Source organism: Pseudonocardia sulfidoxydans NBRC 16205, from assembly GCF_007989085.1.
GTDB classification, from domain to species: domain Bacteria; phylum Actinomycetota; class Actinomycetes; order Mycobacteriales; family Pseudonocardiaceae; genus Pseudonocardia; species Pseudonocardia sulfidoxydans.
Genome location: NZ_BJVJ01000006.1, coordinates 1 through 54,700 on the forward strand (window position 1 = coordinate 1; position 54,700 = coordinate 54,700).

Sequence of the window (54,700 nt, forward strand, 5' to 3'; positions counted from 1 at the left end):
CGGGGCGGGTGGGGTCGGCGCCGGCCTCGGGGGCGGACGTCTCGGCACGGCCGTCGGCCGCACGCGGGGTCGTGCCCGCGGGGACGCGGCCCGCGACGCGGGGGGTGCGGGTGCCGGTGGGGCGGCGGCGGTGGGTCGGGGGCATGTCGGTGACCTCCTGGGAGTCGGTCGACCTCGGGGCACGGGACGGCTCAGCCGGTCGCGCCGCCGACCGGGGCGATCTTGACGACCTTCCAGCCGTCGTCGGTGCGCTTCATCTGCATCTGGAGGCGCTGCCGGGTCGGTGGGGTCTTGCCGCCGTCGTCGAGGGCGACGTCCATGCCGACGATGACGCGGGCGGTGCCGGCGCGTTGGTCGAGCTCTCCGACGGCCGCGTCGGTGACCGTGCCGTGTGCGCTCGCCGGGAACTGACCGATCATCTGCGCGTACTGGTCGTGGCTGGTGCGGAACTCGTCGAGCTGGGCGTCGGCGGCGACGGACTCCCAGCGGGCGAGGGTGCCGTCGGCGTCGTTCTTGTCGACGGACGTGACGGTGGTGGCGGCCTGCCGGGCGGCGACGAGCGCGGCGTCGCGGTCCTCGGCGAGGCGGGTGGTGCCGCTGGTGGCGGCGACGATCCACAGCACCCCGGCGACGAGCACGAGGACCGCGCCGACGGCTACGGCGATCGACAGTGCGCGGCGGATCCGTTCCGGGGGCGGCGCGGGAGGCTGCTCGCTGTCGTCGGTGGGTCGTTCCGGGGCGTGCGTCGTCATCGGGCACTCCATCCGGCGGCGGGGAGCCGGCCATCGGGGGCTGCGGCCGCGCGTTCCTCGGCGGTCATGGTTCGAGGATCTGCGCGGGGGTGGTCAGGGGGATGCGCCACGGGTCGGGGTCGGAGCCCGCGGGCAGGGTCTGGGCGGCGCCGCCGCGGTGGGTGCCGGGCGGCGGCTTGGGTGTCTCGGCGCGGGGAACGTTCTGCGCGCCGCGGACGTCGCTGGGGCTGCCGGGCGGTTCGGCGCAGTAGGCGTGGGCGTTGACGGGGACCTCGGCGACGTCGTTGCCGGGGCGGCGTTGGGTGGTCTCGTAGCCCTTGGCGCAGACGATGGGGTCGAACAGGTTGACGGCGAGGCCGAGGTGGGCGGTGCCGTCGCCGGGGACGGTGGTGTATCCGCTGGCGACGACGCCGGGGTAGGTGACGAGCAGCTGCCGCAGCCCGGCCTGGCGGGGTTCGGCGACGCGGCTGACCGTCAGCAGGTTGTCGATGACGGTGCCGAGCCCGCTGCCGCTCTCCGACAGCAGCGCGCTGACCTGCTGCGCCGCACCGGGTCCGGCCTCGATGAGCCGGCGCAGGTCGGGGTCGGACGTCTCGAGCTGGGCGGCGAGCAGCGCGAGGTTGTGGCTGAAGTCGGTGAACTGGCCGGAGATGTCGTTCTGCGTGGTGAGGACGGTGCGGCCGTCGGCGAGCAGCGCGGTCGTCTGCGGGAGGGCGTCGACGGCGGCGCCGGTGAACTCGTGGGACGTGTCGAGCAGCTGCTGCAGCGGCTGTGCGGTGCCGGTGAAGGCGGTGCCGAGCTGGTCGACGACGGTGCGCAGGGAGTCGAGCGGTACGGAGCGGACGAAGTCGTCGAGGCTCGTGACGAGGTCGTCCACCGGCACCGGGACCGACGTCCGGTCGACGGGGACGACCGAGCCGGCGCCGAGCATCGCGCCGCCGGCGGTCTGCGGGGTGAGGTCGACGTGTTGCTCCCCGATCGCGGAGAGGTTGCGGACGGCGGCGCGCAGGTCGGCCGGGATCTGCGGTGCGGTCTTGCGGATGTCGAGGCGGACGTCGACGCCGTCGGGGGTGACGGTGAGGTCGCCGACGCGGCCGACGCTGACGCCGCGGTAGGTGACGTCGGCCCCGGAGAAGATGCCGCCGGAGTCGGCGAGCTTCATCGTCACGGGGTAGGTGGTGGCGCCGAAGACGTTGCCGAGTCCGGCGTAGCGGACGCCGACGTAGCCGACGCCGAGCAGTGTGACGGCGAGCAGCGCGATGAGCTGCAGCCGGACGGTGCGGGTGATCACCGGCCACCTCCGAGGATGCCGCCGAGCAGCCCGCCGCCGCCGGGGGGTGCCGTGGTGGTGCCGGGCGGCGGGCCGGGGGTGGTGGCGTCGGCGGGCGGCGGTGGGGGCGGCGACGTCTGGGGGGTGTCGGGCGTGAGTGGTGTCAGGACGTCACCGAGCAGCGGGAACGCCGGCCGGTCCGGGTCGCCGCCGAGCAGCGGCGCGAGCAGCGCGGCCGTCCCGGGGAGCTGGTTCAGCAGGGGCGCGTCGGGGCCGATGAGGGGTTCGCGCGACCGGGACAGGTTGTCGAGCAGGTCCTTGAGGTCGAGGTCGGCGCGGACGTAGAGGTTGGCGTAGTCGCCTGCGAAGGCGGGGACGGCCGCGTCGGTGAACGGGAACGTGCCCAGCATCTCCAGGGAGTTGGGCAGGTCCTGTCCGGACTCGGCGAGTTTCGCGAGCGTGGGCTGCAGGGCGCGGAGGTCGGCGACGAGGTCGTCCCGGCTGCGGTCGACGACGTCGGTGGCGACGCCGGAGAGCCGGTCGAGCGCCTTGAGCATGTCGACGAGCTGTTCGCGCTGGTCGGCGAGCTCCTGGATGCCGGGGCCGAGCTGTTGCAGGGCGTCGGTGATCTGGCCGCGGCGCTCGGCGAGGGTGGCTGCCAGCCGGTTGATGGAGTCGAGCGCGCGGGTGATCTCGGACTTGTGGGTGTCGAGGGTGCCGACGAGGGTGTCCAGGTTGGTCAGCAGCGACCGGATTTCGGGCTCGTTGCCCGACAGTGCCTTGTTGAGCTCGGTGGAGATCGTCTTGATCTGGCCGACGCCGCCGCCGTTGAGCAGCATCGACAGCGCGCCCAGGACCTCCTCGACCTCGGCGGCGCGGCCGGTGGCGGCGATCGGGATGGTGGCGCCGTCGCGCAGGGTGCCGGTGGCGCCCTGGGCGGGCGGGGCGAGCTCGACGAACTTCTCCCCGAGCAGGCTCGTGGCGCGGACGGTGGCGCGGCTGTTGCCGGGCAGGGTGACGCCGCGGTTGACCTTCACGGTGACCAGCGCGTCCCAGGTCTGCGGGTCGACGCGGATGTCGGACACGCTGCCGACGGGCACGTCGGCCACCTTGACCAGCGACTGCGGGACGAGGTCGGCGACGTCGGCGAACCGGATGGTGACCGAGTAGGGGTCGTCGCCGAGGTCGGCACCACCGGGAAGGTCGACGCCGCGCAGCCCACCGGAGAGGACTCCGCAGCCCGACAGCAGCATGGCGGTGGCGCCGAGCAGCGCGACGAACCGGCCTCTCACCGGCCACCTCCGAGCAGACCGGGGAGCAGACCCGGGGCCGTCTCGGTGGTCGTCGGGGGTGGCTGTGTGGCGGGCGCGAGTGCCAGCCCGGGTGGCGGCTCGATCGGCACGGCCATCGCCGGGAACGGCGGCACGGTCCCCTGCTGCAGCGACGTGATGACGGCGGCGGCGCCGGGCAGCGGCACCGCCCCGGAGATGACGGGTTCGAGGGCGTTGCAGGCGTCGGTCAGGTTGGCCGGGACCGGGCCGGAGCGGCGCAGCATCGTGCACAGGAACAGCACGGGTGGGAATGACAGCTCGTTGATGTTGGCGCGGGTGTCGAGGGTGCCGGACGCGCCGTTGTAGGTGTTGGCGAGGTTGCCGACGGCGGTGGGTGCGACGTCGAGGATCTCGGCCAGGGCGCGCTGCTCGTCGGCGAGGACCCCGGTGACGTCGGTCAGCTTGTCGACGTTGGACTTCAGCGCCTCGCGGTTGTCGGCGATGAAGTGCTGCACCTCGCCGAGGGCGAGCGACAGGTCACGTAATGCGGAGCCGAGGTCCTCGCGCTGGTCGGCGAGGATTCTGGTGACGGAGTCGAGGCGGCCCGCGAACTCGCGGACGGTGCCGTCGCTGTTCTTCAGGGTCTCGGTGAACTTCTGCAGCTCGGTGATGGTGCCGAACAGGTCGTCGCTGGAGCCGGCGAGCGTCGTCGACAGGTCGCCCAGGTTGTGGATGGTGTCGTTGAGGGCCTGGCCGTTGCCGGCGAGGTTGGCGGCGCCGACGTCGAGTGCGTCGGATACCGCGCCGTAGCTGTTGGCGCCGTCGGGGCCGAGGGCGCGGGCGAGCTCGGTTGCGGTGCGGCTGAGGTCGTCGACGCCGAGCGGGACCGCGGTGCGCTCCAGCGGGATGACGGCGCCGTCGGGCATCGCGGGGCCCGACGTCCACACGGGGGTGAGCTGGACGTAGCGGCCGGTGACCAGGCTCGGCGAGATGACGACGGCCTTCACGTCCGCGGGCAGCTTCACGTCGTCGTCGGTGATCGTCATGTCGACGCGCACCTGCGTGTCCTCGGGCGTGACCTTGTCGATGGTGCCGACGGCCACGCCCAGGACGCGGACGGAGTTGTCGTCGAACAGGGCGGAGGCGTTGGTGAAGTACGCGGTGATCTTGCGGCCGGGTTCGCCCGAGATCAGCCAGATGCCGGCGGCGAGCAGCACGGCGACGACGGACACGAGCGCGACGAGCTGCATCCGCGACTTGTCCCGGGCCCAGTCCGGCATGGTCAGCATCCCCCTGGGTTGAGCGGGCCGATGCTCGGTGTCGGGAGCAGCGCGCAGATGTAGTTGTCGAACCAGCGGCCGCTGCCGACGGCGTTGGCGAACAGCCGCACGAACACGGCCTCCTTCTCCAGCACCTGGGCGAGGTTGTCCTGGTTGCGCGCCAAGACGTCGACGACGCGGTCGAGGGCTTCGAGGGTGGGCCGCAGCTGCTCGGTGTTGTCGGCGACGAGCCCGCGCAGCTGCTCGGCCAGCGCCCGGGTGCCCGACAACAGCCGGGAGATGGCGTCGCGACGCTGCTGCAGCTCGCCGAGCAGCAGGTTGCCGTCGGACAGCAGGGCCTCGATGTCGCCGCGGCGGTCGGCGAGCGTCGTCGACAGGGTGCGGGTGCCGGCGAGCAGGCTGCGGAGCTGGTCGTCGCGGCTCGCGATGGTCGTCGACAGCCGGGTGAGGCCGTCGAGGGCGCCGCGGACCTCGGGCGGGGTGTCGCGGAACGTGTCGGCCAGCGTGGTGAGGCTCTTCGCGAGCCGGCCGGTGTCGAGCTGGTCGAGGGTGCCGGACAGCCCGTTGAAGGCCTCGACGACGTCGAACGGTGACGCGGTGCGCGAGCGCGGGATGACCGTGTCGGGGTCGAGGTCGTTGCCGCCCTGCGGGTCGAGCGCGAGGTACTTGGCGCCGAGCAGGGTGCGGATGCCGATGGAGGCGGTGGTGCGGTCGCCGACCCAGGCGTCGTCGACCTGGAACGTCACCAGGACGTGGTCGCCGTCGAGCTCGACGGTGCGCACCCGCCCGGTCTCGACGCCGGCGACGGTGACCTTGTCGCCCGGCTGCAGGCCCGCGGCCTCGGTGAACTCGGCGGAGTAGGTGGTGCCGCCGAACAGCGACGGGCCGTTGAACGCGACGAGCCCGGCGACGAGCAGCACGACGATGCCGATCGTGGCGAGCGCGACGGGCCGCTGCACGAGCCTCACCGGCCACCACCCCCGAGGACGGGGAGGTCCGGCACCTGCGTCGGGATCGGCAGGTTCGACGGCGCCGGCAGCAGCGGCGGGCTCTCGCCGCCGGAGCCGGACGGGTCGGGCCCGCAGCGCGGCGCGTCGGATGCGAACACGGGCAGCTCCTGCGCGGGCACGAGGCCGCCGATGCCGACCGACCCGGACAGCCCGCACAGGTAGAACTGGAACCAGCTGCCGTAACTGGCGGCCCGGCCGAGCTTGTTGAGCTTGTACGGGGCGAACTGCAGGAAGTGCTCGATCGTCGGCTCGGCCTGGTTCAGCCGGCCGGACAGGTCGCCGAGCGACGCGATGTCCTGCTTCAACGCGGGCCGGCCCTCCTCGAGCAGCCCGGCCGTGGTGGTGGTCAGGTCGCCGAGGGAGGCGATGGCGGCGCCGATGGGCTCGCGGTCCCCTGCCAGCCCCGACACCAGCTCACGCAGCGACACGATGAGGTCGTCGAGCTGCTGGTCGTTGTCCGACACCGTCTGCAGCACCGCGTTCAGGTTGTCGATGACCTGCCCGATCACCTGGTCGCGGTCGGCGATGGTGCTGGTCAGCGACGCCGTGCTGGACAGCAGACTGTCGACGGTGCCGCCCTGGCCCTGCAGGACCTCGACGATCTCCATCGAGAGCGTGTTGACCTGCTCCGGGTCGAGCGCCGCGAACAGGGGCTGGAACCCGTTGAACAACGTGGTCAGGTCGAGCGGCGGCGTCGTGCGCTGCACGGGGATCTCCCCGCCGGGTGGCAGCGGCACGGGGTTGTGCCCGTCGCCGCGGTCCAGCGACAGGAACCGCTGCCCGATGAGGTTCTTGTAGAGGACGGCCGCGGTGACCGAGCCGGGCAGCCGCTGGGCCGAGTCGACGCTGAACCCGACGTGGGCGAACCGGCGGTCGACGATCTCCACCGAGTCGACCGTGCCGACGACGACACCCGCGATCCGCACGTCGTCGCCCGCGAGCAGGCCCGACGCGTCGGTGAACCGGGCGCTGTAGGCGGTGCGCTCCCCGCCCTGGGAGTTGGCGATCGTCGACGCCAGAACCGTCGTCGCCAGGGCGGTGACCAGGGCGAACACCAGGAACTTGACCAGTGGTGCGACGGGGATCCGACTCACGTCAGCGTCACCTCGCTGCCCCGGTAGAGCGGGCCGACGAGCATGCTGCTCCACGCCGGGACCTGCGCGGGCGAGATGCCCTGCTGCACGGCGACGACCTCGGAGACCATCTGCCGGTCGGCGGGCGAGTTCGCGAGGCCCATGTCCGTCCGCCAGGACGCAGGCTCGTTGGTGCGTAGGCCTTTCCAGGACTGGCTGCCGTCGTAGGAGCCGTAGGTGTTCACGCCGAACGCCTCCGGGGTGCCGACGGGGTTGCCGACCGGCGGCGCCGACGGCCGCGACCCGTCGCGGAACGGGCCGTCGGGCGGCGACTGTGCGCCCGGGTAGGTGATCGGGTAGCAGCGCGGGCCCCGGTCGTCGAGGTAGCGGGGCTCCTCGCCAGGGGTGTACTTGCCCTTGTTGTTGGTGATCTCCAGCGTGATGTGGATGCCCGGGCGGTCGGTGCCCTTGCCGAACGCGTTGTCGGCGAACGGGACCAGCCCCGCCATCTGCTGGAAGAAGCAGGGGAACTCAGGGGCGTAGCGGGCCAGCGACTCCAGCGTCGGGCGGCTCGACGCCGACAGCGCGACGATGTCGTCGCCGTTGGCGCGCAGGAAGCCGGTCAGGTCGTCGGAGGCCCCGGTGACCGACGACGCGAACGCCCGCAGGTTCGCGCTCTCGTCGACGAGCGTCCGGCTCGTCGTGGTCAGGTCCTCGAGGGCATCGAGCAGGTCGGGCGCAGCGCCGTTCAGGTTGTCGGCGTAGTCGGCAAGCTGGGTGATGTCGGCCGTCAGGTCGGGCAGGCTCGGGTTCAGGCCCTTCACCAGCGTGTTCAGCTGGACCAGGGTCTGGCCCAGCTCCTCGCCGCGACCCGACAGCGACTGCGACAGCGCGCCCAGCGTCGTCGCCAGCTTCTGCGGTTCGACGTCGCGCAACAGCGGGAGCAGCCCGTCGAGGACGCGTTCGAGCTCCCGCGCCGTCCGGCTGCGGTCCTCGGGGATGACGTCGCCCGCCTGCAACGACCGGCCCGTCGACGCCGCGGGCGGCACCAGCGACACGTACTTCTCACCGAACAACGTCTTGGGCAGCAGCCGCGCCGACACCCCCGCCGGGACCGCGCCGATCGTGTCGGGGTCGAGGCTCATGCTGACGGTGACGACGCCGCCGCTGGTGGAGACGTCGTCGACCTGGCCGACGACCATCCCGCGGACCTTCACGTCGGCCCGCGCCGCGAGCTGGGTGCCCGCCTTGTCGACCTGCAGCGTCACCGGAACGCCCGACCGGAACGCCCCCGCGTACTTCGCGACGGCCAGCCCGACCAGCAGGGCCATCACCGCGACGAACGCGACGCCCTGCAGGACCTTCCGCGTCGACCTCATCCGGCCACCTGCACCGACGTCGACGTCCCGTAGATCACCAGCGTCAGGAAGAAGTCGAGGATCGCCGTCGACACGATCGACAGCCGCACGGCCCGGCCCACCGCGACACCGACGCCGGCCGGCCCGCCCTTGGCGCGGTAGCCGTAGTGGCAGTGGATCAGGATGATCACCGCGGCGAACACGATGACCTTCAGATAGGAGAACAGCACGTCGCTGACCGGCAGGAACAGGTCGAAGTAGTGGTCGTAGGTGCCGCCGGGCAGCCCGTTGACCACCGTGACGTTGAGCCGGGACGCGACGAAGCTGGCCAGCAGGCCGATCGTGTACATCGGGACGACGGCGACGATCCCGGCGATCACGCGCGTCGTCACCAGGAACGGCACGCTCGGCACCGCCATGACCTCGAGCGCGTCGACCTCCTCGGAGATCCGCATGGCGCCGAGCTGGGCGGTGAACCCCGCGCCCAGTGTCGCGGTCAGCGCCGCGGCGGCGACCAGCGGCGCGATGTCGCGGGTAGTGAAGTACGCCGTGATGAAGCCGGTCAGGGCCTCGACACCGAGCGAGTCGAGCGCGCGGAAGCCCTGCAGGCCGACGAGCGAGCCGACGAACAGCGACAGCGCCGCCATCACGCCCGCCGTGCCCAGGATGACGATCAGCGCGCCCGACCCGAAGCTCACCTCGGCCAGCAGCCGGGCGATCTCCGTGCGGTAGCGGCGCAGCGTGTGCGGGATCCACGCGATGGCCCGCGCGTACAGCGACAGCTGGTCGCCCAGCTCCTCGAGCTGGTCGAGCGGACCGCGCATCGCGCGCCGGGCCCGGGTGCCGAACGAGGTGGCCATCAGACGCCCTTCGGCGGGACGATCTGCAGGTACAGGGCCGTGAGCACGAGGTTGATCAGGAACACCAGCACGAAGGAGATGACGACGGCCTGGTTCACCGCGTCGCCCACGCCCTTCGCGCCCGGCGGCGGGTTCAGCCCGCGGTAGGCGGCGACGACACCGGCCGTGAACCCGAACAGGGCCGCCTTGATCTCCGACACCACGATGTCGGAGACCTGCGCGATCGCGGAGAAGCTCGCGATGTAGGCGCCCGGCGTCCCGCCCTGCACCACGACGTTGAAGAAGTAGCCGCCACCGACGCCGACGACCGTCGCCAACCCGTTGAGCACCACCGCGGTCACCGTCATCGCGAGGACCCGCGGCACGACGAGCCGCTGGATCGGTGAGATGCCCAGCACCTCCATCGCGGCGATCTCCTCGCGGATGGTGCGGGCCCCGAGGTCCGCGCACACGGCGCTGCCGCCGGCGCCGGAGATCAGCAGCGCGGTGACGATCGGCGCGGCCTGCTGCACGATCGCCAGCACGCTGCCCGCGCCCGTCTGGCTCTGTGCCCCGAACTGGCGGGTCAGCTCGGCCAGCAGCAGCGCGATCGTCGCCCCGAACGGGATGGTGAACAGCGCCGTCGGCAGCGCCGAGACCTTGGTGACGAACCAGGTCTGCTCGATGAGCTCGCCCAGCTGGAACGGCCGCCGGAACGTCATCCGCAGCACCGACGCGCCGAGCGCGAACAGGTTGCCGACCGGGGTCAGCGCCCGGGAGACGGGCGTCGGGGAGGTCATGAGCGGTGGTGCCACCCCTCGTCCACCACAGGCATCTGCACGGTGGGCTGGTCGACGGCCGGCATCCACTGCGTCGGCGCCTCGTCGGTGTACGACGCCCGGATCGCCTCCTGGGCGGCGTAGGGCAGCGTGTGCAGCATCGACTCGACCCGCTCCCGGCGCCTCCCGACGGCGCGCCGCTGCGGCAGCCCCGCCGACGGTTCCAGCTGCGGTTTCAGCGGCGGCAGCCCGTCGAGCTCGCCCGCCTCGGCCAGCTCACGCTCGGCCTGCGCGGAGTCCTTCTCCTCGCTCATCCCGATCGGACCCTGCCTGCGCCCGTTCAGGAACTGCGCGACGACCGGCTCCTCGCTGGTGAGCAGGACCTCCCGCGGCCCGAACATCGCGAGGTGCTTGCGGTAGAGCATCCCGATGTTGTCCGGGACGGTCTGCGCGGTGTTGATGTCGTGCGTGACGATCAGGAACGTCGCGTCGGTCTGCGCGTTCAGGTCGATGATCAGCTGGTTCAGGTAGGCCGTGCGGACCGGGTCGAGACCCGAGTCGGGCTCGTCGAACAGGATGATCTCCGGGTCGAGCACCAGCGCCCGGGCCAGTCCGGCCCGTTTGCGCATCCCCCCGGAGATCTCCCCGGGCAGCTTCTTCTCGTCGCCGGTAAGGCCGACCATCTCCATCTTCTCGGCGACGATGTCGGCGATCGTCGACTCGGCGAACCTCGTGTGCTCCCGCAGCGGGAACGCGATGTTGTCGTAGAGGTTCATCGACCCGAACAACGCGCCGTCCTGGAACAGCACCCCGAACAGCTTGCGCAGCTCGTAGAGCCGCGACTCCGAGCACCGCACGAGGTCGGTGTCGTGGATGACGATCGAGCCCTTCTCCGGCTTGAGCAGCCCGATCAGGGTCTTCAGGAACACCGACTTGCCCGTGCCCGACGGGCCGAGCAGCACGCTCACCTCGCCGGGCGGGAGCGTCAGCGTCACGTCGGACCAGATGTTCGCGCGGCCGAAGGACTTCGAGAGGCCGTCGACCTTCACCTCGACACCCGGCACGTGATGCGCCTCCACTCGACCGATCCCGTTCGACTGTGAACGCGGGGAGCCGCCGCGGGTGCTTGGGGAGCGCGCAGTCGGCTACCGACAACCGGTCAACGAGGCTGGTCGTGGTGGGTTACTGGCGAGTTGTGGTCCCGTCGCCAAGTTGGTCCGAACGGAGGGCGTGTTGCGGCCGGGTGCCGGAGCGGTCGCCGCCCTGCGTCACCGGACACCCCATCGGGAACGTCCCGAGTCCCTCGACGGTGAACCCGGCCGGGTAGCTGCGCACCCCCGGGAGATCCCGGAACATGCTGGGCTCCGTCCGCGCCGGCATGAACCGGACGAACCGCCCTCTCAGGCGTAAAGCGGTGCGCGACAAGGCTTCCACGACCTTCGGCGGCGACGGATACGCCAGCGCCCGTCGCAGCGGCGCGTCCATCAACGACCGGGCGAACGCGTCGACCGCCGGGCGCGGCGCCAGGTGGTTCGGCGGGAACGTCGCCAGCAGCGCCAGCGTCGCGTCGGCCACCGAACGCGACCCCGGGTCGTAGGCGAAGTGCGCGGCCTCGTACTCGTCGAGCAGCGTCTCGAAGTCCCGCCACGTCGCCGGGATGTCCGGGATGCCCATGTGCCGGCCGAGCTCGCGGTAGTAGTTGGCCGACGCCGCCCTCTCCGCCTCCGTCAGCCGCCGCCAGCCGTAGGAGTCGAGCCAGCGGATCGGCGTCACCACGAACGTCGACAGGACGTAGCGCATGTCGTCGTCGGAGATGTCGTAGGAGCGGTGCATCCGGTTGATCCGGCGGACGGCCGCTCTTCCTTCGCCGTGGAAGCCGTGCTCCAGCACCGCCTCCAGCAACAGGCCCGTGTCGTCGTAGCGCTTCTGCACGCGGCGGGTGAACTCCCCCGTCGTGTGCAGGAGCTTCCCGATCGACGGCACCGCGTACGTCCGGAACAGGGCGAAGTTCAACGCCTGGTTGACGTCCCACGGGAACTCGTACAGCGACAGCTGCCGGTAGATCTCGTGGAAGTCCGTCTCCGGATCCAGGAGCGCCAGCGCGTCCCTGCGCTCATATCGCTGCCGCAGCCAGCTCACGGGAGTCCTCCACATGGAACCGCTCCTCCAGCGCCTCCGGCGAGGCGTCGACGTCGATCACCGCGAGATCGGCGCCGCGCGCCGACTCGATCGCACCCAGCCTGCGGCCCAGCTTGTCCATCGCATACTCGGCCAGCTCGTTCATGTCGACGCCGAACGGCACCTGCCCACCGTCGGCCTCGACCTTGTCGAACGTCCCCGTGACGACGCCCATCGACGGCACGATCAGCTCCTGCATCCGCTCGTCGACCACGTCGTACATCGCGTCGTCCGCGGCGACGTGACGGCGGCAGGTGAACGTCCCCCACGCCATGTGGCGACGCTCGTCGTCACCGATGTGCTTGATGACCTGCTGCATCCCCGGCAGAATCCCGCGGCTCGTGCAGATCTTCGCCCACGTGAAGTACCCGGTGAGCGCGAGCGTGCCCTCGACGATGTGGTTGTAGGTCACCGACGCCCGGACCTGGTTGCGCGGCGACGGGTCGTCGGCCAGCGCGTACAGGCTCGCGGGCAGCTCCTCGGTGAAGATCTGCATGTAGTGCTCGTTGAACTCGATGTAGGAGTGCAGGTCGTCGGTCATCCCGACGGCGTCGAACCAGCGCCGGAACGCGTCCGTGTGCTTGGCCTCCTCGAACACGAACTGCGTCAGGTACATCTCGTCGGCGAGGCGCCCCTCCGCCGCCATCGCGGCGACGAACGGCTGCAGGTCCTGGGTCACCGACTCCTCCCCCGCCATGAACTGCGCGGCCAGGGCGAAGGTCCACCAGCGCTCGTCGTCGGTCATCGCGGCGATGTCGCGGGCGTCCTGGGAGAAGTCGATGTCGGCCGGGTTCCAGTGCCGGGCGTTGCCCTTGGCGAACAGGCGCATCGGGAAGGAGTCCCGGTTCAGCCCGCCCTTCCCCAAACTCGCGAAGCCGTTGCGCTTGCCGTGCTCGATGCTGCGCATTCCCACTCCTCAGTACCTGATGAGCCCGCGGATGTTGCGGCCCGCGCGCATGTCGTCGTAGCCGCGGTTGACCTCCTCCAGCGCGTACTCGGCCGTGATCAGCTCGTCGAGCTTCAGCTGCCCGAGGTTGTAGAGCTCCAGCAGGCGCGGGATGTCGTGCTGGCTGTTCGCGCTGCCGAACATCGCGCCCTTGACCTGCTTCTCGTAGACGGTGAGGTCGAGCAGCGACATCGTCGCCGTCTCCTGCTCGTGCGGCGCGAGCGCCGTGACGACGACCCGACCCCGTTTGCCGACGAGCTCCAGCGCCGGCTGCACCATCTCGCCCTCGGCGACGCCCGTCGTGATGATCGCGGCGTCGGCGAGGCGGCCGCGGGTGATCTCCGAGACGATCTCCCACGCGGCGTCGAGGTCGGGGGCGGTGTGGGTCGCGCCGAACGCCGTCGCCTTCTCCCGCTTGAACTCCACCGGATCCACGGCGACGACGTAGCGACAGCCCGCGATCCGTGCGCCCTGCACCGCGTTCGCCCCGACCCCGCCGACGCCGATCACCACCGCCGTGTCGCCCACCCGCAGGTCGGCGGTCCTCGTCGCGGAGCCGTAGCCCGTCGTCACGCCGCAGCTGACCAGCGCCGCGAGGTGCAGCGGGAAGCCCTCGTCGATCGGCACCACCGACTTGACCGGGACCACCGTGTGCTTCGAGAACGTCCCCAGCAGGCACATCTGTCCGATGTCCTCGCCCTGCGCCCGGTCACTGTGGAAGCGGTACGTCCCGTCGAGCTGCGGGCCCAGCGTGGCGCCGGCGCCGTCGTCACACAGGTTGGTGATGCCGCGGACGCACCAGGTACACCGCCCGCACGACGGTAGGAACGCCAGCACGACGGGATCGCCCACCGCCACCTCGGTGACGCCCTCGCCCAGCGCGGCGATCCGGCCCGCGCCCTCGTGGCCACCGACGACCGGCAGGCCCACCGGGAGCTGGCCCGTCACCAGGTGCTCGTCGGAATGACAGAGGCCGCTCGCCGTCAGCTCGACGAGAACCTCGCCCGGGCCCGGCGGGTCGAGGTCGACCTCGCCGACCTCCCACTTCCCCCCGACCTCCCACAGCACCGCTGCCGTCGTCCGCATGGCGGGAAGCATGACCCCCGTCACGGCGCTTGCACACCGGTTCGCCCGCGCCTGCGCTGTCCCGCGGGTGCCATCACCCGTCCGGGAAGCCGCTGCGCGGCCTGTGAGCGGCGATAGTCGCTATAGCGACTATCGCCGCTCACGAGAGGTCCGGGGTCAGGGCACGTCCCGGTGCTCGTCGAGCAGGCCCGCGCGGCCCGCGAGCGCCGCGGCCTCGATGCGGTTCGCCGCGCCCAGCTTGTGCAGCAGCGACGCGATCATCCGCTTCGCCGTCCGCTCGCTCACCAGCAACGGCCGGGCGATCTCGCTCGTCTCCAGCCCGCGGGCCAACATCGCCCACAGCTCCACATCGCGCTCCCCGAGCCGGTCGAGCAACCCGTCGGCGGTGCGATCGGCGGCCACGAGCAGCGCGTCGAGCAACTCCGCCCGGACCACCCGCACCCCCGCCACCAGCGCCAGCAGCGGCGCCACCAGCACCTGCGGATCGGCGGACTTGCCGAGATACCCGTCCGCACCCGCCCGCAGCGCCGCGGCCGCCAGCTCCAGATCCTCGGTGCCCGACAACGCCAGCACCCTCGTCCCCGGATACGCCGCCTTGACCCGGCGGATCGTCTCCACCCCACCCAGCGGCGGCAGCGCCAGATCGACGATCGCGATGTCAGCCGCATGCTTCCCGACCAGCGCGACCGCGTCCTCACCCGACGTCACCGACCCGCCGACGACGAACCCGTCGCCCGCGCGCGCCTCCAGCAGCAACGCCAGACCCTCGGCGAAGAGGGCGTGGTCGTCGACGATGACCACCACGTGCCGACCGTCACGCACCCGATGACCCTACTGTCGCCGCGTGGAACGTCACGGCACGGATCGCGGGACCGACGAGCAGTGGACGACGTCGGTGCTGCGGCTGTTCGTCGTCCTCGCGGTCGGGCTGGCGCTGACGGTCGGGCCATCGCTCGCCCGGGACATGCTCGTCCCCGCGTCGGTGCTCGTCGTCGCCACGCTCGGGTACTCGACGGCGCAGCTCGTCGCGACCCGCCGCGGCCACCCACTGCTGCCGGGATGGGCGGTGACGGTCGTCGACGGCCTGCTCGTCGTGGTCGGCTGCGCATGGACCGGCGGCGCGACGTCCGTCATGGTCGCGGCGCTCCCACTCGTCGCGATCGCGGCGGCCGTCCGCGGCGGCGCGGTCGCCGGTCGGACCGGGGCCCTGCTGCTGGGCCTCGCGTACACGGTCGCCGCCGTCGTCGGGTCCGACGCCGACGTCCCACCGGCCGACCGGCTCCTCGCCGGCGCCTGGTGGACGGGCTTCCTCGTCGCCGTCGTCGTACTCGTCGAAGTGCTGGTCCGGCAGCTGGAACGGCAGGCCCGCGCCGCCGAGGCCGAACAGGCGCTGCGGGAGCGGCTCGTCGCCACCCAGCGAGCCCGCGTCGACGGTGTCCGCGTCGTGCTCCACGAGTTCCGCACCCCCGTGGCGTCGCTCTCGGCGCTGGCCCGCGACCTCGCCGCGGGCCGCCTCGACGGGCCCGCCCGCGACCGGGCACTCTCGCTGCTCGCCGACCACGCCACCCACCTCGACGACATGCTCGACGGCCTCGCCGACCTCGCGCTGGCCGACGGCAGTCCGCTCGGGAAGGTCCGCGACCGCGCGGTGCCGCTCGGCGACCTCGCCGACGCCGTCCTCGACGCGGCCGGGGTCGGCCCCGACCGCCGGGTCGCGACGGTCGACCCGCCCGGCGCCGTCGTCCGTACCGACCCACAGCGGCTGCGCCGGCTGCTCACCAACCTCGTCGAGAACGCCGCGCGGCACGGCGCCGCCGATCCCGTCGAGCTGGCCCTGGCCCATGCCGGCGGCGTGCTGACGGCCGAGGTCCGCGACCGCGGTCCGGGTCTGCCGGCGGGACAGGAGGGCCTGGTGACGGCGAAGGGGGTCGCGCTCGGGGAACGGCGCGGGACGGCCGGGCTGGGGCTGTGGATCGTCGAGGCGCTGGTGGCCTCGATGGACGGGGAGCTGGCACTGCTACCGAGGGAGGGCGGCGGGCTCGTCGCGCGCCTGGTCCTGCCTCTGCCCTCCGCGCCGACACCCCAGACCCGCTGACTCTTACGACCGCCGGCTTTACGACCCGCTGACCTGGCGACCCGCTGACCTCGCGGCTCCGCGGCTCCGCGGCTCGGGTCGGCCCTGCGGCTCGGGTCGGCCCTGCGGCTCGGGGCGGCTCCGCGGCTCGGGGCGGCTCCGCGGCAGTACACGGGAGGTCGGGGCAGCCCGGCATCGGGCGGACGCCAGGGCCGGGACGTGCGGCCCCGGCGGGCCAACCGTGGCCCGGTCAGGGAGTCGTGCGCGAGGCCCGGCGTCGGACAGACTGCCCGGCAGTCGACGGGAGGAGTCGCGCCGTGGCGGCGTTCGCGAACGAGGACGAGGTCTACACGTTCCTGGGCGGGGTGTTCCGCATCGGGATGGAGAACCCGGACCTGGTGGCCAAGCTGAAGCCGTCGGGCGTGGTGCTGCGGGTGACCTACACCGATCCCGACGCGGTGATCACCGTCGACATGCCCAACGCCGAGCTCCATACGGGCGCGGGCCAGGGGCCGACGCCGAACGTCGAGCTGTTCATGTCGGCCGACACCGGGAACCGGTTCTGGCTGGGCAAGGTCGTACTTCCGGTGGCCCTGGCCAAGGGACAGGTGCGGGCGAAGGGTCCCGTCGCAAAGCTGCTGACGGTGCTGCCGCTGGCCAAGGGCCTGTTCGAGCCGTACCGGCGGAGCCTCGAGAACGCTGGGCGGGCGGACCTGCTCGACGCCTGACCGAGGCTCCTCGGGAACAGTGCCGCGGTCGTGATGCACGACAGGTGGCAGCCGGGCCGCCGGCACTGACCGCCGAGCGTCACAACCGGGCGGTCACGCGGTCGAGGTCTTCGCGCGCGGGTACCGGGAGCGGGGTCCCCGCTCCTCTCCGGCGTCGCGCTGCGGGCCGGCGGTGTCGCGCTGCGGGCGGGCCGCGGCGCGGGCGAGACGTGCGCCCAGCGCACTGAGGTCACCGGTGACGGTGTGCCGTCGTGGAGGACTCTTGAAGGCGTCATTGCCGGTGCGTTCGCGACTGTCGGCGCCGTAACGGGTGGCCGCCGCAGCCAGGACGGTGAGGACGAGAACTACAACCAATAGTGTCATCATGTGCTCAGTATGGCTAATATTGGCCTGGTCCGGCATAGCCAATTCTCGGAGAGTGGCCTGTCATGTCCCAGGACGACCTGGACCGGCGCATCAGCGCCCACACCTTCGCGCGCGTCCTCGGCGCGTGGCGCCCACCCGAGGGCCGCGCCCTGGCCTCGGCCCTCACCGACCAGATCCGACTCCTCGTGCTCGACGGCCGGCTCCCCCTCGGCACCCGCGTCCCCGCCGAACGCGAGCTCGCGGGCGCGCTCGAGGTCAGCCGCACGACCGTCGCCACCGCCTACGAGTCGTTGCGCGAGAACGGGTTCCTGCACAGCCGCCGTGGCTCCGGGAGCTGGACCCGACTGCCCGACGCCCGGGCCGGAGAACAGTCCCCACCGCTGGGCGCGTTCACCCCGGTCCACGACGACACCGTCCACGACCTCGCCTTCGCCGCCCTGCCCGCGCCCCTCGACGCGGTGCGCGCCGCCGCCGCAGCCGCCGTCGGCGACCTCGACGCACACCTCGGCAGCCACGGCTACGACGTCACCGGCCTGCCCGTGCTGCGCGCCGCCATCGCCCGCCGCTACACCCAGCGCGGCCTGCCCACCACGCCCGACCAGATCCTCGTGACGTCCGGCGCGCAGAACGCGATCGCGCTCGTCCTCAACGCACTGGTCAACCCCGGCGACCGGGTCCTCGTCGAGCACCCGACGTACCCCAACGCCATCGACGCGATCCGCGTCCGCGGCGGCCGGCCCGTGCCCGTGCCCTTCACCGCCGACGGCTGGGACCTCGACCAGGTCACCGCCGGGGTGCGCGACGCCGCGCCCCGGCTCGCCTACCTCATCCCCGACTTCCAGAACCCCACCGGCCACCTCATGCCGCCCGACGACCGGGAGGCGCTCGTCGCACTGGCCCGCCGCACCGGCACCACCCTCGTCATCGACGAGACCCTCAGCGAGCTCCCGCTGTCGGTACCGCCGCCGGCGCCGTTCGCGACCTACGGCGGCGCCGCGGAGTCGTCGCTGGTCATCACGGTCGGTTCGGCGTCCAAGATCTTCTGGGGCGGCCTGCGGGTCGGCTGGATCCGCGGCCCGGCGGCGACCGTCCGCAGACTCGCCTCGGTCCGGCCCGCCATCGACCTCGGCGGCGCCGTCCTCGACCACCTCCTCGCCGCCCGGCTGATCGACGACACCACCGCCGTCGCCGACGCCCGCCGCACCGAACTGCTCGCCGCCCGCGACCACCTGCGCGGCCGGCTCTCGGAGCTGTTCCCCACCTGGACCTCGACGCGCCCCGGCGGCGGCCTGAGCATGTGGCTCGACCTGGGCGCCCCGGTGTCGAGCAGGCTCACCTCCGCCGCCCGCCGTCGCGGCGTGCTGCTGGCCGCCGGGCCCCGCTTCGGCATCGACGGCGCCTTCGAACGCAACCTGCGGCTCCCGTTCACGCTGCGCCGCGACCGCATGGACGCCGCCCTCGACGACCTCGCCCAGGCCTGGTACGGCCTCGACGGCGCCGTCGTCACCGGTGACCACGATCCCATCGCCGTCGCGTGAGGCGCGCCCGTCCCTGATCTAGGGTCGGCAGGGACGTCGGTGCAGACGAAGGAGTCGGTGTGGGCAAGGGGCCGTTGGCAGGACTGAAGGTCGTCGAACTGGCCGGGATCGGGCCGGGCCCGCACGCGGCGATGATCCTTGCCGACCTGGGCGCCGACGTCGTCCGCATCGACCGGCCCGGCGGCCTGCAGCTCGGCGACAGCTCCGCCGACGTCGTGCAGCGCGGCCGCCGCCGCGTCGTCGCCGACCTCAAGGACCCCGCCGGCCGCGAGACCGTGCTACGCCTCGTCGAGCGCGCCGACCTGCTCATCGAGGGCTACCGGCCCGGCGTCACCGAACGCCTCGGCGTCGGCCCCGACGACTGTCTGCGCCGCAACCCCCGCCTCGTCTACGGCCGCGTCACCGGCTGGGGCCAGGAGGGCCCGCTCGCCGACCGCGCCGGCCACGACATCAACTACATCTCACTGACCGGCGCGCTGCACGCCATCGGCCGCGAGGGCGAACGGCCCGTGCCGCCGCTGAACCTCGTCGGCGACTTCGGCGGCGGCTCGATGCTGCTGCTCGTCGGCGTGCTCGCCGCGCTGTGGGAGGCCAAGAGCTCCGGCGAGGGCCAGGTCGTCGACGCCGCCATGATCGACGGCGCCAGCATCCTCGTGCAGATGGTGTGGTCGCTGCTCGCGCAGAAGCTCTGGACCGACGAGCCTGCGACGAACCTCCTCGACGGGCACGCGCCCTTCTACGACACCTACACCTGTTCCGACGGCCGCCACGTCGCCGTCGGCGCCATCGAGCCACAGTTCTACGCCGCGCTGCTGAAGGGCCTCGGGCTCGACGGCGAGGACCTGCCCCACCAGCTCGACCGCGACGGCTGGCCGGTGGTGCGGGCCCGCATCGCCGGGGTGTTCGCCTCCCGCACGCGCGACGAGTGGGCCGACGTCTTCGCCCCCACCGACGCCTGCGTGACCCCGGTGCTGTCCTTCGCCGAGGCCGCCGTGCACCCGCACGTCACGGCGCGGGACACGATCGTCGAGCAGAACGGCGTCCCGCAGGCCGCTGCCGCACCGCGGTTCTCCCGCACCCCGGGGGAAGCGGGCTCGACCGGCGCGGAGACCGTCGACGCCGAGGCCGTCCTCACCCACTGGACCTGACCGCCCCGCGCGCAACCTCACCGTCGCCCACGCCCCGGATCACGACACTCAGGTTGCGGCCGGTTCTCCGCGCGCAACCCCACCGCTCACCGGGCGGCGCGGCACGACACTCAGGTTGCGGCCGGCCCTCCGCGCGCAACCTCACCGCTCACCGGGCGGCGCGGCACGACGCTCAGGGTGCGCGCGGGCTGTCCTCGACTGCGGGGCGCCTCCGAACACGACGGCGCCCCCGCCGCGGGAGGCGGCGGGGGCGTCGGTCGAGCAGGTTCGTGTCAGACGCTGGGCGCGTCGTCGATGAGCAGGTTGCGCGTGCGGTTCGGGTCGACCTGGATACCGGGGCCCGAGGTGGTGGAGACGGTGATCTTCTTGATGTACCGGCCCTTGGCGGCCGACGGCTTGGCGCGCAGGATCTCGTCCAGCGCGGCGCCGTAGTTCTCCACCAGCTTCTCGGCGTCGAACGACGCCTTGCCGATGACCAGGTGCAGGTTGGCCTGCTTGTCGACCCGGAAGTTGATCTTGCCGCCCTTGATCTCGTTGACGGCCTTGGCCACGTCCGGGGTGACGGTGCCGGTCTTCGGGTTGGGCATCAGGCCACGCGGGCCCAGGATGCGGGCGATGCGACCGACCTTGGCCATCTGGTCCGGCGCGGCGATGGCCGCGTCGAACTCCAGCCAGCCGCCCTGGATGCGCTCGATCAGGTCCTCGGCGCCCACGACGTCGGCGCCGGCGGCCTCGGCCTCGGCGGCCTTGTCGCCGGAGGCGAAGACGATGACCCGGGCGGTCTTGCCGGTACCGTGCGGCAGGTTCACGGTCCCGCGGACCATCTGGTCGGCCTTGCGGGGGTCGACGCCCAGGCGCATGGCGACCTCGACCGTCGGGTCCTGCTTGGACTCGGCGGAGGTCTGCTTGGCCAGGCCGGCGGCCTCGAGCGGGGTGTAGAGCCGGTCGCTGTCGATCAGCTCTGCGGCCTTGCGGTAGTTCTTGCTGCGCTTCATCTCTGTCCTTCAGTCCTGGTCAGATCGTGGTGCGAGCCGCGCAGGCTCTCCCACAACTGCGGGGTGTGGCTCGTCAGCCGTTGACCGTGATGCCCATCGACCGCGCGGTGCCGGCGATGATCTTCGCGGCGGCGTCGATGTCGTTGGCGTTGAGGTCGCGCATCTTCGCCTGGGCGATGTCGCGAACCTGCGCCATGGTCACCGAGGCGACCTTCTTGCTGTGCGGCTCGCCGGAGCCCTTCTCGACGCCCGCAGCCTTGAGCAGCAGCTTGGCGGCGGGAGGCGTCTTGAGCTCGAAGGTGAACGAGCGGTCCTCGTACACCGAGATCTCGACGGGCACGACGTCCCCACGCTGCGACTCGGTCGCGGCGTTGTACGCCTTGCAGAACTCCATGATGTTGACGCCGTGCTGACCCAGCGCGGGGCCGACCGGCGGCGCCGGCGTGGCTCCGCCGGCCTTGATCTGCAACTTGATGATCGCGGAGAGCTTCCGCTTCTTGGGAGGCATTTCTCGTTTCCTCTTCGATCCCTGCTCGGGGTGCGCCGCGGACCTGCCTGCCGGGGCGCGAGTTCAGTGGGTGCCGGTCTGCCTCAGATCTTGGAGACCTGACTGAAGCCCAGCTCGACGGGCGTCTCGCGACCGAAGATCGAGACGAGCACCTTCAGCTTCTGGGCGTCGACGTTGACCTCGTTGATCGTCGCGGGCAGCGTCGCGAACGGGCCGTCCATGACGGTGACCGACTCGCCGACCTCGAAGTCGACCTCGACCGCCGCCTTGCCGGGCGTCGCGGCGGCGCCACCGGACTTGGCGGCGTCCTTCTTCGCGGGCTCGGTCTTGGGCAGCAGGAACTTGAGGACGTCGTCGATGGTCAGCGGCGAGGGCCGCGACGTGGCGCCGACGAACCCGGTGACACCCGGGGTGTTGCGGACGGCGCCCCACGACTGGTCGTTGAGCTCCATGCGCACCAGGATGTAGCCGGGCAGCACCTTGCGCTGCACCTGCTTGCGCTGGCCGTTCTTGATCTCGGTGACCTCTTCGGTGGGCACCTCGACCTGGTAGATGAAGTCCTCGACGTCCAGGGTCTGCACCCGGGTCTCGAGGTTCGACTTCACCTTGTTCTCGTAGCCGGCGTAGGAGTGCACGACGTACCAGTCGCCGGGCGCGCGGCGCAGCGCTTCGCGCAGCTCCTCGGCCGGGTCGGCGTCCTCGTCGGACTCGGCGTCGATATCGGCCTCGACCTCGTCGCCCGCCTCCGCGCCGCCGGTCTCGTCAGCGCCGGTCTCGTCGGCGCCGTCGGTCTCATCGGCGTCGGTCTCGGCGACCGCGTCGTCGGTGGCCTCGTCCTCGGTGGCCGCGTCCTCGGTGGCCGCGTCCTCGGCATCGGAGTCGTCGGCCGGCTCGGCGTCGACCTCCTGGACGGGCGCCGACTCGTCCTCGACGTCGTCGTCACCGGACACGGCGTCGACCACCGCCTCGTTCGCCGCGATCTCGTCGGCGGTGAGGTCGGTGTCGGCTGCTCCGTGGCTGCCGTCTGGGGAGGTCACGTACGTCTCGCTTCCTTCGTCTGCGTGGTCGGCGGCGTCCGGGTGATCCGCCGGCCGGGGTGGTCGGCCACGCTCGTCACGGTCCGAAGACCGCTCCCACCGCCTGGCCGAACACGAAGTCGAACCCGGCTACGAGGGCCACCATGAACGACACGAACACGAGCACCACGATCGTGTAGGTGACCATCTCCTTGCGCGTCGGCCAGATGACCTTGCGCAGCTCGGCGACGACCTCGCGGAGGAACCGGGCCAGCCGGTTCGTGACCGACACCTTGGTGGGCCGGTTGTCGCGGACCGGGGTGGCGCGCCCCTTGCCGGCGGTGGATGCACCGGACGCCGCCGCCCGCCGACCACGACGGTCGGCCGCGGTGCTCGGGCGTTCCCGCCCGGACCGGTCCTGCTCCTCGCTCACGCCCGCTGTCCTCCGCCCACGCCGGGCGCGTGCCGCCCGGCCCTGTCACAACCGTTCGTACTGGTGTCTCCGTGCATGTCGCGATGGCAGGGGTGACAGGACTTGAACCTGCAACCTGCGGTTTTGGAGACCGCTGCTCTGCCAGTTGAGCTACACCCCTATAGCCTGCCCCTACCGGCTGCGACCGGCTCGGGACGGGCGAATGTCGCCACGGCGGGCGGGGTCCGGTGATCCTCGGGAACGATCTCCCGCACGATCTCCGCACACGCACCACCGGCACGACGTACCCGGCTCAACGAGTGTACGGCACCCCCCGCAGCGGCTCGTAACCGCACACCTCCCACGCCCCGGACCGGCCCCGAAACCCCGTCGGAGCGGCCCCGCGACAGTGGGAGAGGATTGACCCCATGGCCACCGCTTCGACCACGTCAGCGCCACGCAACCGCATCTCCGCCCGGATCGGGGGCATCGCCGAGTCGGCGACGCTGGCCGTCGACGCGAAGGCGAAGGCGCTCAAGGCGGCGGGCCGGCCCGTCATCGGATTCGGCGCGGGCGAGCCGGACTTCCCGACGCCCCCCGCGATCGTCGCCGCCGCGCAGGCCGCCTGCGCCGACCCGAAGAACCACCGCTACACCCCCGCCGCCGGGCTGCCCGAGCTGCGTGCCGCCATCGCCGCGAAGACCAAGCGCGACAGCGGTTTCGAGGTCGACGCGAGCCAGGTACTCGTCACCAATGGTGGCAAGCAGGCCGTCTACCAGGCGTTCGCCACGATCGTCGATCCGGGCGACGAGGTCATCCTGCCCGCCCCGTACTGGACGACCTACCCGGAGGCGATCAGCCTCGCGGGCGGCGTGCCGGTCGAGGTCGTCACGGGCCCGGAGTCGGACTACCTGCCGTCGGTCGAGCAGCTCGAGGCCGCCCGCACGCCGCGGACGAAGGCGCTGCTGTGGTGCTCACCGTCGAACCCGACCGGATCGGTCGCCTCCCGCGAGCTCACCGCGGCCGTGGGCCGCTGGGCCGCGGAGAACGACGTCTGGGTCATCACCGACGAGATCTACGAGCACCTGGTCTACGACGGCGCCGAGGCCGCGTCGGTGCCGGTCGTGGTGCCCGAGGTCGCCGACCGCACGATCGTGCTGAACGGCGTCGCGAAGACATACGCGATGACGGGCTGGCGGGTCGGCTGGATGATCGGCCCGGCCGACGTCGTCAAGGCGGCGGGCAACCTGCAGTCGCACCTGTCGTCCAACGTCGCGAACGTGTCGCAGCGGGCCGCGCTGGAGGCCGTGTCCGGTCCGCTCGACGCGGTCGCCGAGATGCGGGCGGCGTTCGACCGTCGCCGCCGGCTGATCGTCGAGCTGCTGTCGGCGATCCCGGGTGTCCAGTGCCCGACGCCGAGGGGCGCGTTCTACGCCTACCCGGCCGTGGGCGAGCTGCTGGGCAAGCAGATCCGGGGGACCGCCGCGCACACGAGCGTCGACCTGGCCGCCGCGATCCTGGAGCACGCGGAGGTCGCGGTCGTTCCGGGCGAGGCGTTCGGTACCCCGGGCTTCTTCCGGCTGTCCTATGCCCTGGGCGACGACGACCTGCGCACCGGCGTGACCCGCATGGGTGAGCTGCTGGCCGAGGCGAAGTAGCGGTACGACGCGCAGGGGCGGGCCACCGGGTGACCCGCCCCTTCGTCGTTCTCCGGAGAGCGCTACTTGTCCGTGTCGGCCAATGCAGCGAGGGCCGCGGCACGCTTCGCGTACTTCCAGCCGGCCAGGTCCTGAATGGTCTTGATGCCGAGGGCGGCGAGCTGCTCATCGTGCTTCGGGGTGAGACCCTCGAGTGCCGACGGCGGCGCGGCGAGGATCTCCGCGGCCGTCTTGTCCTCCCATGCCTTGTCGACGAGCTTGGCGAACTTCAACGTTCTGCTCCTTCGCGACGATGACGCCGGAGCCCCACGACGGAGATCCGGGGTGACGTGCGCAGCATCGACCCACCCGGACGGGTGGGGCAAGCCGACCGGCCGTGGTCAGCCCGGAAGAGCGATCTCCGCCTGGGCCCGTCCCAGGACGGTGCGGCCGTCGAACTTCGCAACGATGTCGATCTTCGCGATCCGGACGCCGTCGGTCTCGGTGAGCGCCTTGACCTTGCCGGAGAGCTCGAGGGTCGCGCCCTCGTCGTCGTCGGGGACGACCACGGGCCGGGTGAACCGGACGCCGTAGGAGCGGAGGGCCGCGGGGTCGCCGACCCAGCCGGTGACGAACCTGCCGGCGAGCGCCATCGTCAGCATCCCGTGCGCGATGACGCCGGGGAGGCCGACGGCGCCGGCCGTGCGGTCGTTCCAGTGGATGGGGTTGAAGTCGCCGGAGGCGCCGGCGTAGCGGACGAGATCGGCACGGGTGACCTGCACCGTGAGGGGCGGGAGCTCGTCGCCCTCGGCAACCGTTGTCAGCTCGCTCACGAGGCCGCCTGGGTGACGAGCATGGCCTTGGTGCTGGCGACGGCCGCGCCGTCGGCGTCGGTGAGCTCGCAGCGCAGCGTGAGCATGTGGCTGCCCGCGCGCGTGGAGAGGTCGTCGACGTGGATGACGGTGACCAGTTCGTCGCCCGCCCGGATCGGCCGCTGCAGGGCGATCGACTGGTCGCCGTGGACCATGCGCGAGTAGTCCCAGCCGAAGGCGGGGTCGCGCAGGAAGCTCTCGATGAGCGGCATGGTGATGGTCGCCGCGAAGGTCGGGGGCGCGACGACGTCGGGGTGACCGGCGGCGCGTGCCGCACCCACGTCATGACAAATCCGCGAGTCCTCACCGATGGCGGTGGCGAACTCGCGGATCTTCACGCGGCTGACCTGATACGGGTCGGACGGATCGAGCGACCGGCCGACCCAGCTCTCGTCAGGCACGCTCAGCGGGTCTCGCGGTGCTCCCGGTGCGTGCCGCAGTTCGGGCAGAACTTGTTCATCGCGAGACGGTCGGGGTCGTTCCGACGGTTCTTCTTCGTGATGTAGTTCCGGTGCTTGCACTGCTCGCACGCCAGCGTGATCTTCGGCCGAACGTCCGTGGCCTTACCCATCGCGGGTGCCTCCTGCTTGCGCTTCTCTGTGATCGACGGTGTGGTAGCGGTGGCCGGACTTGAACCGGCGACACAGCGATTATGAGCCGCTTGCTCTACCGACTGAGCTACACCGCTTCGCAGGACCGATGCTACGCGGCACCGGGTCTTGCTCGAGCCCCTTTACGGAATCGAACCGTAGACCTTCTCCTTACCATGGAGACGCTCTGCCGACTGAGCTAAAGGGGCGGCACGGCCTTCCGGGGTGGTGGGTACTGCATCCCCGGCTGACCCGGAGAACTCTACACACCCCCGGCGGGCCGCTTCACACGCGGGGTGTCCGCCCTGTTCGACCTGCGGGAACGCGTCCCGGGCACGGTCGCGCGACGCCTGGGACACGCTCTCGCCGTCGCGCCTTCTCCCCGGGCGCGGATGCGAGCGACGACCGACTCGATCCCGATGCGGCCGCTCGCGCGGATGGCACACACCCCTAATAACGAGAATCATTTTCATCTACAGTACACGGCACGTCACCCCGAGGAGGAACGCCGTGCCACCCGACCCGCCCCCGCCCACCGAGCTGCTCGTGCTCGCCGGACTCCCCCGCGACACCACCGAACGCGTCGCCCGCCTGCTGCTCGGCGCCCCCGGCACCGTCGTCGTCGGCCACGACCTGCGTGACGTCGGCGAGGGCCTCGTCCGCCGCCGCGTCCGCGCCACCACGCTCGGCACCGCCGACACCCCGGCGACGCGCACCGACACCACCACCAACGTGCGGCTCACCCACGGCTACCTCTCCTGCGTGCTGCGCGAGGACCTGCTCCCCGAGCTGCTGCGCCACGCGGGGACCGCGGCGCGCGTCGTCCTGCACCTGGACCCGGTCCTCGAACCCGAACAGATCTGCTGGGCACTCGCCCACGTCCTCACCGACACGCCCGGCGGCGGCCGCACCGTCGTCACCGACGTCCTCGACCTGCGTGGGGTCGTCACCGCCGTCGACTCGGCGAGCTGGCTCGACGACGCGACCGGCGACGCCGAGCTCGACGACCGCGACGTCGGCCGGCTGGCCGGCGACGAACGCACCGTCGCGCAGGTCGTCACCGGGCAGGCCGAGTTCGCCGACCTGCTCGTCCTCGGCGGCACCGCGCCGGGCTGGACGCTCGCCCGCACCCACGCCGCACTGGCCCGGCTCACCCCGGCCGCCCGTCGGGCCACCCTCGCCGCCGTCACCGCCGACCCCGACCTGCTCGGGCTGCGCGACCTGCCCGCCGAGGCCCGCCGCGGCCGCGCCGAGGACGTCCACGCCCCGCTGCTGCGCGGCGCACCCCCGCTGGAGGAGGACTGTGGGCTCGCGCTGCACGTCTTCTCTGCGCGCCGCCCGTTCCATCCCGAACGCCTGCACGAGGCGGTCGACGTGCTGCTCGACGGTGTCGTGCGCACCCGCGGCCGGGTGTGGCTCGCGACCCGGCCGTCCGACGTGCTGTGGCTGGAGTCGGCGGGCGGCGGCCTGCGGATCGGGCACGCCGGCAGCTGGCTGGCCGGCACCGGGCCCGACGTGTGGGAGGCCGCCGACCCGCGGCGCGTCGCGCTCGCCGCCGCCGGCTGGGACGACCGGTTCGGCGACCGCTCCCAGGACGTCGTCGTCCTGTCCGACGGGGCCCGCCCGGAGACGATCGACGCCGCGCTGCACGCCGCCCTGCTCACCGACGACGAGCTGGCCGCCGGCCCCGTCGCCTGGGCGGAGCTGCCCGACCCCTTCGGCCGGTGGCACGTCGACCCCTGCGAACCCGGCGACGCCGGAACCGCCCGCGCCCCCGCCGAGCACCGCCACGACCGAGGAGGACGCGACTGACGGCCGTCCCCGGACGAGGGACGCGCGCCGACACCCGCAGCCGGGGCGCGCCGTGCACGGCGGCCGCGCCGGACCTGGTGCCTCGTGGTGGGAAGCGCCGACTCGGACCGCCCCGGCCTGAGGCCCCTTACCCCGAACCCCGGGGACCACGCGGACCGGGACAGCGTGGATGTCCGATGCCCGGCCGGGGGCCTCAGCACGACCGTGGAGCCATGTTCGTCAGCCACCATGCCGACGCCGAGATGTTCGTCCACCGCGACCGGCTCCTCGCCGACGCCGAGGAGTTCCGGCTGGCCCGCCTCGCGCGGGCTGCGCGCCGCCGACGCCGCCGGGAGGCGGCGGTGCGCGACCCCGTTCCGCCCGTCGCGGACCCGGGCGCTCGGCCCGTCGCGAACACGGGCGAGAAACGTCGGAGTCCCGTGCGAGCATGAGCGACGTGCCGCGGCTGGGCGTCGGGATCCCGCTGGTCGGCCGCCACGAGGAGCTGCGCGCGCTGGGCGCCGCGCTCGACGCGGCCGCCGCCGGGTCGGCCGGTGCCGTCCTGCTGGCGGGCGAGGCGGGCGTCGGGAAGACGCGGCTGATCGCCGAGACCGTGGCGCGGGCGCAGGGGGCCGGGTTCGCCGTGCTCACCGGGCGCTGCCTCGACACGGGCGAGGCCACGCTGCCGTACCTGCCGTTCACCGAGGCGCTGCGCGGCCTGGCGGCCGACCGGCCCGATCTGGTCGACGCGCACCCGCCGCTGCACCGGCTGCTGCCGGGGTCGCGGCCGCGTGAGGAGATCAGCGCGGGCGAGCGCGACCTGGGCCAGCTGCGGGTGTTCGACGCGGTGCTGTCGGTCCTGGACCAGCGCTCGGCCGACGACCCGGTGCTGCTCGTGCTGGAGGACGTGCACTGGGCCGACACGTCGAGCCGTGACCTGCTGGTCTTCCTCGCCTCCCGGCTCGGCACGCAGCGGCTGCTGGTGCTCGTCAGCTATCGCGGCGACGACCTGCACCGCCGGCACCCGTTGCGCCCCTTGCTCGCCGAGCTGGTGCGGCTGCCCGCGGTCGCCCGCGTCGACCTCGCGGCGCTCGCGGTGGCCGACGCCGAGGCGCTCGTGCGGGAGCTCGCCGACGGCGCACTGGACGACCGGTCGATCGCCCGGATCGCGCGGCGCAGCGAGGGCAACGCGTTCTTCGCCGAGGAGCTCGTCTCCGCCTCCGACGAGGGGGTGCCGGACGGGCTGGTCGAGGTGCTGCTGGCCCGCCTCGACCGGCTCACCCCCGATGCGCGGCGGGTGCTGCGGGCGGCGTCGGTGGCGGGGCGCCGCGTCCGGCACGACCGGCTGGCCGCGGTGCTCGACATGGGTGTCGACGAGTTGGAGACGGCCCTGCGCTCGGCCGTCGCCCACCACATACTCGTGCCGGAGCCGGGTGGCCGGTCGGTCACGGCGTCCGACACCTACGTCTTCCGGCACGCCCTGCTGCACGAGGCCGTCTACCAGGACCTGCTGCCCGGGGAGCGCAGCCGGCTGCACGCGGCGTTCGCGGCACTGCTCTCACCGGACTGTCCGGGCGACCGCGAGGAGCCGGGTGCGGTCGCCGAGCTCGCCCGTCACGCGCTCGCGGCGCACGACCTGCCGCTGGCGTTGTCGGCGTCGGTGCGCGCGGCCGACGAGGCCGACCGCCGGGGTGGCCCGGCCGAGGTGATGCTGCACGCCGAGCGGGCGCTGAGCCTGTGGCCCGCGGTGCCCGACGCCGAGACGGTCGCGGGCGTCACCGAGATCACGATCACGCGGTGGGCGGCGTGGGCGGCGGCGGCCACGGGCGATCCCGACCGCGGGGTGGCGCTGGCCGGGCGGGCCGTGGAGCTGGCCGACCGCGAGGCCGATCCGCTGCAGTCGGCCGACCTGCGGGTCCGGTACGCGTTGCGGCTGCTGGAGATGGGTGAGGGCGAGGAGCCGCGCCGGGTCGTGGCCGAGGCGCTGGCCGGGTACGCCGATGCACCGCTGTCGGGCGACCTGGCGTGGGCGCACGCCGTCGCGGCCCGGTCGGCGATGCGGCTCGACGACATCGCCGAGGCCGGCAGCCGGGCGTACGCGGCGCTGCAGGTGGCCCGCGAGGTCGTCGAGCGCGGCCTGGACAGCCACGACGACGCGGTCGCCGCGCAGGCCGACGCACTCGTGACGCTGTCGGTGTGCGAGGAGGCGCTGGGCCGCGACGAGGCCGCTCGCAGCAGGCTCGCCGAGGCCAAGGAGCTGGCGCGGACGTCGGGGAACCTGGGCGTCGAGCTGCGGACGTTCTTCAACACCGGCATCTCACTGCTCGACGCCGGCCGTCTCGGGGAGGCGGTCGCGGAGTTCGCGGCGGGCGAGGAGCGGGCCGTGGCCACTGGGACGACGTGGAGCGGCTACGGGCTCGAACTGCGGGTGGCGCACGTGCTGGCCGCGCACATGCGGGGCGACTGGGACGATGCGGAGCGCTCGGCGCGGATGGGTGCGGCGGCGGTGTCGCAGACGGTGGCCACCCGGGTGGCCGCGGCGGCGCTGCTCACCGCGGTGGGCCGGGGCCGGTTCGACGCGGTGGAGCGCCGCATCGCCGAGCTGCTCGCGGGCCGTCCCACCGACGACCAGGTGTTGCTGCTGATCGGGCAGGCGGGCGCGGAGTCGGCCCTGTGGCGCGGGGAGCCGCAGCAGGCGCTGGAGCGCATCGCGGCGGCGCGCGAGGGGCTGCTGGCGTGGGAGCCGCACCATCTGGCGGGGATCATGTTGTGCGCCCTCGGGGTCGCCGCGTACGCCGATCTCGCGACCACGGGCGCGCTGGCGCATGCCGACGCGGTGAGGGGTGCGGAGGAGCTGGCCGCCGCGGGGCGGGAGGCGGCCGCGAAGGGCACGCCACGAGGTGCGCACCTGGGCGTCGAGGGCCTGGCGTGGCTGGCGCGGATCGAGGCCGAGCTGGCCCGCGCGCGCGGCGACGCCGACGCGCCGGCGCGGTGGGCCGAGGTCGTGGTGGCGTTCGGCTACGGCGACGGGTACCGGCAGGCGCTGGCGCGTCGTCGACGGGCGGAGGCGTTGCTGGCGGTCGACGTGAGCACCGACGTCCGTGCCGAAGCCGCCGCCGAGCTGCGCTGCGCCCTCGCCGCGGCGACCGGTCTGGGGGCGGGTCCGCTCGTGGCGGCGGTGCGCGAGCTGGCCGACCGCGCGGGGGTCGCCCTCGGCGGCGGCCGGGAGGAGCCGGTGCGCCACGTCCTCACCCCGCGCGAGCACGCCGTCCTGGAGCTGGTCGCGGGCGGGCGCACCAACCGGCAGGTCGGCGCCGAGCTGTTCATCAGCGAGAAGACCGTGAGTGTCCACCTGTCGCGGGTGATGGCGAAGCTGGGCGCCGCGAGCCGCACCGAGGCGGTGTCGCTGGCCTGGTCGCGCGGGCTGCTCGACACGACCGGGTCGTGAGACCTCCCGCCCGTACCCGCGGGTAACTATGGTGTGAGCGACTGCTCACACCAGTACGGGGGTTCGGCGATGACGCCGCATGTCACCGGGTACGACCTGTCGGATCTCGACGGGTTCTGGGCCGCGCCGATCGCCGAGCGGGCCGCGGGCTTCGCCGCCCTGCGCGAGCGCGATCCCGTGTCGTACCACCCCGAACCCGAGTCGCCGTGGCGCGACCCCGACGGCGGCTTCTACGCCGTGACCCGCCTCGACGACGTCCACGAGGCCAGCCGGCACCCGCAGATCTTCTGCTCCGGCAAGGGATCGACGTCGATCCCCGACATGCCGCTCGAGTTCGTGGAGTTCTTCGGCTCGATGATCGGCATGGACGACCCGCGGCACGCCCGGATGCGCCGCATCGTGTCCCGCGGCTTCACCCCGCGCCGGCTCGCCCAGCTCACCGACGACGTCGCCGCGACCGCGACGAGGATCGTCGACGACGTCGTCGACCGCGGCGAGTGCGACGCCGTCACCGAGATCGCGGCCCGGCTCCCGATGAAGATCGTGTGCGACCTGATGGGTGTGCCGGCGAGCCAGTACGACTTCGTGTTCGACGCGTCCAACGTCGTGCTCGGCGCGGGCGACCCGGAGTACGTGCCCGAGGGCACCGACACCGTCACCGCGATCCTCACCGCCGCGGGCGGGCTGGCCCAGCTGATGCGCGAGCTCGGCGAGGAACGCGCGAAGAACCCGACCGACGACGTCACGTCCGCGCTGGTCAACGCCGAGATCGACGGCGAGCGCCTCACCCCCGACGAGCTGGCGAGCTTCTTCATCCTGCTCGTCGTCGCCGGCAACGAGACCACCCGCAACGCCATCTCGTGGGGCCTGCAGCTGCTCACCGAGCACCCCGACCAGCGCGCGACCTGGCTCGCCGACATCGACGGTGTCACCCCGACCGCGGTCGACGAGATCGTGCGCGTCGCATCGCCGGTGATCTTCATGCGGCGCACCTGCACCCGGGACACGGAGCTGGGCGGGACGCCGCTGCGCGAGGGCGACAAGCTCGCGCTGTTCTACTGGGCCGCGAACCGCGATCCGGCGCACTTCCCCGACCCCGACCGGTTCGACGTGCTCCGCACCCCCAACCACCACGTCGGGTTCGGCGGGCCCGGTCCGCACTTCTGCCTCGGCGCGCACCTGGCCCGCCGCGAGATGTCGGTGATGTTCCGGGAGCTGCTGACGCGGGTGCCCGACATCCACGTGACCGCGCCCCCGCACCGGCTGCGGTCGATGTTCATCAACGGTGTCAAGCACCTGCCGGTGGCGTTCACCCCCGGCGGTGCGCGGTGACGGCCCGGTCGCCGGTGACGCTGGAGTACCCCGACGTCGCGGTAGGAGCGATCCTCGCGGGGTCGGCACGCCGGTTCGGCGCCCGGACCATGATCCACTACCAGGGGCGGGAGCTGTCCTTCACCGACCTTTACGCACGGGCGTGCGCATTCGCGAACGCGTTGCGTGCCGACGGGATCGGCCGGGGCGACGCCGTCGCGATCCACCTGCCCAACTGCCCGCAGTACGCCGTCGCCTACTACGGGATCCTGCTGGCGGGCGCGACGTTCACCCCGGCCAACCCGCTGCTGCCGCCCGAGGACCTCGCCGCCCAGCTCGCCGACTCCGGCGCCCGGGCGGCGGTGACGTGGGCACCGGTCGCGCCCGCGCTACTCGAGGTGCGGGACCGGACGTCGGTGGAGCTGGTACTGGTCACCGACCGGGACCAGGGCGTCGACCCGGCCCACCGCCCGCCGCTGCCCGACGGCACGACCGACTTCGAGGAGTTCCACGCCGCCGCCCCCGCCACCGCTCCCGTGTCCGGCGTCGTGCCCGCCGCCGACCTCGCGCACCTGGCCTACACCGGCGGCACGACGGGCCGGTCGAAGGCGGTGCAGCTGACGCACCGCAACGTCGTCGCCAACGTCCTGCAGTACGCGTGCGGTGGTGCCGGCGCGGTCAGCCGCGTCGACGACGAGGGCGGGCAGTGGATCGAGCAGACCAGCCCGCCCGAGGAGCACCCGACGCGGCTGGGTACCGGGGTGTCGATCTGCCTGGCGCCGTGGTTCCACGCGATGGGCACCATCGGCGGACTGAACGTCCCAACCCTGTCGGGGACGACGATGGTGCTGCACGAACGCTTCGAACCCGCCGCCTACCTGGCCGACGTCGAACGGTTCCGGGCGACGACGCTGTCGGGCGCCCCGCCCCTCTACGCCGCCCTGCTGCGCCACCCCGACCTCGCGACGCGCGACCTCACCTCGGTCCGCGGGCTCAGCTCCGGCGCCGCACCGCTGCCGGTCGAGCTGATCGGCGGGCTGCGTGCCCGGCTCGGCGACGACGTCGTCATCGCGGAGGGCTACGGGCTCACCGAGGTGACGATGGGCGCGACGATCGGGCCGTCGGCACGCTCGGCCGTCCGCAAGCCGGGGACGGTGGGCCCGCCGGTGCCCGACACCGAGATCGCGATCCTCGGCCCCGACGGCGACGAGCTCCCCGACGGCACGGAGGGTGAGGTGTGCATCCGCGGCCCGCAGGTCATGCGCGGCTACCGCAACCGCCCCGACGAGACCGCGTCGACGCTGGCCGGCGGCTGGCTGCACACCGGCGACATCGGCGTCCTCGACGACGACGGCTACCTCCGCATCGTCGACCGGGCCAAGGACATGCTCATCTACAAGGGATACAACGTCTATCCCCGCGAGCTCGAGGAGCTGCTGCACGCGCAACCCGGAGTGACCGGGGCGGCGGTCGTCGGACGCCCCCAGGCCGACGTCGGCGAGCTCCCGGTGGCGTTCGTCGTCGCACCCGGTCTCGACGCCGGCGGCGCGCAGGAGCTCGCCGAGCGGGTGAACGTGCAGGTCACGCCCTACAAGCGGCTGCGCGAGATCGTGCTCGTCGACGAGATCCCGGTGTCGGCGGCGGGGAAGGTGCTCAAACGGGCGCTGCGGGAGCGGCTCGTCGGCGGTTGACACCCACACGGGTGGCGGGTCGATCCGTTCCGGGACCAAAGACCCCGATAGTGTGATCAGCGCTAACGGTCGTGCTCGCGCCGGCGACATGCTTCACGTACGGACACCCGGGGAGTCCCACGGGGCCCGCACAGGCGGCCACCTCGTGGTGGCTGCGCTCCCCCAGAGAGGTGGTCCGCCATGACGACGCCGGTCGCTCGGCCCCCGGCTCGCCCGGTGCCTGCGCCGCACTCGTTCATGGACGTGCCCACCCAGCGAATCGTTCCGCCGGCCCGCCTCGTGGCGGACGCGCGGACCCGGCCGGCTCCGTCGGCCACGACGTCACTGGGGAGCGGCGTCGTGCACGCCCGGGCGGTGGGGGCCGCCCGGGCGCGGAGCCGTGTCGGGACCATCGTGGACGTCGTCGGCCGGCTCGGGACCGTGGTCTCGTTCGCGGCGGTCGTCATCGTGTCGACGGCCGTGGGGGCCTCGACCGACAACGCCGCACCGGCCGGCGACTCCGCGACCGCGGGCATGACGTTGGGCGCGCCGTAGCCACGCTCGGTGGTCGCCGTGTGCGCCGGACCGCGCCTCCCGCCCCGAGCTAGGCCGCGGCCTCTCCCGGGGTCGCGAGCGGGGTCTTCAGCACGTGGTCGACCAGCCGCATGATCAGCTGGGTACCGCCGAGCCGGTAGCCGAACTCCTCCCAGGTGAGAAGCTCCTTGGAGATCATCTCACCGACCGGGCCCGGGTACAGCCGGGTCGCGCGGAAGGCCGCGGCACGCAGCCGCATCTTCTCGTGGTGGTCCATCGGGCTCACTCGCTCTCCTCGCCGTCGACGTGACACGTACGGACGAGCGCCTCGACGCTGAAACGCACCCTCTCGGGCCATGGTCGCCTACCCCCGCCACGACACGACATGACCGACCCCATGGAGTGACGAGTATCTCACACTGCGCGCACGGAACGGGTTTGGACCGCCACGACCTGCACAGATGATCACCTAGGTTGAGTCGCGTGAGCCTCACCGAACAGCTGTGGTCCGACGTCGAGGACATCTACGCCCAGGTCCTCACGCACCCCTTCGTGACCGGCCTGACCGACGGGTCGTTGCCGCACGAGTCGTTCCGGCACTACATCGTGCAGGACTCCCACTACCTGCGCGGCTACGCCAAGGCGCTCGCCGCGTGCGCCGCCAAGGCCCCCACCGACGCCGAGACCGTCATGTTCGCGACGAGCGCCACCAGCGCCGTCGCGGCCGAGCAGGGCATGCACGCCGCCCTCGTCGACGCGCTCGGCACCACCCCCGAGGCCGCCGCGAAGGAGCCGATCGCCCCCACGACACAGGCCTACCTGAGCTACCTGCTCGCAGTGGCGCACGGCGGGTCGTACGCCGAGGCCGTCGCCACCGTGCTGCCCTGCTACTGGATCTACGCGAAGGTCGGCGCCGAGCTGTTCGGGCGCAGCTCCCCCGATCCGCTGTACGCGCGCTGGATCGCCATGTACGGCGACGAGGACTTCCAGACGGTCGTCGACGCCGTCCTCGCCGTCACCGACCGGATCGGTGAGACCGCGGGGCCGGCCGAGATCGAGCGCATGCGCCGGCACTTCCACACGACGTCGCGTTACGAGTGGATGTTCTGGGACGGCGCCTGGCGCCGCGAGACCTGGCCCGTCTGACGCACCGACCCCTGTGAGCGGCAGTAGTCGCTATGGCGACTATTGCCGCTCACAGGGGCTGATCTGCGGAAACGCCGGCCCGAGAGCCCCGCGGCGTCAGCGCTGGTCGAGCTTGTCCGGGATCAGCACGTGCAGCAGGAACGACACGACGCCGACGATGATCGCGCCCCAGAACGCCGCCCAGAAGCCGTCGACGGCGAACGGCAGACCGACCTTCCCGGCGATCCAGCCGACCAGCCACAGCAGCAACGCGTTCACGACCAGGCTGATCAGGCCGAGCGTCAAGATGTAGAGCGGGCAGCCGACCACCTTGATGATCGGCTTGAGCACCGCGTTCACGATGCCGAAGATGATCGCGACGACGAGCAGGGTGCCGATCGTCGACGCCGTCGTCGAGTTCGGGTTGACCTCGGTACCGACGCGGATACCGCCGAGGATCAGCGTCGCCACCCACAGGGCGACCGCGACGACGATCACCCGGATCGTCATTGCCAGCGCATTACTCATGGGGTTCCCTCTCCGGGCTCAGTCAGTCGACCAGGGCCTGCATCACGAGCGCGCGCAGCTGCGGGCGCAGTGGGTAGGTGCTCGACGGCATCAGCTGCGTCATCAGCACCGCGGTGACGTCCTCGACCGGGTCGACGTAGAACGCCGTGCTGGCCAACCCGCCCCACGCGAACTCGCCGACGCTGGTGAGCTGCTCGCCCACGGTCGGGTCGATGACGACGGAGAAGCCCAGCCCGAAGCCGACGCCCGCGTACGTCGACTCCGCGAAGATGGGCCGCCCGATCGTCTCCAGGTCGACGCCGCCGGGCAGGTGGTTGCGGGTGGCGAAGGCCAGCGTGCGATTACCGAGCAGGCGGACGCCGTCGAGCGCGCCGCCGCCCGCGAGCATCTGGGTGAAGCGGTGGTAGTCGTGCAGCGTCGAGGCCAGGCCCGCGCCGCCGGCCAGCAGCGTCGGCGGCTTGGTGATCAGCTCACCCAGCGGGCTGGGGACGAGCCCGCCGCCGGGCCGGGCGGCGTACAGGGTGGCCAGCCGGTCGGTGGCGCCGTCGGCGACCTGGAACGCGGTGTCGGTCATCCCGAGCGGGCCCAGGATGCGCTCGGCGAGGAACCGGTCGAGCGACATGCCCGACGCGACCTCGACGACCCGGCCCAGCACGTCCGTCGACACGCCGTAGTTCCATTCGGTGCCGGGCTGGAACAGCAGCGGTATCGACGCGAACTGGTCGCACGCCGTGGCCAGGTCCATCCCCTCGGGGGTGGTGAGCTCGTGGCCGCGCAGCCGGTACATCTCGTCGACCGGGTGCGCGTGGTGGAAGCCGTAGGTGAGGCCCGACGTGTGCGTGAGCAGGTGCCACACGCGCATCGGCTCGCTGATCGGGTCGGTCGCCGGGGCGAGCGCCGATCCCGAGCGGTACACCCGCTGCTCGGCGAACGACGGGATGTAGCGCGACACCGGGTCGGTGAGGCCGAGCAGGCCCTCCTCGTAGAGCATCAGCGCGGCCACCGACGTGATCGGCTTCGTCATCGAGAAGATGCGCCACACCGTGTCGGGTTCGACCGGCAGACCGGCCTCGACGTCGCGGTCGCCGTAGTGCGCCACGTGCGCGACCCGGCCGCGCCGGGCCACCGCGATCGACCAGCCGGGCAGCCGCCCGTCGTCGACGTAGCGGCGGAAGTGCGAGTCGACACGCGCGAGCCGGCCGGCGTCGAAACCGACCTCTTCCGGGTCCACGTCCACATCGAGCACACCCACGGCGGCGACCCTACCGGCGGACGATCACGGGTGGGTCTCCCTCTGCCCGAGCAGGATCAGTGCGCCCCCGACAGGTTGAGCAGGACCACGCCGCCGATGATCAGCACCACCCCGCCGACCTTCGCCGGGCTGATCCCCTCCCCCAGGAACGCCACGCCGACCAGCACGACGGCCGCCGTCCCGATCCCCGACCACAGCGCGTAGGCCGTTCCCACCTCGAACTTCTTCAGGGCCTGGGACAGCAGGCCGAACGCCGCCACGTACCCGACGACCACCACGATCGACGGCGCGAGCCTCGTGAAGCCCTCCGACAGCTTGAGGCTCGTCGTGGCGACGATCTCCGTCACGATCGCGCCGAGCAGCCACAACCACGCCACCACCATCGCGCCAGCATGCCGCCGACCCCCGACGTGACGTCGGCCGGTCCACCGGCGGCCCGGGCCGCGCGCGCGTCACAATCGGGGGGTGCCGTCCGCCCCGCTGCCGTCCGCTCCCGCGGAGCTCTCGGGTGACGCCGAGGTCGTGCGCGCGCTGCTGCGCCGGCGTGCCGAGGGCAGCAAGCCCCTCGCCCGCGAGGACGGGCACCGGATCGCGCTCGTCGTCGGCGGTGGCGGGATGCGCGGTGCCTACGCGGGCGGGATGGTGCACGCCCTGGAGACCGCCGGGCTCTCCGACGCCTTCGACGTCGTCTACGGGGTGTCGGCGGGCGCGTTCGTCGGTACCGCGCTCGTGCTGGGCCACGGCTACGACGCGTCGCGGATCTTTCCCGACGACATGGCGTGCAAGGAGTTCATCGACCCCCGCAGGCTCGGCACCCGCAAGCCGATGGTGTCGCTGGACCACCTGATCGACCACATCCTCGTCCACGTCAAGCCGACGGACTGGGACGCGTTGCGCGACAGCCCGGTCCCGGTGCGGGTCGTCGTCACCGACGCCGCCGACATGACCCCGCACATGCTGGAGCGGCTGCCGGACCGGGACACGTGGAAGCGCGTCATGCGGGCCACGGCGTCGATCCCGTGGCTCGCCGGGCCGCCCGTCCTCGTGGGTGACCGTCGCTACCTGGACGGGTCGGTCAGCGACCCCATGCCCGTGGCCCGCGCGCTGCGCGACGGCGCCACCCACGTCCTGGCTCTGCTCACCCGTACCGTCCCGGAGCTGCGCCGCTCCGATCCCGGCCCGCGGCCGCCGCTGTGGGCGCGGGGTATCGACGTCGTCGTCCCCGGCCTCGGCGCGATGACCCAGGACGTGCGCCGCCACGCCGACAGCCTCGATCTGCTCTCCGACGCTGCTCACCCCGGCCGCGGCGACGCCCACCTGATGGCGATCGCGCCCGCCCGGTCGGCCGGCGTGCGTGGGCTGACCACCGACGTCGCGCGCATCGAGGAGGCCGTCGTGCTCGGCCGGGAGGCGGTCGTGGCGGCGCTGCAGGCGGTATCCGTCCCCTGATCCGTCACCACGGGTGACCGACACGTTCTCACTCACAGCAGTGACCTGCTCACGTCGATCACGAGTTGTCCACAGGCCGTGGATCGATCACCGTAGGTGACATCGCTGTAATTCACTCACACGTCCCCTGCTGATCCACAGGTTGGTCACATCCTGTGGATCGGGACACAGCGCAGCGCGAACCACCCCGATAGCCGCGTTGACCCCTCGCCGGGAGCAGGGCCAGGGTGGGTGGTGATCTGCGCTCTCCACGACGAACTACTACGCGACGCACACGATTTCGGCGGCCCCGACCTCGTCGCCGACATCCACCACGAGGCCCGCACCTGGGTCGACGAGGCACACCCGTGGGACGGCACCGGCGACGAGCCCGGCGACCGCCACTCCGCCTATCTCGCCGTCTGGTGGCAGCGGATCGATCTCGAACGCGCCGAGCGCATCGGCACCCTCGTGCAGCGCGGCGACGGCCGCTGGCAGCCCATCGGCCCGGTCCGCTGTCCCGACGGCCACACCTTCGGCCCCCGCCGCGTCCTCCTCGGCTGGATCCCCTGCCCCTGCCGCGGCCACCACGTCTGGACCTGCCAGGCCCCCACCGACGACGGGCTCTGCGGCTTGCAGACCGTGCACCCCGTGCCGGGACCGCGGTGCCGGGAGGTCGGCATCGGCTGACCCTGCTCCCGTTGTCGAACGTGTCGTGAGCGCGACCGGGCTGCGCTCACGACACGCTCGACGGCGGGTCAGCCGCCCAGGTGCTCGACGAACCAGTCGCGCGCCGGGACGGAGGCGCCGTCGAAGCCCTCGACGTACGCGTCGAAATGCCCGCCCGGCAGGATCACCAGCCGTTTCGGCTCACGCGCGTTCTCGAACGCGCCGATCGCGAGGTGCGCCGGCGTCAGGTGATCCTGGCGGGCCACGACCATCAGCAGCGGCGTCGGGCTGATCCGGCCGATGTAGGTGCCCGGCTCGTACTCCCCCAGCATCTCGACGGTCCGCAGCGTCACCTCGTTGCGCCACGACGGCGCCCGGTCCTTGCCGGTCTCGGTGAACCACGTCCACGAGTCCGGCGTCGGCAGCGCCGACGGGGCCAGCGGGTCCTCGTCGACGACCGGCACCATCGCGGGCGGGTCCCCGGCGAACCGGGCGGCGCGGTCGGCGTCGAACATCTCGCGGAAGCCGGCACGGAAGTCGGCACGCACCAGCTCGCCGATGTTCGCCGAGCCGCTGACCAGCGGAACCTGCGCGACGACCGCCTTCACCCGCCGGTCGATCGCACCGACGACGAGTACGTGCCCGCCCGAGTAGCTGCTGCCCCAGATGCCGATCCGCGTCGGGTCGACCTCGTCGAGCGTCGTCGCGTAGGTGATGGCGTGGCGGTAGTCGCGCACCTGCTCCCAGGGGTCGATCTCCTGGCGCGGCTCACCGTCCGACGCCCCGAAGTTGCGGTTGTCGAACACCAGCACGTTCAGCCCCGCCGCCGCGAAGGCTTCGGCGAAGGAGTCGAGGTACATCTCCTTCACCGCGGAGAAGCCGTGCGCCATGACGACGGTCGGCGCCGGGCCCGACGCCCCTTCGCCGTCGTAGAACCAGCCGCGCAGCGTGACGCCCTCGGCGTCGAACTCGATGTCTCGTCGGGCCATGCTCGCTCCCCGGGTCACCCGGCCCCGCCCCGCGCCGGACCGGTCCGATGCCGGCCTCGACTCGGTCGCTCGCCTGTGAGCCCGGCCACCCCGACGCTAGGCGTCGGCCCGGTCCTGTCGTGCCGCCGGACGGCTGAGCTTGCCGCCGTTTCGGCCGCCCGCCCCGAACCTGTGCCGATCCCGCGCAACCTCACTGTCGTCCCGGCGACGGATCACGACCGTGAGGTTGCGCGCGCCTCTCGTCCGGTTCGTGGGTCAGGGCGCGGCCGGGCGGAAGACCATGCAGCTGCTGGTTGCGTGGGCGAGGAGGCGGTCGGTGCCGTCGAGCAGCTGCGACTGCGCGAGCGCGGTCCGCCCACCCAGCTGCAGGACCTCGCCGACGCAGCGCACCGGGCCCGTCGCGTCGGTGATGGGGCGCAGAAACTTCACGGTGAGGTCGAGGCTCGTGTAGTACGCGCCGGCGGGCAGCCGGGACTGGACGGCGCACGCGGCGGCGGAGTCGAGCAGCGTCGCGTACACGCCGCCGTGGACCGAGCCGATCGGGTTGTAGTGGAACTCCGCGGGCTCGAGGCCGAACTCGACGCGGCCCGCCTCGACGGAGACCAGCGTGATCCCGAGGGTGTCGACGATCGGTGGTGGCGGAAGCTCGCCCGCAGCGATGCGGCGCAGGAACGTGAGCCCGTCGTCGATGCGAGCCGCGGCGGCGCTGACGCTCGGGTCTCCCCACTCGTAGGTGCGGGACCGGACGGGGGCCTCGGGCTGGGCGGACATGACGGCGACCCTATGGCGTCTGAGTATCGATGAGCAACTCAGCTAGGCTGTGACGATGGACGGAACGACCGCGTGGGCCGACCTCGACACGGCCAACTGCTCCGTCGCCCGGACGGCCGCGATCGTCGGCGACACCTGGACGCTCGTGCTGCTGCGCGACCTGTTCAACGGCCTGCGCCGCTTCGACGACCTCGCCACCCACCTCGGCGTCGCCCGCACCGTCCTGTCCCGACGGCTCGCCACGCTTGTCGACGCCGGCCTCGTCGAGCGTGAGCCCTACCGCGAACCCGGCCGACGGGAGCGGCACGAGTACCGGCTGTCCGCCGCGGGCCGCGACCTGCTGCCGGTGGTCCTCGCCCTGATGGCCTGGGGTGACGCTCATCTCGCCGACGACGACGGCCCGCCGGTCGTCGTCCAGCACCGCGGCTGCGGCGCCGCCGTGGAGGTGGCTCTGCGTTGCGCCGAGGGGCACGACGTCGACCCCCGCCGCGGCACCGTCGCCCGCCCCGGCCCGGGCGCCCGCCTGCGCACTCACGAGCTGTGAGCGGCAATAGTCGCTATAGCGACTATCGCCGCTCACAGGGAACTCACAGGGAGCTCACAGGGAACTCGTGGCGGCTCACACGGGTAGTACGAGGCCGCGGGGGTGGAACCGGACCGGCCTGGACGCTCGGCGGGCGCGACGTCGCCTACGCCTGGGGTCCTGGAGCAGGGGCGGAGTGGGCCCGCCGACGTCAGCGTCCGGAGCGCCGGACGGATGACCCGGTCCGCCCGGAGACGACGGAAATCCGGTCGACGCCGCTGTGAAGATGATCGGGTGGACGTCGCATTCACCAAGCTGCCGCGAGGGCGGCGCACCCACAGCGTGGTGCGCCGCGCCGACGGCGTGCGCTGGAGCGTCGACGGTGGCGTCGCCGGGCCAGGGCTGCCACACGACCTGGTGCATCTCGTCGTCGAGCGGGCGATCGGTGAGCAGCGCGGATTCTGGGGGTCGGTCGCCGCGGGCGTGGTGTTCGGCAGCATGACCCACCTCGAGGGCAGGCGGCCGCCGCACGGCGGGGAGAAGTCCACGGTGCTGCTGCGCGAGCGCCGCGGAGGGCTGCAGGCGGCCGAACTGCTGGCCGACCTGGTGGAGCACGTCGCGGCGCAGAAGATGACGTCGACGGAGCAGGTCCGGGCCGCGGCGCGCACGCACCTGCGGCCGGAGCAGCGCGCGCAGGTCGATCCCGCCCGGATACTGGAGGCCGCGGAGGCGTTGCGCGACATGGAGTCCCGCTGGGCGCGGCTCGCCGAGGGCGAGGAGCTGACCGTTCAGTGGCCGGACCCCGCGCGGCGGCGGCGCGGGCGTCGTCGGCACATCTGACCGGGTCTAGGAGCGGCGGCCGCTCGCCCGCAGGTGGATGCGCTCGCCCTGCTTGCCGAACAGGCTGAGCGCCTCGACGGGCTGGTCGCCGGTCGCGAAGCCGTGCGGGACGTGGCAGTCGAACTCCGCCGCCTCGCCGGAACCGAGCACGACCTCTTTGTCCCCCAGCAACAGCGTCAGCCGTCCGCTGATGACGTAGACCCACTCGTAGCCCTCGTGGGTGCGCAGCTCGCCGCATTCGAGGCCGGGCGGATAGACGAGCCGGTAGGGCCGTGGCTGCACGGGGCCGCGGGTGAGCGGGTAGGCCGCGGCGCGGCCCATCTTGATGGGTTCGAGGCCCCGGACCCGCGGATCGGGGACGGTGGGTTCGGCGCCGACGAGGTCGTCGAGGCCGACGCCGTGCGCGCGGGCGATGGGCAGCAACAGTTCCAGCGTCGCCTTGCGCTGCCCGGACTCCAGTCGCGACAGGGTGCTCGTCGAGATGCCGGTGGAGCGGGAGAGCGCGGCGAGGGTGAGGTCGCGTTCGCGACGCAGCTCCGCGAGCCGGGGTCCGACCCGCGCGAGGAGGGCCGACGGATCGGTCGTCATGAATCCTTGCTACTCCGGCAACGACGTTGGCGCAATGGCACGGCCTCGTGCACGGTGGTCGCATGACACAGAACTTCGACGTCGTCGTCGTCGGTGGCGGTGCCGCCGGCCTCTCCGCCGCACTGATGCTCGGCCGGTCCCGACGCTCGGTACTGGTGCTCGACGCGGGCGAACCCCGCAACGCCCCGGCCGCAGGCGTGCACGGCCTGCTCGGCCACGAGGGCACCCCACCCCGCGAGCTGCTGCGCGCGGGCCGCGCCGAGGTCGAGGCGTACGGCGCGGTCGTGCACCCCGCTCGCGCCCGGGCCGCCGTCCGCGACGATGCGGGCTTCACCCTCACCCTCGACGACGACACCGCTGTCCACGCGCGGCGGATCGTGCTGGCCACCGGCGTCGTCGACCAGCTGCCCGCCGTCGACGGGCTCGCCGACCGCTGGGGCCGCGACGTCCTGCACTGCCCCTACTGCCACGGCTGGGAGGTGCGCGACAGGAAGATCGTCGTCCTCGCCACCAGTCCGATGGCCGTGCACCAAGCGCTGCTGTTCCACCAGCTCTCCGCCGACGTCACCCTGCTGCTGCACCAGCAGCCCGCCCCGTCCGACGAGCAGGCCGAGGAGCTCGCCGCGATCGATGTCCGCGTCGTCGCCGGGGAGGTCGCGCGGGTCGTCGTCGAGGACGACGCCGTCACCGGGCTGGCGCTGGCGTCCGGTGAGATCGTCGCGGCGGAGGCGGTCGTCGTCGGGTCCCGGCCCGTCGCCCGCCCCGACCTGCTCGCCGACCTCGGCCTGCAGACCCACGACCTGCCGAACAACATGGGCACCGCCGTCGCTGCCGACGCCATGGGCGTCACGGCGGTCCCCGGCGTCTGGGCGGCGGGCAACCTGACCGATCCGTACGCGCAGGTCGGCGCCTCGGCCGCCGCGGGGGCGAAGGCCGGTGCGATGGTCAACGCCGACCTCGCCGCGGAGGAGGCGCGCGAGGCGGTCCGTCGGCGCCGCGCCCTGCAGCCCGCTTCGTAGCAGGAGTGCTGCGCGGAATTGAACTTCCACGATGTGGCAGGCTCGCGGCGTGACCATCACCCTCGCGCAGGCCCAGACCGTCGTCACCGCCGCCCTCGCCCACGGCACCGAGCAGGGCTTCAACCCGCTCACCGTCGCGGTCCTCGACCCGGGCGGCGCGCTCGTCGCGCTCGCGCGCCAGGACAACTCCGGCAACCTGCGGCCCGACCTCGCCGTCGCCAAGGCCTACGGCGTGCTCGCGCTCGGCATGACCAACCGCGCCATCGCCGCCCGCGCCGCCGACTCCCCCGAGTTCTTCACCTCCGTCGCCACCCTCGCGGGAGGGCGCATCCTGTCGGTCCCCGGCGGCGTCTTCGTCCGTGACGCCGACGGGAACCTCCTCGGCGCGGTCGGCGTCACCGGCGACGCGTCGCTCAACGACGAGGCCGCCGCCGTCGCCGGCATCCGGGCGGCCGGACTCGTCGCCGTGACCGGAGCCGAATAGGGGCTGCCGGACCGTGCCGGGCGCGGCAGGATCGAGGGATGACCCCCGACCTCGTGCGCGCCTTCGAGAGCGCGGTCAACGCGGTGGACGTCGACGCGGCCGCCGCACTGGTCACCGACGACGTGGAGGTGGGCGGCCCCCGCGGGTCCGCTCACGGCGTCGACGTGTTGCGGCAGTGGGTGTCCGGCTCGGGCATCACGCTGTCGACGGTGCGCTGGTTCTCCCGCGGCGACGTCGCCGTCGCGTTGCAGGAGGCGCGGTGGATCGACGACGACAACACCCGCAGCGTCGCCACCGAGTTCACCGCGCGCGACGGCCGCATCAGCCGGATGATCCGCCACGACGACGGCCTCGGCGTCGCCCTGACCGCCGCCGGGCTGAGCGAGGCGGACGAGCAGCCGCTCTGACAGCGTCAGCCGATGAGCGTCGGGAACCTCAGGATCCAGCGCCGCTGGCCGGGCGTCTCCACCGCGTGCGGCCGGTAGTGGGCGCGGACCCAGGTGAGCGCGTCGTCAGCGGGGTGGCCGGCGAGGATCGCCATGCACGCCACCACGGTTCCGGTGCGCCCGGTGCCGCCGAGGCAGGCGACCTCGACGCGCTCGCCCGCCCGCGCGCGTTCGTAGGTGGCGACGATCCGCGCCGCGGCGTGGACGTCGTCGCGGGGGGTGCGGAAGTCGGGCCAGTCCAGCCATTCCGCGGGCCAGGTCGGCAGCCACACGGGCTTGCGGGAGAACCTGCGGCGCTCCGGGGTGCCGAGGTAGAGGCCGAACTCCGGCGCGGGTCCGTCGGGCACCGGCCGGCTGCGACCTCGGCCGCGCACGAGGGTGCCGTCGGGCAGGGCGATGGCGCCGGTCAACGTGCTCACGCACGAATTGTCCCGGATGCCGCCTGGCTCTCGCCCGCGAACGTGTGATCAGCGCTGCGTCGCCGCTCTCACCACACGCTCGGCGTGGGACCCGACGGCGAACGTGTCATCAGAGCGGCCGCAAACGCGCTGACGACACGCCCGGTGCGGGGCCCGGGCTCCGGGTCCGCGGACGGGGGCGAGACTCACCCCGTGTCCGAACCGCGCACCGATCCCGTGCTGCGACACCGCACGGTCGACGAGCTGCGCGCCGCCGGGTGCGTCTTCGCCGAGGACGAGGCGGCGCTCCTGCTGGCCGAGGCGGCGTCGAGCGACGCGCTGGCGGCGATGGTCGCGCGCCGCGTCGCGGGTGACCCCTTGGAGCAGATCGTCGGATGGGCGGAGTTCCGCGGTGTGCGGGTCGCGCTCGCGCCAGGAGTGTTCGTCCCACGGCGGCGGACGGGGTTCCTCGCGGGGCTCGCGGTCGCGGCGACGCGCGACGGCGCACTCGTCGTCGACATGTGTTGCGGTGCAGGGGCTGTCGCGATGGCGGTCATCGCCGAAGCGAACGCCGCCCAGGTGCACGCCGCGGACGTGGACCCTGCCGCCGTCGCGTGCGCGCGGCGCAACCTGCCGCCGACGCACGTGCACCTGGGCGACCTCTACACCGCGCTCCCGGCCGACCTTCGCGGGCGGGTGGACGTCGTCGTCGCCAACGCGCCCTACGTCCCGACCGATGCCGTCGCGACGATGCCGCCCGAGGCCCGGCTGCACGAGCCACCGGCCGCGCTCGACGGCGGCGCCGACGGTCTCGACGTCGCCCGCCGGGTCGTCACCGGAGCGCCGGAATGGCTGGCCCCGGGCGGCGTGCTGCTCCTCGAGACGAGCACGCGGCAGGCCCCGACACTGCGGGAGTGGTTCGCCCGCAACGGCTTCGTCGCCACCATCGAGGCCGACGACGAGGTCGGCGGCACCGCGGTCCGCGGCCTGCTCAGCGATGCTCCGGCCGACCGTCCGGGGTGAACCGGCGACGGACGCCGAACGCCCGCGGTTCCGGGCCGTGGTCGCGCAGGTGCTGCAGACGGCGCAGCGCGTCGCCGACCGTCGGGCGGGTCCCGGCGCGGACCCACCACAACGCGGTCGACGGCTGCCGCGTCGCGACGAACCAGCGCGCCCGCGCCCGCACGAGCCGGCCGTGGTCGCCGCGGTAGACGAACGCGTGCAACGTCGGGTGGTCCCGCCAGACCGAGACGTTGCAGAAGGCGGGGCCGTCGGCGTCGTCGACGACGCAGACGCCGTGGCCGCCGTCGGTCGCGAGCCGCCAGACGAATCCCGTCGACGCCTCGGCGAGCCGGTGCACGGGCTCCAGGGCGTCGACGAAGCCGCGCATGGCGGGGTCGTCGAGCGGCGCGCGCAGCCGGGCGACATTCACCTGGGCGAGCTCGAACCCGTCCACACCCGGGAACCTATTCGACGAGCAGCCAGGTGCGCGCGTCTTCGACGAGCAGCCGGGTGCGCGCGTCGGCGACGGGTCGCGGCCCACACACCCGCGCGCAACCTCACGGTCGCGATCCGCGATCAGGACGACGGTGAGGTTGCGCGCGGGGTTCTGACCCGCCGGGGCGCCGAGGTCTCGTCGAGTTCTACGGCGCCGGCGTCGCGGCCGTCCCGCCGGCCAACGCCGGCGCGAGGCGGGCGGCGGAGCGGGCGTCGGGGACCTGGCTCGGCGGCCACAGCACCGCGACGATCCCGCCGGCCACGAGACCCCCGAGCATCACGAGCCCGTGGGCGTCGTCGCGAACGACCAGCACCACCCCGATCACCGCGACCAGCGCCGCGACAGCGACCGGCAGCGGGTGCCGGCGGCGCAGCACGAGCAGCGCGGTGGTCGTCGCCATCAGGAAGAACATGGCCGCGGAGTTGCCGCCGCCCGGCGAGGGGAAGACCCACGTCGTCATCACATTGAAGGCCACGACGCCGAACACGAACAGGCCGGTCGCCCGCCGCGGGCCCCAGACGTGCACGGCGAGCGGCGCGAGGACCGCGAGCCACACGAGGTTGGAGACCGTCCCGGACAGGCCACCGTCCTGGACCGTCACCGACGTCAGCAGCCGCCACACCTGGCCGTCCCGGATCAGGTCGGGTCGGCGGGAGAGGGCGTCGTAGATCGGGTGCCACACCAGCTCGACCAGCGACGGGACGGCGACGACGAGCCACAGCCCGACGGCGGCGGCACGGGGCCTGCGCAGCCACGCGACCGGGTTGCCGAGGGCGGGTCGCATCGCGGCGAGCGTCGCGAGCAGCATCACCGCGTACGCGATCCCGCTGAAGGCGCCCTGGCCCGAGGTGTCCATCGTCGTCTCCTTGTCGTCCCGACGATCGTCACCCCGCTGCGACGCCGCGGTCCGTGCCGACGGTCGCGTCGCGGCCACGACATCCGTCACGGTCACGGTCCCGGCGCACCGTCGCATCCCGTACCCGGGCACGGGCCTACCGTGGTGGGCAGCCGTACGACAGGGAGGTCACCCGATGGGCTGGGCACCGGATTCGTGCACGTTGCCGACCGCCGAACGGCCGTTGCGCGAGGCCGAGTTCGACGTGCTGTTCGCGCGGGCGGTCGAGCCCCCACGTCGCGAGAGCCCGACCCGGCTGCTGGTGCCGCTTCCCTCGGGCGACGCCGGCGCGGCCCGGCACCTGGCGGCGCGCGAGTCGGACTGCTGCTCCTTCTCCACCTTCGACGTGACGGTCACCGGCGACGAGGCACTGCTCGCCATCTCGGTGTCGGCCGGCCACACCGAGGTGCTCGACGCCGTCGAGAAGAGGGCCACGCGATGACGCTGCGCACCGAGGAGCCGGCCGCGCGGGCCGGGCGTGCGAGAGCCTGATGGCGTGCACGACCCCGCAGCGCCCCCTCCCCTGCCCCGCCTGACGGGGGCCGCGGAGGCGCTGGAACGTCGGCAGGTCCCGCTGTTCGTGGGCGCGATCGTGGTGGGCGCCGTGGTCGGGTTGCTCGCCCCGGCCGCCGGACCGGGCTTGTCGACGGCGGTCAACCCGGTGCTGGGCGCGCTGCTGTTCGCGACGTTCCTGCAGGTCCCGGCCCGGGAGCTGGCCGGGTCGTTGCGGGCGGGGCGGTTCCTGGGCGCGGTGCTGGTGGTGAACTTCGTCGTCGTCCCGCCGGTGGTCGCGGGGCTCGCCGTCTTCCTGCCCGCCGACGACGCGATCCGGGCCGGGGTGCTGCTCGTGCTGCTGGCACCGTGCGTCGACTACGTCGTCGTGTTCAGCCGCCTCGCCGGGGCCGCCGCCGACCGGCTGCTCGCCGCGACCCCGCTGCTGCTGATCGCCCAGCTGCTCCTGCTGCCGGTGTACCTGCCGCTGCTGGGCGGCCCGGACATCCGCGGCGACGCCCTCGGGCCGCTGCTCGAGGCGTTCCTCGCGCTGATCGTCGTCCCGCTCGTCCTGGCGTGGCTGGTGCAGGCGTGGGCCGGGCGGGCGCGGTCGGGCGAGATCGTGGCCACCGGCGCGACGGCCCTGATGGTCCCGTTGATGGTGGCGACGTTGCTGGTCGTCGTCGCCTCCCAGGTGCCGACGCTCGGCGGCGCCCCGACGGTGCTGCTCGCCGTGCCGGTCCACGTCGCGTTCCTCGTGATCATGCCGTTCCTCGGGTTCGGCGTGGCCCGGCTGCTGCGCCTCGACGTCCCCGAGCAGCGGGCCGTCGTGTTCAGCGGCGCGACCCGCAACTCGCTCGTCGTGCTCCCGCTCGCGCTCGCGCTACCGGCCGGCGCCGGGACCGCGGCGGCGGTCGTCGTCACGCAGACGCTCGCCGAGGTGCTCGCAATGGTGGCCTACGTCCGGCTCGTCCCCCGGCTCGTCCCCCGGCTCGTCCCCGGCCAGCCCCGCTGAGCCGACGGTCCTTCACGACGGTCGCCCGCACAGATGAGTTCCGGGCGCCGCGGCGGTCGGTACGACATGGGCATCACCTACATCGCAGCTCCGCACGTCACGCAGCGGCCGGCGCAGCCGTACATCTTCACGACCCGCGAGGTCACCACGACCACGATCGGCGAGATCGCCGACCGCATCCCCGAACTCCTCGGGTGGCTCGCCGGCCGCGGCATCACCCCCGCCGGTGCGCCGTTCCTGCGCTACCTCACCGTCGACACGGACGGGAAACTCCTGGTCGAGGCCGGTGTACCGGTCGCGGAACCGGTCGAGGGCGACGAGAACGTCGACGTCGGTGTGCTACCCGCGGGCCGCTACGCCGGGCTCACCCACCGCGGCCACCCCGACGAGCTCGTGCAGGCCACCACGGAACTCCAGGCCTGGGCCGACGAGCAAGGCCTGACCGTCGACCGCACCCACGACGGACGCTGGAGCTGCCGGCTCGAACTGTTCCACACCCACCCCGCCGAGGTCCCCATCGACGCGTGGGTCACCGAACTCGCGTTCGAACTGGCGGACTGACCGCCGATACTGGGGGCATGTACGTACCCGCGCACTTCGCCCCCGACGACGCCGACGTCCGCGCGCTGCTCGACCGGCCCGGCGCGGCGGAGCTGGTCACGGCCGGCCCCGCCGGGCTGGAGGCGACGCTGCTGCCGTGGGTGCACGACCCCGACCGCGGCGCCCTCCTCGGCCACGTCGCCCGCAACAACGACCACTGGACACGCGCCGACGGGCAGCCCGGCCTGGTGATCGTCCGCGGGCCCGACTCCTACGTCAGCCCGGGCTGGTACGCGTCGAAGGCCGAGCACGGACGCGTCGTCCCGACGTGGAACTACGTGACCGCGCACGTCCACGGCACGGTCACGGTGCACGACGACGCCGCCTGGGTCGACGACGTCGTGCGCCGCCTGACCGACATGCACGAGGCCGGCCGCGACCCCGCCTGGTCGGTCGACGACGCGCCGGAGAAGTTCGTCGCCGGGCAGCTGCGGGCGATCGTCGGGATCGAGCTGCGGATCGAACGCGTCGACGCCAAGCTGAAACTCAGCCAGAACCGCCCGGCCGCCGACGTCGACGGGGTGATCACCGGACTGCGCGCCGACGGCGACGAGGCCGGGGCCCGGGCCGTGGAGGAACACCGGCCGCCGAGACACACCCGCGAGCACATCTCGCCCCCCTCGTCCTGACACACGGTCAGACAGCCGGATGCCTCGGGGACGCGTCCGGCGTGGTGCCCTCCGGAGCCGGCCGGTTCAGCATCACCGCCAGCGTCGGGAACACCAGCACCGTCAACACCGCGGCCCCGACGAGCGCCGCCGCGTTCTCCGGCAGCATCGTCCCGTTGCGCAACCCGATCGTCGTCAACGCCACCACCAGCGGCAACGCCGTCGCCGACACCAGCATCGTCTGCACCCGCTCCCGCGCCGCGAGCACACCCAGATAGATCAGCAGCGCCGGCATGCCCCGCACCAGCAGCATCAGCCCGAAGAACACGAACACCCGCACCGGCGCCGACGCGATCGCGTGCAGGTCGATCGTCATCCCCGAGTACACGAAGAAGATCGGGATCAGGAACCCGTGCCCGGCGACGTCCAGCTTCTCCTCCAACGCCGGCGCACTGCGGCCCGCCCAGCGCCGCAGCACCATCCCGGCGACGAACGCGCCCAGCACCGCGTCCAGATGGAACCGCTCCGTCACCGCCAGCAGCAGCACCAACAACAACACGGTGAGCCGCAACGTGATCTGGCTCGTCTCGTGCTGGTGGTCCCGCAGGATCCCGGCCATCCGCCCACCCGGCCGCATCGTCCGCGCCGCCAGGCTGAGCAACACCGCCAGCACCACCACCGCCCCCAACGACGCCAGCGCCACGAACCGGCTCGAAATGCCGAGGAACACCGCGATCGCGAGGATCGGCAACAACTCCCCCATCGCGCCGTTCGCCAACAGGTGCCCGCCCAGGCGGCCCCGCAGCATCCCGTTCTCCCGCAGCACCGGGACGAGCGTGCCCAGCGCCGTCGTCGTCAACGCCAGCGCGACCGCCACGAACGCGTCCACGAACCCCGTCGCCGCCAGGATCCCCGTGACACCCAGCCCCAACGCCAACGCCACGAACCACGCCAGCAGCGCCCGACGCCCCGCGTCCTGACGGTAGAGCCGCTGGTCGATCTCGTAGCCGGCCAGCAGGAACACGAAGCCCAGCCCCAGATCGGCCAGCGCCTGCACCGACACCGGGCTCGCCAGCCCCAGCACCTGCGGGCCGATCACGATCCCGCCCGCCAGCAACAACACGACCTGCGGGACCCGCAGCCTCGGCACCAGCCCCAGCAGCAGCGGTGCCAGCGCCGCGACCACGGCGATGGCGAGGAGGCTGTCCAGGGCGCTACCGACGTCGACGTCCTCCACCTGCAGGTTCTCCTTCACCACGGGTCGCCGCCGATGGGGTCGCCGGCCGCTCCCGATCCGTTACCTGCGGATCGTGACCGCCCCGAGGGCCCCCCGGGCCGACCTGAGTCCCCCCTCGCCGAGATCGACTTCCATGCAGCCGGTTCGACACGAGGGTCCGATGATCATGGTTCGCCGGACCCTGGTGTCGAACTCGATCGCCTCCCAGAGATGGACCGAGCGCTCCGGTCCTGAGGCGGCTCCGTCAGGTCGTCGTGATGGCGAGGACGCGCGCCGGAGCACATGAAAACGGCCCCTGAACCGCGTTTCCGCAGTTCAGGGGCCGTTCCCACAGGGTGTGGCAGGTGAAGGATTCGAACCTTCGTAGGCTAAGCCGACGGATTTACAGTCCGCTCCCTTTGGCCACTCGGGCAACCTGCCGGGGTGCGCTGGGCGCGGGCAGAAGAATACGACAGCACGAGATCGGGTCCCGCACAGGGGGCCTGTCACGAGGAGGTGCCCATGGCCGACCCGTCGTTCGACGTGGTGAGCAAGGTCGACCGGCAGGAGGTCGACAACGCGCTCAACCAGGCCGCGAAGGAGCTCTCGCAGCGGTTCGACTTCCGCGGCACCGGCACCGGGATCTCCTGGTCCGGCGAGGAGGCGATCACGATCGAGTCGGAGACCGAGGAGCGGGCCACGGCCGCGGTCGAGGTCTTCAAGGAGAAGTTGATCAAGCGCAACATCTCGTTGAAGGCGTTCGAGGTCGGGGAGCCTGCGGTCTCGGGGAAGGTCTACAAGGTCAGCGGCAAGATCCTGCAGGGGATCGAGTCGGACAAGGCCAAGGAGATCAGCAAGGCCATCCGCGACGAGAAGTTCAAGGGTGTCCAGGCGCAGATCCAGGGTGACCAGCTGCGTGTCTCGGGCAAGAAGAAGGACGACCTGCAGGCTGTCATCGCGCTGCTGAAGGGCAAGGACTTCGGTATCGCGTTGCAGTTCACCAACTACCGGTAGATCGACGCGGCCCGGGCGCTCCGACCTGCCTCGGAGCGCCGGGGCTTCTTCCCGGTGCCGGGAAGACCTCACTCCGACCCCCGCCGGGGCGAGGGCCGGGTGCAGGTGCCGCGGTCTGCCGACATTCCGATCACCGCGGCACGCAGCCGGGTGCTCCCGTCGTGGACGGGCCGTGCCCCCGCGCAGGCAGCCGACGGCCCGGCCGGCAGGCTCGACTCACCCGGGGGTGCGTCGGCGAGTCGGACCTGCCGGGCGTGGTGATGCGGCAGGCTCGCCCGCGTGTGGATCTTCTACATCGTGGGTGGGCTGTTCGGGATCGCCTTCGTCGCCGCGCTCCTTCGCGACCCGCGCCGGTTCCGCAACGCGGTCCGGCTCGGGCTCGCGGTCGGCTGCCTCGGGCTCGGAGTGTTGGGCGAGGCCTCGCGGCTGGATCCCGCGATGTTCGACCGGTTCGTGTTCGCGCTCCTCGCGCTCCCGGCACTGACCGTTCTGGTGCTGGCGGGGTTCCTGCTGGCCAACGGCGTGACGATGCTGCGACGAGAGGGCCGTCGGCCGGCGAACCTGCTCTCCCTGCTCGCCGGAGCAGGGTGCCTGCTGATTCTCGCCCTGCTGGTGCTCGCCCAGTACCGGCAGGACCGCCTCACCGCCACCCTGGCGATCGTGTCGCTGCTGGTCGCCGGCTACATCGCGTTCCTGTTCTGCAGCTACCTCGCCTACGCGGTCGTCTACGGACGACTCGCCGCCCGCCCGGGGGTCGGCTTCATCATCGTCCTGGGATCAGGACTGATCCGGGGCAAGGTCCCTCCGCTGCTCGCCGCGCGCCTCGACCGCGCCCTGTCGGTGTGGCACGAGGAGCACTCGGCCGGCCGATCACCGTTCTTCGTGGTCTCGGGCGGGCAGGGACCCGACGAGCCCGTCCCCGAGTCCCACGCGATGGCCGACTACCTTCTCGCCCACGCGATCCCGCCCGACCGCGTCCTGTGTGAGGACCGCTCGCGCACCACCGACGAAAACCTGCGCTTCAGCAAGGCGCTGATCGTCGAACGGGACCCGACGGCACGGTGCGTGATCGTCACCAACAACTTCCACGCCTTCAGGGCGGCGCTCGCCGCCCGGCGGGCAGGACTCGACGGGCAGGTGCTCGGCTCACCGACGGCCAGCTATTACTGGCCGAGCGCCACCATCCGGGAGTTCGTCGCGATCCTGGCCGGCTACCCACTGATCAACCTCAGCGTCGCAACGCTGCTGGTCGTGTTCGGCATCGCGGTCGGCACCGAATAGGCCGGGCCGGACCCGCCGCTCACGGGGTGGGGCCGGCTCGGTCGTCCGGGGTGTGCGGGTCCCGGGGAAACCCGGGGGGTGGGGCTGGCACCACCCTGGGAGTCGGGCTCCCCGCCCGGCCTGTTCGGGGGGTTTCACCAGCGATTTCGGCCGTCGTGAGCGCGAACCTTGGTGCCGTACGAAGCACGGCCCGAGGAGGACGACATGACCCGCACGACGACCCGCTGGATCGCCGCCCGCACGGCGGTCCTGGTGGTGGCGACGTGCATCACGATGTACGTCGCGAACGAGGCGGTGGCGTTCGGGCACATGGTCACCCACATCCGGCACTCGCACTCGCACTCGGCCCAGCACGTCCCGGGGCAGGGTCGTCAGCCGTCGACGCAGGTGGTGGTGGCGCGGCCCGACGACCAGGACTGCCCGGCGTCGCTCGGGACGCTGCGCACCGGCGGCGACGTCCGCCACCCCGGTTCCGACGACGCGTGCGCCGCCCCACGCGCTGTCGCACCTGGTGGGCGCACGCCGGTCGTGGCGGCAGGGT

The 54,700-nt window shown here is 72.8% G+C and carries 61 protein-coding genes and 4 tRNA genes (1 of these 65 cut by a window edge); 27 read left to right on the top strand and 38 right to left on the bottom strand.

All coding sequences use genetic code 11. The features are described from left to right. Window positions 1–191: 191 nt before the first annotated feature. The 14 genes from PSU4_RS04820 to PSU4_RS04885 all read right to left on the bottom strand — a co-directional run bounded on the left by PSU4_RS04820 (window position 192) and on the right by PSU4_RS04885 (window position 14,664). Window positions 192–752 carry an Rv1363c family protein gene (locus PSU4_RS04820; protein WP_147102807.1) on the bottom strand — a complete coding sequence of 187 codons (561 nt, stop codon included), beginning with the start codon at window positions 750–752 and terminating at the stop codon, window positions 192–194. A gap of 64 nt (window positions 753–816) precedes the next feature. After that, on the bottom strand, window positions 817–2,043 hold the full coding sequence (locus PSU4_RS04825; RefSeq protein ID WP_147102809.1) for an MCE family protein: 1,227 nt from the start codon (window positions 2,041–2,043) through the stop codon (window positions 817–819). Continuing rightward, window positions 2,040–3,275, bottom strand: a complete 1,236-nt coding sequence (locus PSU4_RS04830) for an MCE family protein (protein WP_147103078.1) — start codon at window positions 3,273–3,275, stop codon at window positions 2,040–2,042. The genes PSU4_RS04825 and PSU4_RS04830 overlap by 4 nt, the downstream gene beginning before the upstream one ends. A gap of 35 nt (window positions 3,276–3,310) precedes the next feature. Further along, a complete protein-coding gene (locus tag PSU4_RS04835) occupies window positions 3,311–4,582 on the bottom strand; it encodes an MCE family protein (RefSeq protein WP_307724772.1) in 1,272 nt (423 codons plus the stop codon). Continuing rightward, window positions 4,576–5,541 carry an MCE family protein gene (locus tag PSU4_RS04840; RefSeq protein ID WP_147102811.1) on the bottom strand — a complete coding sequence of 322 codons (966 nt, stop codon included), beginning with the start codon at window positions 5,539–5,541 and terminating at the stop codon, window positions 4,576–4,578. The genes PSU4_RS04835 and PSU4_RS04840 overlap by 7 nt, the downstream gene beginning before the upstream one ends. Further along, window positions 5,538–6,677, bottom strand: coding sequence for an MCE family protein (locus tag PSU4_RS04845; protein ID WP_147102813.1), 1,140 nt, complete (start codon window positions 6,675–6,677; stop codon window positions 5,538–5,540). The genes PSU4_RS04840 and PSU4_RS04845 overlap by 4 nt, the downstream gene beginning before the upstream one ends. Next, window positions 6,674–8,035: an MCE family protein gene (locus tag PSU4_RS04850; protein WP_147102815.1), complete on the bottom strand. Its 1,362-nt coding sequence runs from the start codon at window positions 8,033–8,035 to the stop codon at window positions 6,674–6,676. Before PSU4_RS04850 ends, PSU4_RS04845 begins: the two co-directional genes overlap by 4 nt. After that, complete coding sequence (locus PSU4_RS04855) at window positions 8,032–8,874, bottom strand: MlaE family ABC transporter permease (protein ID WP_147102817.1); 843 nt, start codon at window positions 8,872–8,874, stop codon at window positions 8,032–8,034. Before PSU4_RS04855 ends, PSU4_RS04850 begins: the two co-directional genes overlap by 4 nt. Next, on the bottom strand, window positions 8,874–9,653 hold the full coding sequence (locus PSU4_RS04860) for an MlaE family ABC transporter permease (RefSeq protein ID WP_147102819.1): 780 nt from the start codon (window positions 9,651–9,653) through the stop codon (window positions 8,874–8,876). Before PSU4_RS04860 ends, PSU4_RS04855 begins: the two co-directional genes overlap by 1 nt. Next, window positions 9,650–10,696 carry an ABC transporter ATP-binding protein gene (locus PSU4_RS04865; protein ID WP_147103082.1) on the bottom strand — a complete coding sequence of 349 codons (1,047 nt, stop codon included), beginning with the start codon at window positions 10,694–10,696 and terminating at the stop codon, window positions 9,650–9,652. The genes PSU4_RS04860 and PSU4_RS04865 overlap by 4 nt, the downstream gene beginning before the upstream one ends. A 118-nt stretch (window positions 10,697–10,814) precedes the next feature. Next, on the bottom strand, window positions 10,815–11,786 hold the full coding sequence (locus PSU4_RS04870; RefSeq protein ID WP_147102820.1) for an oxygenase MpaB family protein: 972 nt from the start codon (window positions 11,784–11,786) through the stop codon (window positions 10,815–10,817). Continuing rightward, window positions 11,746–12,717, bottom strand: coding sequence for a R2-like ligand-binding oxidase (locus PSU4_RS04875; protein WP_186816747.1), 972 nt, complete (start codon window positions 12,715–12,717; stop codon window positions 11,746–11,748). The genes PSU4_RS04870 and PSU4_RS04875 overlap by 41 nt, the downstream gene beginning before the upstream one ends. Before the next feature lie 9 nt (window positions 12,718–12,726). Then, entirely contained in the window at window positions 12,727–13,842 is a 1,116-nt protein-coding gene (locus PSU4_RS04880) for an NDMA-dependent alcohol dehydrogenase (protein ID WP_147102824.1), read from the bottom strand. 156 nt (window positions 13,843–13,998) lie between these two features. Further along, the gene (locus PSU4_RS04885) at window positions 13,999–14,664 is read right to left on the bottom strand and encodes a response regulator (protein WP_147102826.1); all 666 of its coding nucleotides are present in this window, start codon (window positions 14,662–14,664) and stop codon (window positions 13,999–14,001) included. A 22-nt stretch (window positions 14,665–14,686) separates the two neighbouring features. On the opposite strand from PSU4_RS04885, the gene PSU4_RS04890 reads away from it, so the two are divergent. Both PSU4_RS04890 and PSU4_RS04895 read left to right on the top strand, forming a co-directional pair. Then, a complete protein-coding gene (locus tag PSU4_RS04890; protein WP_147102828.1) occupies window positions 14,687–15,937 on the top strand; it encodes a sensor histidine kinase in 1,251 nt (416 codons plus the stop codon). A 296-nt stretch (window positions 15,938–16,233) separates the two neighbouring features. Beyond that, window positions 16,234–16,644 (top strand): sterol carrier protein, encoded by a 411-nt coding sequence (locus tag PSU4_RS04895; RefSeq protein ID WP_147102830.1) that lies wholly within the window; start codon window positions 16,234–16,236, stop codon window positions 16,642–16,644. 93 nt (window positions 16,645–16,737) lie between these two features. Here PSU4_RS04895 and PSU4_RS04900 read toward each other — a convergent pair whose 3' ends face one another. After that, window positions 16,738–17,010: a hypothetical protein gene (locus PSU4_RS04900; RefSeq protein WP_147102832.1), complete on the bottom strand. Its 273-nt coding sequence runs from the start codon at window positions 17,008–17,010 to the stop codon at window positions 16,738–16,740. A 62-nt stretch (window positions 17,011–17,072) separates the two neighbouring features. Between PSU4_RS04900 and yczR the strand changes: the two genes are divergently transcribed. After that, window positions 17,073–18,548 carry a MocR-like transcription factor YczR gene (gene yczR / locus PSU4_RS04905; RefSeq protein WP_147102834.1) on the top strand — a complete coding sequence of 492 codons (1,476 nt, stop codon included), beginning with the start codon at window positions 17,073–17,075 and terminating at the stop codon, window positions 18,546–18,548. A 59-nt stretch (window positions 18,549–18,607) separates the two neighbouring features. After that, the gene (locus tag PSU4_RS04910) at window positions 18,608–19,696 is read left to right on the top strand and encodes a CaiB/BaiF CoA transferase family protein (RefSeq protein WP_147102836.1); all 1,089 of its coding nucleotides are present in this window, start codon (window positions 18,608–18,610) and stop codon (window positions 19,694–19,696) included. A 272-nt stretch (window positions 19,697–19,968) separates the two neighbouring features. Here PSU4_RS04910 and rplA read toward each other — a convergent pair whose 3' ends face one another. The 5 genes from rplA to PSU4_RS04935 all read right to left on the bottom strand — a co-directional run bounded on the left by rplA (window position 19,969) and on the right by PSU4_RS04935 (window position 22,808). After that, window positions 19,969–20,691 (bottom strand): 50S ribosomal protein L1, encoded by a 723-nt coding sequence (rplA, locus tag PSU4_RS04915; protein ID WP_147102838.1) that lies wholly within the window; start codon window positions 20,689–20,691, stop codon window positions 19,969–19,971. A 73-nt stretch (window positions 20,692–20,764) separates the two neighbouring features. Continuing rightward, window positions 20,765–21,199 (bottom strand): 50S ribosomal protein L11, encoded by a 435-nt coding sequence (gene rplK, locus PSU4_RS04920; protein ID WP_147102839.1) that lies wholly within the window; start codon window positions 21,197–21,199, stop codon window positions 20,765–20,767. Between the two features lie 83 nt (window positions 21,200–21,282). Next, entirely contained in the window at window positions 21,283–22,236 is a 954-nt protein-coding gene (nusG, locus tag PSU4_RS04925) for a transcription termination/antitermination protein NusG (RefSeq protein WP_246114945.1), read from the bottom strand. A gap of 76 nt (window positions 22,237–22,312) precedes the next feature. After that, window positions 22,313–22,648 (bottom strand): preprotein translocase subunit SecE, encoded by a 336-nt coding sequence (gene secE, locus PSU4_RS04930; protein WP_147102840.1) that lies wholly within the window; start codon window positions 22,646–22,648, stop codon window positions 22,313–22,315. A gap of 84 nt (window positions 22,649–22,732) precedes the next feature. Further along, window positions 22,733–22,808 (bottom strand) — tRNA-Trp (locus tag PSU4_RS04935). Between the two features lie 247 nt (window positions 22,809–23,055). On the opposite strand from PSU4_RS04935, the gene PSU4_RS04940 reads away from it, so the two are divergent. Then, a complete protein-coding gene (locus PSU4_RS04940; protein ID WP_147102842.1) occupies window positions 23,056–24,285 on the top strand; it encodes a pyridoxal phosphate-dependent aminotransferase in 1,230 nt (409 codons plus the stop codon). Window positions 24,286–24,347: 62 nt separating this feature from the next. Here PSU4_RS04940 and PSU4_RS04945 read toward each other — a convergent pair whose 3' ends face one another. The 6 genes from PSU4_RS04945 to PSU4_RS04970 all read right to left on the bottom strand — a co-directional run bounded on the left by PSU4_RS04945 (window position 24,348) and on the right by PSU4_RS04970 (window position 25,935). Beyond that, the gene (locus PSU4_RS04945; protein WP_147102843.1) at window positions 24,348–24,557 is read right to left on the bottom strand and encodes a hypothetical protein; all 210 of its coding nucleotides are present in this window, start codon (window positions 24,555–24,557) and stop codon (window positions 24,348–24,350) included. A gap of 108 nt (window positions 24,558–24,665) precedes the next feature. After that, the gene (locus PSU4_RS04950) at window positions 24,666–25,097 is read right to left on the bottom strand and encodes a MaoC family dehydratase (protein WP_147102845.1); all 432 of its coding nucleotides are present in this window, start codon (window positions 25,095–25,097) and stop codon (window positions 24,666–24,668) included. Beyond that, the gene (locus PSU4_RS04955; RefSeq protein WP_147102847.1) at window positions 25,094–25,537 is read right to left on the bottom strand and encodes an FAS1-like dehydratase domain-containing protein; all 444 of its coding nucleotides are present in this window, start codon (window positions 25,535–25,537) and stop codon (window positions 25,094–25,096) included. The genes PSU4_RS04950 and PSU4_RS04955 overlap by 4 nt, the downstream gene beginning before the upstream one ends. A 2-nt stretch (window positions 25,538–25,539) precedes the next feature. After that, the gene (gene rpmG / locus PSU4_RS04960) at window positions 25,540–25,707 is read right to left on the bottom strand and encodes a 50S ribosomal protein L33 (RefSeq protein WP_098958618.1); all 168 of its coding nucleotides are present in this window, start codon (window positions 25,705–25,707) and stop codon (window positions 25,540–25,542) included. A 41-nt stretch (window positions 25,708–25,748) separates the two neighbouring features. Continuing rightward, a tRNA-Met gene (locus tag PSU4_RS04965) sits at window positions 25,749–25,824 on the bottom strand. Window positions 25,825–25,862: 38 nt separating this feature from the next. Continuing rightward, a tRNA-Thr gene (locus tag PSU4_RS04970) sits at window positions 25,863–25,935 on the bottom strand. Between the two features lie 301 nt (window positions 25,936–26,236). On the opposite strand from PSU4_RS04970, the gene mrf reads away from it, so the two are divergent. The 6 genes from mrf (at window position 26,237) to PSU4_RS05000 (ending at window position 34,501) form a co-directional block, all read left to right on the top strand. After that, window positions 26,237–27,538, top strand: a complete 1,302-nt coding sequence (mrf, locus tag PSU4_RS04975) for a ribosome hibernation factor-recruiting GTPase MRF (protein ID WP_147102849.1) — start codon at window positions 26,237–26,239, stop codon at window positions 27,536–27,538. A gap of 212 nt (window positions 27,539–27,750) precedes the next feature. Beyond that, window positions 27,751–27,969 carry a hypothetical protein gene (locus PSU4_RS04980; protein ID WP_147102850.1) on the top strand — a complete coding sequence of 73 codons (219 nt, stop codon included), beginning with the start codon at window positions 27,751–27,753 and terminating at the stop codon, window positions 27,967–27,969. Further along, complete coding sequence (locus PSU4_RS04985; protein WP_147102852.1) at window positions 27,966–30,965, top strand: helix-turn-helix transcriptional regulator; 3,000 nt, start codon at window positions 27,966–27,968, stop codon at window positions 30,963–30,965. The genes PSU4_RS04980 and PSU4_RS04985 overlap by 4 nt, the downstream gene beginning before the upstream one ends. 69 nt (window positions 30,966–31,034) lie before the next feature. Beyond that, window positions 31,035–32,297 (top strand): cytochrome P450, encoded by a 1,263-nt coding sequence (locus tag PSU4_RS04990; protein ID WP_147102854.1) that lies wholly within the window; start codon window positions 31,035–31,037, stop codon window positions 32,295–32,297. Beyond that, on the top strand, window positions 32,294–33,967 hold the full coding sequence (locus tag PSU4_RS04995; RefSeq protein WP_147102855.1) for a class I adenylate-forming enzyme family protein: 1,674 nt from the start codon (window positions 32,294–32,296) through the stop codon (window positions 33,965–33,967). The genes PSU4_RS04990 and PSU4_RS04995 overlap by 4 nt, the downstream gene beginning before the upstream one ends. A gap of 180 nt (window positions 33,968–34,147) precedes the next feature. Beyond that, window positions 34,148–34,501 carry a hypothetical protein gene (locus tag PSU4_RS05000; RefSeq protein WP_147102857.1) on the top strand — a complete coding sequence of 118 codons (354 nt, stop codon included), beginning with the start codon at window positions 34,148–34,150 and terminating at the stop codon, window positions 34,499–34,501. Between the two features lie 49 nt (window positions 34,502–34,550). Here the strand turns inward: PSU4_RS05000 and PSU4_RS05005 are convergent, their stop codons facing one another. After that, window positions 34,551–34,757, bottom strand: a complete 207-nt coding sequence (locus PSU4_RS05005; RefSeq protein WP_186816756.1) for a hypothetical protein — start codon at window positions 34,755–34,757, stop codon at window positions 34,551–34,553. 206 nt (window positions 34,758–34,963) lie between these two features. On the opposite strand from PSU4_RS05005, the gene tenA reads away from it, so the two are divergent. Beyond that, window positions 34,964–35,626: a thiaminase II gene (gene tenA, locus PSU4_RS05010; protein WP_147102861.1), complete on the top strand. Its 663-nt coding sequence runs from the start codon at window positions 34,964–34,966 to the stop codon at window positions 35,624–35,626. A 96-nt stretch (window positions 35,627–35,722) separates the two neighbouring features. On the opposite strand, the gene PSU4_RS05015 is transcribed toward tenA, so the two are convergent. From PSU4_RS05015 to PSU4_RS05025, 3 genes are read right to left on the bottom strand one after another with little or no spacing between them, the layout of a single operon-like run. Next, window positions 35,723–36,133 (bottom strand): phage holin family protein, encoded by a 411-nt coding sequence (locus tag PSU4_RS05015; protein ID WP_186816748.1) that lies wholly within the window; start codon window positions 36,131–36,133, stop codon window positions 35,723–35,725. A 22-nt stretch (window positions 36,134–36,155) separates the two neighbouring features. After that, window positions 36,156–37,385: a serine hydrolase domain-containing protein gene (locus PSU4_RS05020; protein WP_147102862.1), complete on the bottom strand. Its 1,230-nt coding sequence runs from the start codon at window positions 37,383–37,385 to the stop codon at window positions 36,156–36,158. 56 nt (window positions 37,386–37,441) lie between these two features. Further along, window positions 37,442–37,768: a DMT family transporter gene (locus PSU4_RS05025; protein ID WP_147102864.1), complete on the bottom strand. Its 327-nt coding sequence runs from the start codon at window positions 37,766–37,768 to the stop codon at window positions 37,442–37,444. An 82-nt stretch (window positions 37,769–37,850) separates the two neighbouring features. Between PSU4_RS05025 and PSU4_RS05030 the strand changes: the two genes are divergently transcribed. Both PSU4_RS05030 and PSU4_RS05035 read left to right on the top strand, forming a co-directional pair. After that, window positions 37,851–38,834: a patatin-like phospholipase family protein gene (locus tag PSU4_RS05030; protein WP_147102866.1), complete on the top strand. Its 984-nt coding sequence runs from the start codon at window positions 37,851–37,853 to the stop codon at window positions 38,832–38,834. Window positions 38,835–39,068: 234 nt separating this feature from the next. After that, window positions 39,069–39,503 carry a hypothetical protein gene (locus tag PSU4_RS05035; RefSeq protein WP_147102868.1) on the top strand — a complete coding sequence of 145 codons (435 nt, stop codon included), beginning with the start codon at window positions 39,069–39,071 and terminating at the stop codon, window positions 39,501–39,503. 68 nt (window positions 39,504–39,571) lie between these two features. Here PSU4_RS05035 and PSU4_RS05040 read toward each other — a convergent pair whose 3' ends face one another. Further along, window positions 39,572–40,471 (bottom strand): alpha/beta hydrolase, encoded by a 900-nt coding sequence (locus PSU4_RS05040; RefSeq protein ID WP_147102870.1) that lies wholly within the window; start codon window positions 40,469–40,471, stop codon window positions 39,572–39,574. 255 nt (window positions 40,472–40,726) lie between these two features. Further along, window positions 40,727–41,242, bottom strand: coding sequence for a PaaI family thioesterase (locus PSU4_RS05045; protein ID WP_147102872.1), 516 nt, complete (start codon window positions 41,240–41,242; stop codon window positions 40,727–40,729). A gap of 55 nt (window positions 41,243–41,297) precedes the next feature. On the opposite strand from PSU4_RS05045, the gene PSU4_RS05050 reads away from it, so the two are divergent. Both PSU4_RS05050 and PSU4_RS05055 read left to right on the top strand, forming a co-directional pair. Further along, window positions 41,298–41,786 carry a winged helix-turn-helix transcriptional regulator gene (locus tag PSU4_RS05050; RefSeq protein WP_147102874.1) on the top strand — a complete coding sequence of 163 codons (489 nt, stop codon included), beginning with the start codon at window positions 41,298–41,300 and terminating at the stop codon, window positions 41,784–41,786. A 273-nt stretch (window positions 41,787–42,059) separates the two neighbouring features. Then, entirely contained in the window at window positions 42,060–42,605 is a 546-nt protein-coding gene (locus tag PSU4_RS05055) for a hypothetical protein (RefSeq protein ID WP_147102876.1), read from the top strand. 6 nt (window positions 42,606–42,611) lie between these two features. Here PSU4_RS05055 and PSU4_RS05060 read toward each other — a convergent pair whose 3' ends face one another. After that, window positions 42,612–43,193: a helix-turn-helix domain-containing protein gene (locus PSU4_RS05060; RefSeq protein ID WP_147102878.1), complete on the bottom strand. Its 582-nt coding sequence runs from the start codon at window positions 43,191–43,193 to the stop codon at window positions 42,612–42,614. Between the two features lie 62 nt (window positions 43,194–43,255). Here PSU4_RS05060 and PSU4_RS05065 point away from each other — a divergent pair, with 62 nt between their 5' ends. Genes PSU4_RS05065 through PSU4_RS05075 form a run of 3 tightly spaced genes read left to right on the top strand, consistent with a single transcriptional unit; the run spans window position 43,256 to window position 45,103 of the window. Beyond that, entirely contained in the window at window positions 43,256–44,212 is a 957-nt protein-coding gene (locus PSU4_RS05065; RefSeq protein WP_147102880.1) for an NAD(P)/FAD-dependent oxidoreductase, read from the top strand. Window positions 44,213–44,261: 49 nt separating this feature from the next. Continuing rightward, a complete protein-coding gene (locus PSU4_RS05070; RefSeq protein WP_186816749.1) occupies window positions 44,262–44,696 on the top strand; it encodes a GlcG/HbpS family heme-binding protein in 435 nt (144 codons plus the stop codon). Window positions 44,697–44,734: 38 nt separating this feature from the next. Next, window positions 44,735–45,103 (top strand): nuclear transport factor 2 family protein, encoded by a 369-nt coding sequence (locus PSU4_RS05075; RefSeq protein ID WP_147102884.1) that lies wholly within the window; start codon window positions 44,735–44,737, stop codon window positions 45,101–45,103. A gap of 5 nt (window positions 45,104–45,108) precedes the next feature. Here PSU4_RS05075 and PSU4_RS05080 read toward each other — a convergent pair whose 3' ends face one another. Continuing rightward, window positions 45,109–45,561: a protein-tyrosine phosphatase family protein gene (locus PSU4_RS05080; protein ID WP_147102886.1), complete on the bottom strand. Its 453-nt coding sequence runs from the start codon at window positions 45,559–45,561 to the stop codon at window positions 45,109–45,111. A gap of 192 nt (window positions 45,562–45,753) precedes the next feature. Here PSU4_RS05080 and PSU4_RS05085 point away from each other — a divergent pair, with 192 nt between their 5' ends. Further along, window positions 45,754–46,563 carry a putative protein N(5)-glutamine methyltransferase gene (locus tag PSU4_RS05085; RefSeq protein ID WP_246114946.1) on the top strand — a complete coding sequence of 270 codons (810 nt, stop codon included), beginning with the start codon at window positions 45,754–45,756 and terminating at the stop codon, window positions 46,561–46,563. Here the strand turns inward: PSU4_RS05085 and PSU4_RS05090 are convergent. Further along, window positions 46,532–46,996 (bottom strand): DUF3291 domain-containing protein, encoded by a 465-nt coding sequence (locus PSU4_RS05090; RefSeq protein ID WP_147102888.1) that lies wholly within the window; start codon window positions 46,994–46,996, stop codon window positions 46,532–46,534. The genes PSU4_RS05085 and PSU4_RS05090 overlap by 32 nt on opposite strands. A gap of 187 nt (window positions 46,997–47,183) precedes the next feature. Next, window positions 47,184–47,894 (bottom strand): rhomboid family intramembrane serine protease, encoded by a 711-nt coding sequence (locus PSU4_RS05095; protein WP_186816750.1) that lies wholly within the window; start codon window positions 47,892–47,894, stop codon window positions 47,184–47,186. 175 nt (window positions 47,895–48,069) lie between these two features. Here PSU4_RS05095 and PSU4_RS05100 point away from each other — a divergent pair, with 175 nt between their 5' ends. From PSU4_RS05100 to PSU4_RS05115, 4 genes are all read left to right on the top strand, one after another. Continuing rightward, window positions 48,070–48,375, top strand: coding sequence for a hypothetical protein (locus PSU4_RS05100; RefSeq protein WP_147102892.1), 306 nt, complete (start codon window positions 48,070–48,072; stop codon window positions 48,373–48,375). Between the two features lie 54 nt (window positions 48,376–48,429). Next, window positions 48,430–49,440, top strand: coding sequence for a bile acid:sodium symporter (locus tag PSU4_RS05105; protein WP_147102894.1), 1,011 nt, complete (start codon window positions 48,430–48,432; stop codon window positions 49,438–49,440). A gap of 66 nt (window positions 49,441–49,506) precedes the next feature. Next, on the top strand, window positions 49,507–50,001 hold the full coding sequence (locus PSU4_RS05110; protein ID WP_147102896.1) for a GyrI-like domain-containing protein: 495 nt from the start codon (window positions 49,507–49,509) through the stop codon (window positions 49,999–50,001). Between the two features lie 17 nt (window positions 50,002–50,018). After that, window positions 50,019–50,669, top strand: a complete 651-nt coding sequence (locus PSU4_RS05115; protein WP_147102898.1) for an FMN-binding negative transcriptional regulator — start codon at window positions 50,019–50,021, stop codon at window positions 50,667–50,669. 7 nt (window positions 50,670–50,676) lie between these two features. Here PSU4_RS05115 and PSU4_RS05120 read toward each other — a convergent pair whose 3' ends face one another. After that, the gene (locus PSU4_RS05120) at window positions 50,677–51,903 is read right to left on the bottom strand and encodes a cation:proton antiporter (RefSeq protein WP_246114947.1); all 1,227 of its coding nucleotides are present in this window, start codon (window positions 51,901–51,903) and stop codon (window positions 50,677–50,679) included. A 320-nt stretch (window positions 51,904–52,223) separates the two neighbouring features. Further along, window positions 52,224–52,305: transfer RNA gene (locus PSU4_RS05125), tRNA-Tyr, on the bottom strand. An 81-nt stretch (window positions 52,306–52,386) separates the two neighbouring features. Here PSU4_RS05125 and PSU4_RS05130 point away from each other — a divergent pair. From PSU4_RS05130 to PSU4_RS05140, 3 genes are all read left to right on the top strand, one after another. Further along, window positions 52,387–52,878, top strand: coding sequence for a YajQ family cyclic di-GMP-binding protein (locus PSU4_RS05130; RefSeq protein ID WP_147102900.1), 492 nt, complete (start codon window positions 52,387–52,389; stop codon window positions 52,876–52,878). Window positions 52,879–53,157: 279 nt separating this feature from the next. Beyond that, window positions 53,158–54,159: a YdcF family protein gene (locus PSU4_RS05135; RefSeq protein ID WP_147102902.1), complete on the top strand. Its 1,002-nt coding sequence runs from the start codon at window positions 53,158–53,160 to the stop codon at window positions 54,157–54,159. A 204-nt stretch (window positions 54,160–54,363) separates the two neighbouring features. Further along, on the top strand, window positions 54,364–54,700 hold the 5' portion of the coding sequence (locus tag PSU4_RS05140) for a hypothetical protein (RefSeq protein WP_147102904.1). It continues 11 nt past the right edge of the window; 337 of the gene's 348 nt are visible here — the first part of the coding sequence; the start codon lies at window positions 54,364–54,366; its stop codon lies off the right edge, out of view.

Excerpts from the sequence above, each read along its gene's own strand:
- PSU4_RS04940 (WP_147102842.1), top strand. The coding sequence starts at position 23,056 with ATGGCCACCGCTTCGACCACGTCAGCGCCACGCAACCGCATCTCCGCC.
- PSU4_RS05110 (WP_147102896.1), top strand. The coding sequence starts at position 49,507 with ATGGGCATCACCTACATCGCAGCTCCGCACGTCACGCAGCGGCCGGCG.
- PSU4_RS04860 (WP_147102819.1), bottom strand. The coding sequence starts at position 9,653 with ATGACCTCCCCGACGCCCGTCTCCCGGGCGCTGACCCCGGTCGGCAAC.
- PSU4_RS04870 (WP_147102820.1), bottom strand. The coding sequence starts at position 11,786 with ATGTGGAGGACTCCCGTGAGCTGGCTGCGGCAGCGATATGAGCGCAGG.
- PSU4_RS05045 (WP_147102872.1), bottom strand. The coding sequence starts at position 41,242 with ATGTCCGCCCAGCCCGAGGCCCCCGTCCGGTCCCGCACCTACGAGTGG.
- rplA (WP_147102838.1), bottom strand. The coding sequence starts at position 20,691 with ATGAAGCGCAGCAAGAACTACCGCAAGGCCGCAGAGCTGATCGACAGC.
- PSU4_RS05025 (WP_147102864.1), bottom strand. The coding sequence starts at position 37,768 with ATGGTGGTGGCGTGGTTGTGGCTGCTCGGCGCGATCGTGACGGAGATC.
- PSU4_RS05000 (WP_147102857.1), top strand. The coding sequence starts at position 34,148 with ATGACGACGCCGGTCGCTCGGCCCCCGGCTCGCCCGGTGCCTGCGCCG.
- PSU4_RS05050 (WP_147102874.1), top strand. The coding sequence starts at position 41,298 with ATGGACGGAACGACCGCGTGGGCCGACCTCGACACGGCCAACTGCTCC.
- PSU4_RS04855 (WP_147102817.1), bottom strand. The coding sequence starts at position 8,874 with ATGGCCACCTCGTTCGGCACCCGGGCCCGGCGCGCGATGCGCGGTCCG.
- PSU4_RS04980 (WP_147102850.1), top strand. The coding sequence starts at position 27,751 with ATGTTCGTCAGCCACCATGCCGACGCCGAGATGTTCGTCCACCGCGAC.
- PSU4_RS04850 (WP_147102815.1), bottom strand. The coding sequence starts at position 8,035 with ATGAGGTCGACGCGGAAGGTCCTGCAGGGCGTCGCGTTCGTCGCGGTG.
- PSU4_RS05115 (WP_147102898.1), top strand. The coding sequence starts at position 50,019 with ATGTACGTACCCGCGCACTTCGCCCCCGACGACGCCGACGTCCGCGCG.
- PSU4_RS04880 (WP_147102824.1), bottom strand. The coding sequence starts at position 13,842 with ATGCGGACGACGGCAGCGGTGCTGTGGGAGGTCGGGGGGAAGTGGGAG.
- PSU4_RS05075 (WP_147102884.1), top strand. The coding sequence starts at position 44,735 with ATGACCCCCGACCTCGTGCGCGCCTTCGAGAGCGCGGTCAACGCGGTG.
- PSU4_RS04985 (WP_147102852.1), top strand. The coding sequence starts at position 27,966 with ATGAGCGACGTGCCGCGGCTGGGCGTCGGGATCCCGCTGGTCGGCCGC.
- PSU4_RS04990 (WP_147102854.1), top strand. The coding sequence starts at position 31,035 with ATGACGCCGCATGTCACCGGGTACGACCTGTCGGATCTCGACGGGTTC.
- PSU4_RS04900 (WP_147102832.1), bottom strand. The coding sequence starts at position 17,010 with ATGATGACACTATTGGTTGTAGTTCTCGTCCTCACCGTCCTGGCTGCG.
- yczR (WP_147102834.1), top strand. The coding sequence starts at position 17,073 with ATGTCCCAGGACGACCTGGACCGGCGCATCAGCGCCCACACCTTCGCG.
- PSU4_RS05130 (WP_147102900.1), top strand. The coding sequence starts at position 52,387 with ATGGCCGACCCGTCGTTCGACGTGGTGAGCAAGGTCGACCGGCAGGAG.
- PSU4_RS05060 (WP_147102878.1), bottom strand. The coding sequence starts at position 43,193 with ATGACGACCGATCCGTCGGCCCTCCTCGCGCGGGTCGGACCCCGGCTC.
- PSU4_RS05095 (WP_186816750.1), bottom strand. The coding sequence starts at position 47,894 with ATGGACACCTCGGGCCAGGGCGCCTTCAGCGGGATCGCGTACGCGGTG.
- PSU4_RS05005 (WP_186816756.1), bottom strand. The coding sequence starts at position 34,757 with ATGGACCACCACGAGAAGATGCGGCTGCGTGCCGCGGCCTTCCGCGCG.
- PSU4_RS05065 (WP_147102880.1), top strand. The coding sequence starts at position 43,256 with ATGACACAGAACTTCGACGTCGTCGTCGTCGGTGGCGGTGCCGCCGGC.
- PSU4_RS05040 (WP_147102870.1), bottom strand. The coding sequence starts at position 40,471 with ATGGCCCGACGAGACATCGAGTTCGACGCCGAGGGCGTCACGCTGCGC.
- PSU4_RS04875 (WP_186816747.1), bottom strand. The coding sequence starts at position 12,717 with ATGCGCAGCATCGAGCACGGCAAGCGCAACGGCTTCGCGAGTTTGGGG.
- PSU4_RS04835 (WP_307724772.1), bottom strand. The coding sequence starts at position 4,582 with ATGCTGACCATGCCGGACTGGGCCCGGGACAAGTCGCGGATGCAGCTC.
- PSU4_RS04830 (WP_147103078.1), bottom strand. The coding sequence starts at position 3,275 with ATGCTGCTGTCGGGCTGCGGAGTCCTCTCCGGTGGGCTGCGCGGCGTC.
- PSU4_RS05100 (WP_147102892.1), top strand. The coding sequence starts at position 48,070 with ATGGGCTGGGCACCGGATTCGTGCACGTTGCCGACCGCCGAACGGCCG.
- rplK (WP_147102839.1), bottom strand. The coding sequence starts at position 21,199 with ATGCCTCCCAAGAAGCGGAAGCTCTCCGCGATCATCAAGTTGCAGATC.
- PSU4_RS05015 (WP_186816748.1), bottom strand. The coding sequence starts at position 36,133 with ATGAGTAATGCGCTGGCAATGACGATCCGGGTGATCGTCGTCGCGGTC.
- rpmG (WP_098958618.1), bottom strand. The coding sequence starts at position 25,707 with ATGGGTAAGGCCACGGACGTTCGGCCGAAGATCACGCTGGCGTGCGAG.
- PSU4_RS04820 (WP_147102807.1), bottom strand. The coding sequence starts at position 752 with ATGACGACGCACGCCCCGGAACGACCCACCGACGACAGCGAGCAGCCT.